52 protein-coding genes and 1 tRNA gene (1 of these 53 cut by a window edge) are annotated in these 57671 nt (G+C 45.3%); 30 read left to right on the forward strand and 23 right to left on the reverse strand.

Features of this window, described 5'->3' with window-relative positions:
* Window positions 1-166 precede the first annotated feature (166 nt).
* Window positions 167-1369 carry a tryptophan synthase subunit beta gene (trpB, locus tag A3773_RS09645; RefSeq protein ID WP_067985451.1) on the reverse strand — a complete coding sequence of 401 codons (1203 nt, stop codon included), beginning with the start codon at window positions 1367-1369 and terminating at the stop codon, window positions 167-169.
* Between the two features lie 163 nt (window positions 1370-1532).
* Entirely contained in the window at window positions 1533-3182 is a 1650-nt protein-coding gene (locus A3773_RS09650; RefSeq protein ID WP_067985453.1) for a methyl-accepting chemotaxis protein, read from the reverse strand.
* 564 nt (window positions 3183-3746) lie between these two features.
* Between A3773_RS09650 and pdxB the strand changes: the two genes are divergently transcribed.
* The 5 genes from pdxB to A3773_RS09680 all read left to right on the forward strand — a co-directional run bounded on the left by pdxB (window position 3747) and on the right by A3773_RS09680 (window position 7728).
* Complete coding sequence (gene pdxB / locus A3773_RS09660) at window positions 3747-4883, forward strand: 4-phosphoerythronate dehydrogenase PdxB (RefSeq protein ID WP_075109530.1); 1137 nt, start codon at window positions 3747-3749, stop codon at window positions 4881-4883.
* Window positions 4884-4937: 54 nt separating this feature from the next.
* The gene (locus tag A3773_RS09665; RefSeq protein WP_067985458.1) at window positions 4938-5642 is read left to right on the forward strand and encodes a flagellar brake protein; all 705 of its coding nucleotides are present in this window, start codon (window positions 4938-4940) and stop codon (window positions 5640-5642) included.
* Entirely contained in the window at window positions 5635-6747 is a 1113-nt protein-coding gene (locus A3773_RS09670) for an ATP-NAD kinase family protein (RefSeq protein WP_067985460.1), read from the forward strand. The genes A3773_RS09665 and A3773_RS09670 overlap by 8 nt, the downstream gene beginning before the upstream one ends.
* A gap of 90 nt (window positions 6748-6837) precedes the next feature.
* Entirely contained in the window at window positions 6838-7086 is a 249-nt protein-coding gene (locus tag A3773_RS09675; protein WP_156473493.1) for a hypothetical protein, read from the forward strand.
* A 72-nt stretch (window positions 7087-7158) separates the two neighbouring features.
* Window positions 7159-7728 (forward strand): hypothetical protein, encoded by a 570-nt coding sequence (locus tag A3773_RS09680; protein ID WP_067985465.1) that lies wholly within the window; start codon window positions 7159-7161, stop codon window positions 7726-7728.
* Window positions 7729-8060: 332 nt separating this feature from the next.
* Here A3773_RS09680 and A3773_RS09685 read toward each other — a convergent pair whose 3' ends face one another.
* Entirely contained in the window at window positions 8061-8777 is a 717-nt protein-coding gene (locus tag A3773_RS09685; protein ID WP_067985467.1) for a YebC/PmpR family DNA-binding transcriptional regulator, read from the reverse strand.
* A 276-nt stretch (window positions 8778-9053) separates the two neighbouring features.
* On the opposite strand from A3773_RS09685, the gene A3773_RS09690 reads away from it, so the two are divergent.
* Window positions 9054-11009: a RecQ family ATP-dependent DNA helicase gene (locus tag A3773_RS09690; RefSeq protein WP_067985469.1), complete on the forward strand. Its 1956-nt coding sequence runs from the start codon at window positions 9054-9056 to the stop codon at window positions 11007-11009.
* 76 nt (window positions 11010-11085) lie between these two features.
* Here A3773_RS09690 and A3773_RS09695 read toward each other — a convergent pair whose 3' ends face one another.
* From A3773_RS09695 to A3773_RS09705, 3 genes are all read right to left on the reverse strand, one after another.
* Window positions 11086-11913, reverse strand: coding sequence for a mechanosensitive ion channel family protein (locus tag A3773_RS09695; protein ID WP_067985472.1), 828 nt, complete (start codon window positions 11911-11913; stop codon window positions 11086-11088).
* Between the two features lie 93 nt (window positions 11914-12006).
* Window positions 12007-12705, reverse strand: coding sequence for an ion transporter (locus A3773_RS09700; protein ID WP_067985474.1), 699 nt, complete (start codon window positions 12703-12705; stop codon window positions 12007-12009).
* Window positions 12706-12732: 27 nt separating this feature from the next.
* Window positions 12733-13338 (reverse strand): BRCT domain-containing protein, encoded by a 606-nt coding sequence (locus A3773_RS09705; RefSeq protein ID WP_067985475.1) that lies wholly within the window; start codon window positions 13336-13338, stop codon window positions 12733-12735.
* Window positions 13339-13701: 363 nt separating this feature from the next.
* On the opposite strand from A3773_RS09705, the gene A3773_RS09710 reads away from it, so the two are divergent.
* A complete protein-coding gene (locus A3773_RS09710; protein WP_231902180.1) occupies window positions 13702-14601 on the forward strand; it encodes a DMT family transporter in 900 nt (299 codons plus the stop codon).
* A 48-nt stretch (window positions 14602-14649) separates the two neighbouring features.
* On the opposite strand, the gene A3773_RS09715 is transcribed toward A3773_RS09710, so the two are convergent.
* Window positions 14650-15501: a LysR family transcriptional regulator gene (locus A3773_RS09715; protein ID WP_067985477.1), complete on the reverse strand. Its 852-nt coding sequence runs from the start codon at window positions 15499-15501 to the stop codon at window positions 14650-14652.
* Window positions 15502-15691: 190 nt separating this feature from the next.
* Here A3773_RS09715 and A3773_RS09720 point away from each other — a divergent pair, with 190 nt between their 5' ends.
* Window positions 15692-16453, forward strand: a complete 762-nt coding sequence (locus A3773_RS09720; protein ID WP_067985478.1) for an HPP family protein — start codon at window positions 15692-15694, stop codon at window positions 16451-16453.
* A 201-nt stretch (window positions 16454-16654) separates the two neighbouring features.
* On the forward strand, window positions 16655-16954 hold the full coding sequence (locus A3773_RS09725; protein ID WP_067985480.1) for a hypothetical protein: 300 nt from the start codon (window positions 16655-16657) through the stop codon (window positions 16952-16954).
* A gap of 57 nt (window positions 16955-17011) precedes the next feature.
* Here A3773_RS09725 and A3773_RS09730 read toward each other — a convergent pair whose 3' ends face one another.
* Both A3773_RS09730 and A3773_RS09735 read right to left on the reverse strand, forming a co-directional pair.
* A complete protein-coding gene (locus tag A3773_RS09730; RefSeq protein ID WP_067985482.1) occupies window positions 17012-17419 on the reverse strand; it encodes a hypothetical protein in 408 nt (135 codons plus the stop codon).
* 21 nt (window positions 17420-17440) lie between these two features.
* A complete protein-coding gene (locus A3773_RS09735; RefSeq protein WP_067985485.1) occupies window positions 17441-17680 on the reverse strand; it encodes a hypothetical protein in 240 nt (79 codons plus the stop codon).
* A 219-nt stretch (window positions 17681-17899) separates the two neighbouring features.
* Between A3773_RS09735 and A3773_RS09740 the strand changes: the two genes are divergently transcribed.
* Window positions 17900-18736: a 23S rRNA (adenine(2030)-N(6))-methyltransferase RlmJ gene (locus A3773_RS09740; protein WP_067985487.1), complete on the forward strand. Its 837-nt coding sequence runs from the start codon at window positions 17900-17902 to the stop codon at window positions 18734-18736.
* Window positions 18737-19007: 271 nt separating this feature from the next.
* Window positions 19008-19604, forward strand: a complete 597-nt coding sequence (locus A3773_RS09745; RefSeq protein ID WP_067985490.1) for a hypothetical protein — start codon at window positions 19008-19010, stop codon at window positions 19602-19604.
* An 81-nt stretch (window positions 19605-19685) separates the two neighbouring features.
* Here A3773_RS09745 and A3773_RS09750 read toward each other — a convergent pair whose 3' ends face one another.
* The 3 genes from A3773_RS09750 to A3773_RS09760 form a co-directional block, all read right to left on the reverse strand.
* On the reverse strand, window positions 19686-21731 hold the full coding sequence (locus A3773_RS09750; RefSeq protein ID WP_067985492.1) for a methyl-accepting chemotaxis protein: 2046 nt from the start codon (window positions 21729-21731) through the stop codon (window positions 19686-19688).
* Window positions 21732-22161: 430 nt separating this feature from the next.
* The gene (locus A3773_RS09755; RefSeq protein WP_067985494.1) at window positions 22162-22386 is read right to left on the reverse strand and encodes a hypothetical protein; all 225 of its coding nucleotides are present in this window, start codon (window positions 22384-22386) and stop codon (window positions 22162-22164) included.
* Window positions 22387-22399: 13 nt separating this feature from the next.
* Window positions 22400-23548 carry a Na/Pi symporter gene (locus A3773_RS09760; RefSeq protein WP_067985496.1) on the reverse strand — a complete coding sequence of 383 codons (1149 nt, stop codon included), beginning with the start codon at window positions 23546-23548 and terminating at the stop codon, window positions 22400-22402.
* A 548-nt stretch (window positions 23549-24096) separates the two neighbouring features.
* On the opposite strand from A3773_RS09760, the gene A3773_RS09765 reads away from it, so the two are divergent.
* Window positions 24097-25701, forward strand: coding sequence for an ABC-F family ATPase (locus A3773_RS09765; RefSeq protein WP_075109531.1), 1605 nt, complete (start codon window positions 24097-24099; stop codon window positions 25699-25701).
* A gap of 167 nt (window positions 25702-25868) precedes the next feature.
* Here A3773_RS09765 and A3773_RS09770 read toward each other — a convergent pair whose 3' ends face one another.
* The 3 genes from A3773_RS09770 to A3773_RS09780 all read right to left on the reverse strand — a co-directional run bounded on the left by A3773_RS09770 (window position 25869) and on the right by A3773_RS09780 (window position 28984).
* The gene (locus A3773_RS09770; RefSeq protein WP_067985501.1) at window positions 25869-26216 is read right to left on the reverse strand and encodes a hypothetical protein; all 348 of its coding nucleotides are present in this window, start codon (window positions 26214-26216) and stop codon (window positions 25869-25871) included.
* A 369-nt stretch (window positions 26217-26585) separates the two neighbouring features.
* A complete protein-coding gene (gene mgtE / locus A3773_RS09775; RefSeq protein ID WP_075109532.1) occupies window positions 26586-28016 on the reverse strand; it encodes a magnesium transporter in 1431 nt (476 codons plus the stop codon).
* A gap of 38 nt (window positions 28017-28054) precedes the next feature.
* Window positions 28055-28984, reverse strand: coding sequence for a DUF808 domain-containing protein (locus A3773_RS09780; RefSeq protein ID WP_067985503.1), 930 nt, complete (start codon window positions 28982-28984; stop codon window positions 28055-28057).
* 152 nt (window positions 28985-29136) lie between these two features.
* Between A3773_RS09780 and A3773_RS09785 the strand changes: the two genes are divergently transcribed.
* Entirely contained in the window at window positions 29137-29475 is a 339-nt protein-coding gene (locus A3773_RS09785; RefSeq protein WP_067985505.1) for a DUF2956 domain-containing protein, read from the forward strand.
* 11 nt (window positions 29476-29486) lie between these two features.
* Here A3773_RS09785 and A3773_RS09790 read toward each other — a convergent pair whose 3' ends face one another.
* From A3773_RS09790 to dusA, 3 genes are all read right to left on the reverse strand, one after another.
* The gene (locus tag A3773_RS09790) at window positions 29487-31202 is read right to left on the reverse strand and encodes an HAD family hydrolase (RefSeq protein ID WP_067985506.1); all 1716 of its coding nucleotides are present in this window, start codon (window positions 31200-31202) and stop codon (window positions 29487-29489) included.
* Window positions 31203-31601: 399 nt separating this feature from the next.
* On the reverse strand, window positions 31602-32552 hold the full coding sequence (gene tal / locus A3773_RS09795; protein ID WP_067985508.1) for a transaldolase: 951 nt from the start codon (window positions 32550-32552) through the stop codon (window positions 31602-31604).
* Window positions 32553-32569: 17 nt separating this feature from the next.
* Window positions 32570-33553, reverse strand: coding sequence for a tRNA dihydrouridine(20/20a) synthase DusA (dusA, locus tag A3773_RS09800; RefSeq protein ID WP_067985510.1), 984 nt, complete (start codon window positions 33551-33553; stop codon window positions 32570-32572).
* 213 nt (window positions 33554-33766) lie between these two features.
* On the opposite strand from dusA, the gene A3773_RS09805 reads away from it, so the two are divergent.
* The 8 genes from A3773_RS09805 (at window position 33767) to A3773_RS09840 (ending at window position 44822) form a co-directional block, all read left to right on the forward strand.
* Complete coding sequence (locus tag A3773_RS09805) at window positions 33767-34156, forward strand: diacylglycerol kinase (RefSeq protein ID WP_067985513.1); 390 nt, start codon at window positions 33767-33769, stop codon at window positions 34154-34156.
* A 114-nt stretch (window positions 34157-34270) separates the two neighbouring features.
* Complete coding sequence (gltX, locus tag A3773_RS09810; protein ID WP_067985515.1) at window positions 34271-35773, forward strand: glutamate--tRNA ligase; 1503 nt, start codon at window positions 34271-34273, stop codon at window positions 35771-35773.
* A 197-nt stretch (window positions 35774-35970) separates the two neighbouring features.
* Window positions 35971-36046: transfer RNA gene (locus A3773_RS09815), tRNA-Ala, on the forward strand.
* A 300-nt stretch (window positions 36047-36346) separates the two neighbouring features.
* The gene (locus tag A3773_RS09820) at window positions 36347-37945 is read left to right on the forward strand and encodes a class I SAM-dependent DNA methyltransferase (RefSeq protein WP_067985516.1); all 1599 of its coding nucleotides are present in this window, start codon (window positions 36347-36349) and stop codon (window positions 37943-37945) included.
* On the forward strand, window positions 37935-39332 hold the full coding sequence (locus A3773_RS09825; RefSeq protein WP_067985518.1) for a restriction endonuclease subunit S: 1398 nt from the start codon (window positions 37935-37937) through the stop codon (window positions 39330-39332). The genes A3773_RS09820 and A3773_RS09825 overlap by 11 nt, the downstream gene beginning before the upstream one ends.
* Window positions 39325-40356: a virulence RhuM family protein gene (locus A3773_RS09830; RefSeq protein WP_067985520.1), complete on the forward strand. Its 1032-nt coding sequence runs from the start codon at window positions 39325-39327 to the stop codon at window positions 40354-40356. Before A3773_RS09825 ends, A3773_RS09830 begins: the two co-directional genes overlap by 8 nt.
* A gap of 75 nt (window positions 40357-40431) precedes the next feature.
* Complete coding sequence (locus A3773_RS09835) at window positions 40432-43737, forward strand: type I restriction endonuclease subunit R (protein ID WP_067985522.1); 3306 nt, start codon at window positions 40432-40434, stop codon at window positions 43735-43737.
* Between the two features lie 569 nt (window positions 43738-44306).
* Window positions 44307-44822, forward strand: coding sequence for a flavodoxin (locus A3773_RS09840; RefSeq protein WP_067985524.1), 516 nt, complete (start codon window positions 44307-44309; stop codon window positions 44820-44822).
* Between the two features lie 202 nt (window positions 44823-45024).
* Here the strand turns inward: A3773_RS09840 and A3773_RS09845 are convergent, their stop codons facing one another.
* From A3773_RS09845 to A3773_RS09855, 4 genes are read right to left on the reverse strand one after another with little or no spacing between them, the layout of a single operon-like run.
* Window positions 45025-45411 carry a Rossmann-fold NAD(P)-binding domain-containing protein gene (locus tag A3773_RS09845; RefSeq protein ID WP_067985526.1) on the reverse strand — a complete coding sequence of 129 codons (387 nt, stop codon included), beginning with the start codon at window positions 45409-45411 and terminating at the stop codon, window positions 45025-45027.
* Window positions 45392-45556 (reverse strand): SDR family NAD(P)-dependent oxidoreductase, encoded by a 165-nt coding sequence (locus tag A3773_RS18350; RefSeq protein WP_231902181.1) that lies wholly within the window; start codon window positions 45554-45556, stop codon window positions 45392-45394. Before A3773_RS18350 ends, A3773_RS09845 begins: the two co-directional genes overlap by 20 nt.
* Before the next feature lie 15 nt (window positions 45557-45571).
* Window positions 45572-46531: an LLM class oxidoreductase gene (locus tag A3773_RS09850; protein WP_067985527.1), complete on the reverse strand. Its 960-nt coding sequence runs from the start codon at window positions 46529-46531 to the stop codon at window positions 45572-45574.
* Window positions 46532-46549: 18 nt separating this feature from the next.
* Window positions 46550-47329 carry a CmcJ/NvfI family oxidoreductase gene (locus tag A3773_RS09855; RefSeq protein WP_067985530.1) on the reverse strand — a complete coding sequence of 260 codons (780 nt, stop codon included), beginning with the start codon at window positions 47327-47329 and terminating at the stop codon, window positions 46550-46552.
* A 189-nt stretch (window positions 47330-47518) separates the two neighbouring features.
* Between A3773_RS09855 and A3773_RS09860 the strand changes: the two genes are divergently transcribed.
* The 3 genes from A3773_RS09860 (at window position 47519) to A3773_RS09870 (ending at window position 50966) form a co-directional block, all read left to right on the forward strand.
* Window positions 47519-48430, forward strand: coding sequence for a LysR family transcriptional regulator (locus A3773_RS09860; RefSeq protein WP_067985653.1), 912 nt, complete (start codon window positions 47519-47521; stop codon window positions 48428-48430).
* Between the two features lie 1050 nt (window positions 48431-49480).
* The gene (locus tag A3773_RS09865; protein WP_067985532.1) at window positions 49481-49783 is read left to right on the forward strand and encodes a DUF1330 domain-containing protein; all 303 of its coding nucleotides are present in this window, start codon (window positions 49481-49483) and stop codon (window positions 49781-49783) included.
* A gap of 169 nt (window positions 49784-49952) precedes the next feature.
* Window positions 49953-50966, forward strand: a complete 1014-nt coding sequence (locus tag A3773_RS09870) for a zinc-dependent alcohol dehydrogenase family protein (protein WP_067985655.1) — start codon at window positions 49953-49955, stop codon at window positions 50964-50966.
* A gap of 227 nt (window positions 50967-51193) precedes the next feature.
* Here A3773_RS09870 and A3773_RS09875 read toward each other — a convergent pair whose 3' ends face one another.
* Window positions 51194-51754, reverse strand: a complete 561-nt coding sequence (locus A3773_RS09875) for a rhodanese-like domain-containing protein (RefSeq protein WP_067985534.1) — start codon at window positions 51752-51754, stop codon at window positions 51194-51196.
* A gap of 242 nt (window positions 51755-51996) precedes the next feature.
* On the opposite strand from A3773_RS09875, the gene A3773_RS09880 reads away from it, so the two are divergent.
* From A3773_RS09880 to A3773_RS09905, 6 genes are all read left to right on the forward strand, one after another.
* Window positions 51997-53208 (forward strand): TsoY family (seleno)protein, encoded by a 1212-nt coding sequence (locus tag A3773_RS09880; protein WP_067985535.1) that lies wholly within the window; start codon window positions 51997-51999, stop codon window positions 53206-53208.
* Between the two features lie 112 nt (window positions 53209-53320).
* A complete protein-coding gene (locus tag A3773_RS09885) occupies window positions 53321-54211 on the forward strand; it encodes an MBL fold metallo-hydrolase (RefSeq protein WP_067985537.1) in 891 nt (296 codons plus the stop codon).
* A gap of 13 nt (window positions 54212-54224) precedes the next feature.
* On the forward strand, window positions 54225-54647 hold the full coding sequence (locus A3773_RS09890; protein WP_067985539.1) for a protein tyrosine phosphatase family protein: 423 nt from the start codon (window positions 54225-54227) through the stop codon (window positions 54645-54647).
* Between the two features lie 25 nt (window positions 54648-54672).
* Window positions 54673-56391: a SulP family inorganic anion transporter gene (locus A3773_RS09895; protein ID WP_067985541.1), complete on the forward strand. Its 1719-nt coding sequence runs from the start codon at window positions 54673-54675 to the stop codon at window positions 56389-56391.
* A gap of 167 nt (window positions 56392-56558) precedes the next feature.
* Window positions 56559-57212 carry a peroxiredoxin gene (locus tag A3773_RS09900; protein ID WP_067985542.1) on the forward strand — a complete coding sequence of 218 codons (654 nt, stop codon included), beginning with the start codon at window positions 56559-56561 and terminating at the stop codon, window positions 57210-57212.
* 358 nt (window positions 57213-57570) lie between these two features.
* Window positions 57571-57671: the start of a DUF6515 family protein gene (locus tag A3773_RS09905; protein ID WP_067985544.1), read on the forward strand. Its footprint extends 424 nt past the window's final position; the window shows 101 of its 525 coding nt (coding positions 1-101); it begins with the start codon at window positions 57571-57573; the stop codon falls past the right edge of the window.

Consider the following 57671-nt stretch of genomic DNA (forward strand, 5'->3'; position numbering starts at 1 on the left):
ATATTCTATGCATTGGTTTTGAGCTGTATTAGGTGAGGGGCTAGTGCTTATAGAAAATGTGCGAACGTGTAGAAAGGTTTTTCAGGAGGATAGAAAGGACTAGATCTACCGTCAACCAGTAACTGATTGATAAAAAAGATTTAATCCTTTCTTTTTGCTTCAGATATTACAGGCCCAGCTTCTCTGCCACGTAATCAGCATCTTTATCACCACGGCCCGATAGGTTGACTAAGATGGTTTTATCTTTTGACAGGGAGGGTGCTTTACGCATGGCCCACGCGACCGCATGGGCGCTTTCTAAGGCGGGGATAATGCCCTCTATACGAGAGAGTTCCATAAAGGCGTCTAAACATTCTTGGTCAGAAGCGCTTTCATACTGCACGCGGCCTAAGTCTTTTAAGTAGCTGTGTTGCGGGCCTACACCGGGGTAGTCTAGACCTGATGCAATAGAATGCACGGGCATAGGTTCGCCCTCTTCGGTTTCTAAAACGTAGCACTTCATGCCGTGTAGGGTGCTGGGTTTGCCGAGTGTGAGTGTGGCGGAGTGTTCTTGGGTATCGAGGCCTTTACCGGCCGGCTCAATCCCCACAAGGTTGACGTTGTCATCGTTAAGAAAGGCGCTAAACATACCGATGGCATTAGAGCCACCACCGACACAGGCGGTGACATAGTCGGGTAGGTGGTTGGTTTTTGCTTGGAACTGTTCGCGCGCTTCGGTACCGATAATACTCTGAAAATCCCTAACCATTTTAGGGAAGGGATGGGGACCAACCACTGAGCCTATAGCATAGATGAAGTTCACAGGATCTTTTAGGTACTCTTCAAATGCACTGTCGACGGCGTCTTTAAGGGTAGCTGTACCTTGGGTGACGGACACTAATTTGCAGCCGAGTATCTTCATTTTAGTGACGTTCGGGTGTTCTTTTTCGATATCGACTTGACCCATGTGTATTTCACACGGGATGCCGACAAGGGCACAGGCGGTTGCGAGTGCGACACCGTGTTGTCCTGCGCCGGTTTCTGCAATCACTTTGGTTTTGCCCATAAACTTTGCAAGTAAGGCTTCACCTAAGCAGTGGTTTATTTTATGCGCGCCGGTATGGTTTAAGTCTTCACGCTTTAAATAGATCTGAGCGCCTCCAAGTTTTTCACTTAACCGTTTGGCATGATAAATAGGACTTGGGCGGCCAACGTAGTCTGCGAACAGTAGGTCAAGTTCTGCTTGGAATTCTGGCTTTTGACGGATCTCTTCATAGGCGTCGTTTATTTCGTCCATAATCTGCTTGAGTTCCGGTGGAATGATCTGACCACCAAACTCACCAAAAAAACCGTCTTTATTGGGCATCTCTGCGTAAGTAAATTTACTCATTGTTTATCCTGTGGCTCTGCTGTGCGCTCATCGTTGGCATATGTTTATAAGCGTGATGCTGTGAACTAAATTATAAGTTGCTTTGTGTATAGTTAAACCGCTAAAAAACAAAAAACCGCTGTGACATAAGGCCAACAGCGGTTTAATTGATCTAAACCTCTGTTTAGTGGTTTTCAGGCTTATACCCTATTCGGATGCCGCCCCAATGCTGACCATTAACAAAGATAGGTACTGATAGGTCATGCATGATTTCACCTGTATCCCGTTTGTAAGTTTGCAGCAGCATCGTATCGGTATGTGCCCCACAACGAGCGCCTGTGCGGTCGTTAAAAATACGTTTACTGCGGCTTTTAACGAGATCGGTTCCATAATCGCCAGTTAACGGGTGTGCGAACTGGTCATTGTGGGTAGGCACAAAGCCATTTATATCTGTGGCAATCACGTAGATAAGTTTTTCATGGCTGGTTAGGGCGGGCTCTTGAATGCTGGGTAGGATCTGGTCCGTTAACTTATCAAACTGGGTCGTATGCTTCAGCGGGTTGGAGCCCTCTACGGCAACATAGTCATGATCAAAAAGCGCAGATTGCGAGATTTGTCCTTGGGTGATGGCTTGCTCAAAGGCAGCGGAAACTTTGTCAGCGGTGTTCCGGGCAATATGATAAAAGGGTTGATGGTAGTTCTGTTCTGAGGAGGCGGCTAAAATGGAATTAGATTTCTCTGCGGCTTCCATCAGTGCTGAGGCTTGGCTGGCTAGCTGAGCAACTTCTGCATCACTGCCTTCGAGTTCATGGCGCACTGTTTGTAATGAGCTAAAGATAACTTCAAGGTTTTGGCGGTTGTTTTTAGCGCCTTCTGCAATGGTCGAGATCTGTTCTTCAACATCCGAAGATTGTTCGGAGATGTCGCCCAGCTGTTGGCTGATTTTTTCCATCGCTAAGGTGCCGTTTTCGACATCCGTCGATAAGGTTTGGATACGTGTCACCACTTGCTGTGTTTCGGAACGTATCTCGTCAATGATCTGTTCTACTTCGCCGGTGGCGCTGGCTGTACGTGATGCCAGTTGTCTTACCTCATCGGCAACAACCGAAAAGCCGCGCCCGTGATCACCCGCTCTAGCGGCTTCGATGGCGGCATTAAGTGCAAGGAGATTCGTTTGCTCGGCAATCTCTTCAATCACTTGGGTGACATCTTGGATTTTAAGTGACTTCTCATTGAGTTGTTCGATCAGTACTAAGGTTTCTGCCGCTTGCGCGTTAAGCTCACGAATATTGCTCATTGTTTCCGTTAACGCTTGCTGACCTTCGGCACCGGTGGTCTTTGCGCGGACCGCCATCGTTGCGGCAAGTTCTGCTTGTTGTTCAGATTGCTGAACCGTGACGGTCATCTCTTCAGAGTTGGTCGCTATCTGCGCCACTTCTTGTACTTGGTTATCTAATTTTACTTTAAGGGTATCCGCTGAGAAGGAGACCTCTGCCGCTGCAATTGCATTCGCGTTAGCACTGCTAGAGAGCTTGCCACTAATGTCTTCGTTATTGGCTAGTTTTTTAAACAGATCGCCAAAAAAGTAGGGCAGTAAGACCAGTTGATCGACCTTGGCTTCATTAACTAGGCGTATTTCATTTTTGAGAGGGCCCAACAGGACCTTATGTATGACGAAAAGTGAAATAAGAGAGGTTAAGAGTGCCGTTATGGTGAGAAGCGTGAGTGATAAGCTATCAACGTCTAGGGCAAAAGCTGCGCCTGCAGCCAGTCCAGTGATAATAAGCGCGGATAGAAAACCTTTGAAGTAATAACCAGACAAGGATCCGTTCATTTACTTTCCCTAGTAGACTGTTGTTATTTAGGAATGTTATTGCTAATAAAACAATGATTAATAAGCAATATAACACTAGGTATTATGGGTAAATGCTCTACTTTAGTATGAGTTTTTTGCCTGACGCCTGATGTAGATTAACAAAATGGTTTGGCAGGCTTGGAGAAGGGGGGTAGGGCTTTAAATTGTTGCTTAGTGATCGAATTCGAACCCAAGTTGGGTTTCCTTTCGTGCAACGTGGCGAAAGCCTTTACGTTTAAGCTGTTTACGAATTTCTCTGACCATGAGCCGCGCATCTTGATATGATGTGCTGACTGTTTGGTTGCAGGCACATTTGTTCTCGGTATAGTCCCCCCAGCTTTGGGTAACTATCCAATCGCCTACCAGGTCTTGATACATCCTTACGATGTAGTATTCCTGATGTTTCTGCCAACGAATGATCAAGTGAATTAGGTCCAATCAATATAAGTGGTTTTAGCCACTACTTCTTTGTTCATGTATAGAGAGTAAAGCCGCGAATTGAGCCTGAACTGAGCCTGTTTGTAAAGTCTGGAGATTGATAAATTGCTCGACAGAAAACTAAATATTTTAGCGGATGAGAATATGCCCCAAGTTGAGGCTATTTTTTCCCGTTTTGGCCCTGTGACCTTAAAGCCAGGCCGAGACTTAACACCGGCTGATTTACAGGGTGTTGATGTGTTATTGGTACGCTCTATAACCCAAGTGAATGAAGCACTCTTAGCGGAGAGTCGAGTTAAATTTGTAGGCACAGCAACCATAGGCACAGACCATATCGACCAATCGTATCTGGCCAGTCGCGGGATAGGGTTTAGTAATGCCCCGGGTTGTAATGCGGATGCGGTGGTAGAATATGTCTTGAGCTGCTTGTATTTAGTGGCGGAGCAACAAGGCTTTGATCCTAAAGAGAGAACTTACGGTATTGTCGGGGTTGGTAACGTGGGCGGTCGTCTTCAGCGTCGTTTACAGGCATTGGGTTATACCGTGCTGCTAAATGATCCCCCGCGAGCCCGTTCGGAAGAGGGGTTTGTATCCCTGGATCACCTACTCAAGCAGGCGGATGTGATCTGTTTACATACACCGCTCACAGAGACGGGTGAATATGCTACACAGCATTTGATCGCCGATCGCGAACTGGGTCAGTTACAAGATCATGCCATTATCCTAAATGCAGGGCGAGGCCCGGTTATCGATAATGACGCTTTGTTGGCCATTGGGAAAACCCGTCCTAGCCTGACCTTTATTCTAGATGTGTGGGAACATGAGCCTGCGGTAAACGCCGACCTAGCCGAGCGATGCGCTATTGTATCTCCCCATGTTGCGGGTTATAGCTTTGATGGTAAAATTCGTGGCACTTTTATGCTTTACCAAGCGCTGTGTAACTATTTGAACCTGCCGTGTAGTGAGTCACTTGATCACTTTCTCCCTCAATCCGAATTAGCGTGTGTTGAACAGGGTGAGCTAACAACGTTAGAGTTAATGCAGAAAGTATTTGATCCGCGTATCGATGATTACCTGTTGCGTCAAACATTGGCGTTACCCGAAACCGAACAAAAACAGGCGTTTGATCAGTTACGTAAGCAGTACCGTGTTAGGCGAGAGTTTTCGTCGCTCAGTGTTTCAGGTGCTAAGGATCCCAGCCAGATAGAAAGCATCGGCTTTAAACTCGCGGTTAAACGTTAAACCCTAGTTTATAAACATAGTCATCATCTCTAATGAGACTCAGTAAATACCTTAATGACAAAAGCTCTCGAATCACTTGATAGGTCACGCTCTCTTTCCGAACTTAACCCGCGTATAGGGGAAAAAGTTCAGATTGAAACCCGTGCACCACGAACGCGCTACTCTGTTCAGCTATTAGGCTATCGTGAAAACGGTAGCATGATGGTTTCAGCCCCTAAAAATGCGGCGGTCAATGCCGGTGCCCAAGTCACCGTGCGCTTAATGACCGGTAACTTTATCTGTGCATTCAGTGCGCGGATCTTAAAAATCCAGACCACCCCTTTTGGTTATTGGCATTTAGAATACCCCAAGGAAACAGAGATTAGACGGATCCGTAGCCATACGCGGGTGCCCGTCAATTTACTGGTCTCGGTGGATGAGTTTGAACAGGGGAAAGGACTTAGGCATGATTGGCCGGTCAGTGCCTATTGCACCGATATTAGTTTAAGCGGCGCCTGTATTGATGCCTCTGTCGCGTTAGGAAAACAGGGCGATAAACTGTTCATTACAACCCGTTTTTCAGTCGCAGGGGTTGACCAAATTATCTTAACGCCAGCACTGTTACGCAGCGTGACACCTCAAGAGGGAAGCGTGAGTAAAGTGGTGAGTCATGGCTTAGAATTTTTAGATATGGATGATGACACTCATCTGATCTTGGCGGGCTTTGTGTACCAACAGTTTTTGATTGAAACCGGTAATTTGGAGATCTTAGGTGTTTAAGTTAGGGCTGATTATTAATCCGTTGGCCGGTGTAGGCGGCAGTGTCGCCTTAAAGGGCAGTGATGGTGAAGACACCGCACGAACCGCCTTAGCCTTAGGTGCTGAGCCTAAAGCGGGTATCAGGACGCTACAGGCCCTTGACGTGCTAAAAGGGCTTGATATCGTTCTCATTACTTATCCCGCCGAAATGGGCGAAGCCGTTGCGCGCCAAGCGGGCTTTACTCCGCAGGTGATTGGCAGTATTCAGTCGGGTGCTACTTCGGCAAACGATACCATCCAAGCGGCCCAAGACCTGGTTAACTATGGCGTCGATCTTGTTTTATTTGCCGGAGGGGATGGCACTGCACGTAATATTTGTGCGGCGATTGCAGAGGAGGTGCCTGTATTGGGTATTCCTGCTGGGGTTAAAATCCATTCTGGGGTGTATGCCGTGACGCCGAAAGCCGCGGGCGAAATTATTGCCATGTTGGTTAAAGGTGAACTGGTCACGTTGGGTGATCAAGAGGTACGTGATATTGATGAAGTTGCATTTCGTGAAGGGCGCGTGCGGGCTAAATATTACGGTGACCTGTTAGTCCCCCAAGAGCATCGCTACTTACAACAGGTTAAAAATGGCGGCAAGGAATCGGAAGCCTTAGTGCTTGATGACATAGCGGCGGATATTATTGAGCGAATGGAGCCTGATACCTATTATGTGATGGGCTCAGGTTCAACCGTTGCGGCCGTAATGGAGCAGCTAGGGCTGCCTAATACCTTGTTGGGTGTAGACCTCATCAAAGATAACCAGTTAGTGGCTGCCGACTGTACCGCAGCTCAATTGTTAGACCTAACCGAAGGCGAACCCTGCCAAGTAGTGATTACCCTTATCGGCGGACAGGGGCATATTATTGGGCGGGGCAATCAGCAATTAAGTCCAGCACTGTTAATGCGGTTAGGTAAGCAAAACATCCATGTTATTGCGACTAAAACAAAGCTTAAAGCATTGGAGGGTAGGCCATTAATTGTCGACAGTGGCGATCCTGAGCTTAATCACCAGCTGTCAGGAGTGATTCCTGTTATTACCGGCTACCATGACTCCGTTTTATACCGCGTGGCTGATTACTAAACGTTAGGGTTAAGCACGTAGAGCCCACCGTGAACGATGGAGGAAATCTCATCTATACTGATGATGTTTGGTCGTTCGCGGGGTATCTCAATGTTTAAATATTTTGTTTTGTTCCACTGTTGGCTTGCTGCACCAAACTGGATGCGCGATCACACGCCAGATCAAGATCACTTTTATCGCCGTCTTTTTACCGCAAAGCATAAAGCCAAGCGGCGCAAGGTTAAGTCCATCTGGATTACTGCCCTTAGCGTATTACTGCTGTTTCCTTCTCCGCCCATCATTGTTGCAACGTTGCTGTTTACAACATTTCTCTCGTTTAGTTATTTAGATGAGTCTTAATGACATTCTTTTGTAATATTTCCTAAGTAAAGTGCCCATTAATTTTTTATTGATGAATTAATGAGGGTCTCCATGAAAAAACTGATTGCGAGTGTTGTGGTTGCAAGTGCAATGTTCTCCCTAGCGGGCTGCCATACCCATCAAGTTAAACAGGAAGAAGCGAAGTCGGTTTCTGCCGCTCAGCTTAACAACGATGATCTATACGAAGTTATGCATGAAGGTCGTTATTATGTGTTTGATGATTACACAACGTATCAGTCTTTTTTAACCGTAGGTGAAACCTCCTTCCGTAAAGTTTTCATTGGTGGTGGGCCTAAAGGTGAAACGCTTGTTTATGGTTTAACGAGCGAAGATAAGAAAAAAACATCAGGTATTGCCAGCATTGATATGTTTAATGGAAAACTTGAAGGTGCTGAGGATTTCTATGGTGAAATGCGTGGTGAAGATGGTCGCTTATACGTTTTTAGCACCCTCGAAGATATGGAAGATGTGCGCCTAGTGGGTGAAGCGCCTTACCGTTTTACGCAAATTGCGGCAGGCCCTCAAGGTCAAACAGTTGTTTATGTTTTAAACAAAGATAACAAGAAAAAACAGCCAGTTGAATTGATGGCTAAGTTCAAATCTATGAACAACATGAAATAAATATAAAAATTGTTCCCTTACAGGGAACTAATGCTTAGAACATAAGTCTACTCTTTATCCTGAAATACGGGTGACCTTGCAGCGATTAGTGGAATTTTTGTTTTGGTTAGTTGAGGGTCATTTTTAGCACTACTTTCTATACAGAAAGTGGTGCTTTTTTTTGTCTGAAATAAACGAATCCATCGATTGTTACACTAGCGCCAGCACCGCAGGCGTTAACCATAAATTATTTTTACCCATAAAAAAGCCCGCATTGCTAAGTGTGCGGGCTTTTTTATTAGGTAAGTACAGACGAGGCGAACGTTAAGGTTTGCGCGCTGTGTGCGTCTTACTTAGATCTCTGCGTTATGATAGATGTTCTGCACATCGTCTAGGTCATTAAGCATATCAATGAACTTTTCGAACATAGGCATATCATCTTCAGACACAGGGGACATGTTTTGTGGCACAAACTGGATCTCATCGACCTCTAGGTCAAGTCCTTCAATATTATCTTGCAGCGCTTTTTTCGCTTTAAAATAATCAGTATGAGGTGCGAAAACAGTAATTTTACCCTCTTCACATTCAATGTCAGTCACATCGACATCTTCCATCATAAGCGCTTCAAGTACCGCATCTTCGTCATCACCGGCAAACACAAAGATCGCACTGTGATCAAACATGTGGCTAACGCTGCCTTGGCTACCAATTTTACATTTGGTCTTATTAAAGCAGTTACGTACGTCACCAAATGTACGGTTAGGGTTATCGGTTAGGCAATCAACAATCACCATGCAACCACCCGGACCAAAACCTTCGTAACGGGCAGGAGAGAAATCTTCACCGCCGCCGCCTTTCGCTTTATCGAGTGCCTTATCAATTACGTGGGCTGGGACTTGTGCTTTTTTAGCACGTTCAACCAGACCCAATAGCGCCAAGTTACCTTCTAACTCGACACCGCCGGATTTAGCGCAAACATAAATTTCACGGCTGAATTTACTGTAAACCTTAGCCTTGGCGTCCGATGTTTTCGCCATTGACTCTTTACGGTTTTGATAGGCTCGACCCATTGCGATATTCCATACACTGATAAAAAGAACAAAATTTTACAGATAAGCGCCGCGTTATTAAACCACCAATTATGATTTGGTTAGATTGATTGCCGAAATGGGAGGTAAATCCCCTCTGTTTTGGCCAATGATGGATTAAAATAGGTAGGGTTGAGGTAATACAAGGGCTTATCTCAGGATTGTGACACGGGCTGAATACATTATCTGGTATATTTCTGCTCAGGTTAGTTTATTTTCAACCCGCCGTTAAATGGATTTAACGTATAGGATACTCACATGGATCAACAACATTCGTTACACGCATCACTACAACACACTTTTGCGTTTGATGCCTTCAGGGAAGGCCAAGAGCAGACCATCACCCAACTGCTTGCGGGTCAATCGACGCTTTCTATTTTCCCTACGGGGGCGGGTAAATCACTCTGCTACCAATTAACCGCGATACATCTTCCCCATTTGACGTTAGTGGTTTCGCCATTGCTGGCGCTAATGAAAGATCAGCTTGCGTTTCTTAAGTCGAAAGGGATCGCCGCTGCCAGTATTGATTCCACATTAACACCGCAAGAAAACCAAGCGGTGATGGGGGATATTCGTCAAGGTAAGATCAAAATTTTAATGGTCTCTGTGGAACGCTTTAAGAATGAGCGCTTTCGAGAATTTATTAGTGGGGTTGAGATCTCCATGCTGGTGGTTGATGAAGCACACTGTATCTCGGAGTGGGGTCATAACTTCCGTCCTGATTATTTAAAGCTTCCCCAGTATTGCCGTGACTTAGGGATTCCGCTGGTCCTTTTGCTGACCGCTACTGCGACCCGTAAGGTTAAAAAGGATATGGCGAAGCGTTTCGCCATCGCTCCAGAGCATATTGTGCAAACCGGTTTTTATCGCGATAACTTAGACCTTACAATCCTGCCGGTCACGAGTCAGGCGAAAGACGCCACCTTAGTTGAACTCATTAAACAGCAGCAAGGGTCCGGTATTGTCTATGTCACCCTACAACAAAGTGCTGAGCAGGTTGCTCGCTATTTAAGCCAACATCAGATTTCGGCAACGGCCTACCATGCGGGGCTAGATAACGATATTCGCCATAACATCCAATCGGATTTTATGGCGGGCAAGATTCAGGTGGTCGTTGCAACCATCGCCTTTGGTATGGGAATAGATAAAGCCGACGTGCGTTTTGTGATGCACTATGACCTGCCTAAATCGATTGAAAACTATAGCCAAGAGGTCGGCCGTGCAGGTCGAGACGGGTTAAGGTCCAGCTGCATTACGTTAGCGAATTTAGATGGTATTAATACGGTTGAAAACTTTGTCTATGGCGACACGCCAGAGCCAGAAGGGATCGCTAAAGTAGTGGATAATATTCGTCATGAAGTGGCGAATGGGCAGTGGGAACTACAGATTAACAGCCTATCCAATGATGCCAATATCAGGCAGTTGCCACTAAAAACCTTATTAGTGCAATTAGAACTGCATCAAGTGATTAAGCCGTTGTATGCGTACTTCGCCGAATATCGCTATAAATTCCTGCAAGACTCAGACACTGTGCTAGGGCAGTTTAGTGGTGAGCGGCAGCAGTTTTTAAAAGCGATTGTTGATCACACTCAGTTTAAAAAGATCTGGGGAAGTTTAGACATAGAAAGCCTTTATCAACAGTACGGCTGTGAACGTAGCCGTGTGGTTGCTGCGCTAGACTATCTACAGACCCAGGGGGCTATCGTCCTTGAGAGTAAAAAGATTACTGAGGTCTTCGCCGTTAAGGAAGCGGCGCTGTCTCAACCGGAGCTGGTGCAAACGTTAAGTGATTATTTCTTAGATAAAGAGGAAAAAGAGATCCAGCGGATCGCCGCACTGATCCGTTTCTTTGAACTAGATCGCTGTCTTACGGCTAATCTCGCCCGCTATTTTGACGATCAGAATGCGCCAGAGCAGTGCGGACATTGCTCCGTATGTCGGGGACAAGTGGCTACATTAGCGTATTCTAGCCAGCCACAGATGCCCGATGATACGCATTTAAACAGCGTACTGAGCGGCTTTAAACAACATATTGAAACGAAAACGAAGCAACCGCCTAGTCTGGGCACCTACTGCCGCTTTTTAGCAGGGATCAGCATTCCACTCTTTAGCCGCAATAAAGTAAGGCAACTGGATGGATTTGGTTGCTGTGAGCAGGTGCGTTTTCAAACAATTAAAGAGAAAGTCACGGATATAGTGACAGGGTTGACCTAAGGAGGGGGGCTTTTTTATAGGTGGGTAGAGCAGAAGGGGGCTATATCTGTGAAGATATAGCCCCTTATATAAGCGGTTATGTGCTTTCATTCACCATAATCACTTTACGGTGAGGGAACGGAATCTCTATGCCATTCTCATCTAACGCTTTCTTAATCAGTTCAGGTACTGAGTAGAGCACATCAAAGTAATGCTCACCTTTACAGAACGGACGTACCAAGAAGTCGACAGAACTGTCATTTAAAGTTTCTACTTCAACAAACGGTGCTGGATCTTTCAGTATATGTGGGTGGTTCGCTAATACACCATCAATGACAGCACGCGCCGCATCGGTACTTTCACCGTAAGCCACACCAAAATGCATATCTACACCACGAATATCATAGTGAGAGTGGTTAATGATTTTTTCACCCCAGATCTGGCTATTAGGGATAATGACCTGCTGATGATCAAATGTTTGCAGAATCGTGGTAAACATATCGATCTCAGTGACATTACCAAAACAACCGGCGGCATCAATAAAATCACCCACCTTGTAAGGTCTAAAGATCAACAACATAACCCCCGCAGCGAGGTTAGACATCGCCCCTTGTAAGGCTAAACCAACGGCTAAACCGGCCGCACCTAATAGGGCAACAATCGACGCCGTTTGTACGCCAAAACGGTTTAAAATCGCAATAAAAACAAACGCTAAAATCAGATAACGGGCAAGACTACCCAAAAAGCGGAATAGGGTGTCATCTAAATGTTTGTTCTTTTTGCCAATATTAATAATCAGTTTATTAACACTGCCTGCTATCCAAAAGCCAATAATCAAAATGATTATGGCCAGTAGGATATTTGTTGCCCAAGCGATCATCGCTGGAAGGTGTTGATTCATATCGATACTGTCGAGGAGTTCCATGGGTATGCCTTGTTATTAGTTATGAGGCTAAGGGTAAGTTGAGTAGGCTTAATCTGAGATGAAGAATATAGGAGCTATGTATTTAACATGTATCTAATTCTCAGGTTGTTTTCGTACATCAGAGAGTGCAGATGCAACAATGCCTGTAGGAACAGCAATTAAGCCAAGACCTATCATAAGGATGACAAATGTGAATATGCGCCCGCCGATAGTGATTGGATAAATATCACCGTATCCGACGGTAGTTAATGTTGCAACTGCCCACCATAAGCAATCAAAGATCGAGCGGAATACTTCGGGCTGTGCACTGTTTTCGAAATGGTAAATACCTACAGCTGAAAGATAAAGCAAGACTAAACTGGCTATGGAAAAAATAATTAGTTCTTCTTTTACTGAAAATAAAGCTTTGCTAAATCGTAATAAGGCTTGGTTATACCGAGCAAGTTTTAACAGTCTGGCTAATCTTAAAAGTCGCATAAGCCGTAAAGTACGCAGGTCTATGGCCGTGGCAACATAAAATGGCAGAATAGCTAAGAGGTCAATTAAGCCATAAAAGCTAAAAATAAATTTAGTCTTATTTTCTGCAAGATATAAGCGATATAAATATTCAACTGTAAAAATAGATACAATAATTATTTCTGAATAGTGTAAAAATATAGTCGTAGATTTATCTAAATTTGGAAGAGTATCTATTGAAAAGCAAATGACCGAATAGATTATAAGTAAGGTAATTGACCACGCAACAATCGGTCGGTCAAAGAAGATTCTTTGATCATCTTTATCTACTTTCATTGTATCTGCCTATTATTATTTTTCTGGTTAGATACCTGATTCATTCAACCAGTGTGCTTCTGTTATTATAGAGAGAGGGACGCCAGAATCGCGATATTCAATAGCTTTCTCGATTTTTCGGCCAAAGCTTTCATGTATCCAGCTATCGGTAACATAAGTTCCAATTACTAGGTAATCTAGAGTTTTAGTGACGGTTTTTGCATTAACCCCGCCGAGAGTTTGAATTACCGACTGGCAGTCTTTTCGTGTCCCGTAAGCACAAGTACCCGTAAATAAGAATGTTTTTTCATGGAACTGAATACGGGGTGGCGGTGAGCAAAGGGGAAGAGTCGATGTTTTTGACAGCTCACCCAGTTCTGATTTGTTGCCAGAGATGCTATGTAGTATTGAAAAAAGTTCAGAAGATTCCTCGTTATCTAGAATGTCATCTTCCAACATGTCGCTGACCTTTGAAAGAAGGTTTAATATGATCGGGTTGTCGGAGTGATTGTTTTGTATCAGCCATGTTTGTAGAAATTCTGCTTCAGGTAAATCGACAACACCATTGGCGGTAATTCCTTTACTTAGGCCGATTAGGGTATCAATTTGACGGTCTTGAATGCTTTTTCTATTGAATTTGGTGAATATATCCATATCACTATCCTTGTTTGTCCTAATTGCCAATTATTCCTATATGACCATTATATCGAATTGAGGCCATGGGTAAAAATATTAGATTACTTATCGTTCGCTGATAGCGTTTAAGCTGATTTTAAAATTGTAGTACTTATAACAAATAGGCAAAAGTTTTTCCTATAATTGGACAGAATTTGAGAGCGGGTTTCGTGTATGCTTCTGCTTGCTCTATCCCTTTTTTCTTAAACCCGTTCTCAATATTAATTTTCATAGGGTACTTTACATTAACCTACTGCACTTATGCGGTAGGTTATTTATTTTTGTAAAGGGCTACGAGTATGTGCTCAATCATGACACTTGCACCAATAATAGAGGTTTTTTGTGACTATCGATTTTGAGATCCATCGCCGTGCTAATTTAGTGGGCAGTGTGTGGATGGTGGCTGCGATGGCAATTTTTGCTATCGAGGACGTACTGATCAAGCTGGTCTCAGAAACCCTTCCAGTAGCACAAATTTTGACTCTGTTTGGTTGTGGCGGCACAGTTATCTTTGCCTGTATGGCGCTATTTAAGAGGGAGCGCCTGTTTAGTCGTGATGTCGTGTCTCGCCCTATGTGGTTACGTGTGTTCTTTGAAATTTTTGGCCGTTTATTTTATTCGTTGGCCATTACATTAGCCCCCTTGTCATCGGCCACGGTCATTTTACAGGCGACACCGATTGTGGTGGTGGCCGGTGCGGCGTTGATCTTTCGTGAGAAGGTTGGGCCTAGGCGTTGGATAGCCATTGTTGTGGGGCTGATTGGGGTTGTGGTTATTATTCAGCCGGGAAGCGAGAGTTTCTCTATGCTCTCTATCTTGGCGATCCTTGGCATGCTGGGCTTTGCCGGACGTGATCTGGCTAGCCGTGCGGCACCGGCTTCGATCAGTACATCGATTCTTGGGCTGTATGGCTTTCTCGCGGTTATTGCGGCGGGTGTCGCACTTTCCTTCTGGGAGGGTATTCCGTTTGTTTTACCGGGTGTTGAGACCTCATTCTATCTTGTAGGCGCTATAGTGGCTGGTACCACAGCCTATGCTAGCTTGATGAAGGCGATGCGTACTGGCGAGGTATCCGCGGTAACCCCCTTTAGGTATTCACGCTTGTTATTTGGTATCGCCTTTGGGGTTGTGCTATTTAACGAAGAGATCGGTCTTTCCATGTTGCTGGGCTGTGGTTTGATCGTGATTTCGGGCTTATTCATCCTTTGGCGCAGCAAAAGCGCTGCGACGGTGAAATCATAGTTGATGCTGAGGCTTCACCGTCTTTAGTGGTGATCTGTTATCACGGGTTTAAAGTGACCAACTAGAGAAGGCTTTTACATTCGCTAAGAGTAGCGCTTTCGCTTGCTCAAAGCCGTCAGGTACACGGTTGTTTTTCAGGTAGACCAGATAGATAGGGTAAGTGAATTCAGGGGCATCTTTTACGTGAACGAGCTGTCCCTCTTTAAGGTACTTATCCACTACCCGTGTGCGGAAGTAGCCGTTTCCGCCTTTGGCTAATAGGTATTTTAATGCCATGGGCCCGAGGGAAAACTGCATGGCGGCTTTTCGATTAAAAGGCACACAACGATCAAACTGTAGCGAGAAGTCCTCTCCCCAGTCGATAAAGAGATCGGGTTCTTTTTGCTGACATGATGCCACATGTATGAGTTTTTCTTCCGCGATTTGCTCCACGACTAGGCCTGTTAAATAACGCGGGCTGTGGACAATAATTGCATCGACCTCTTGTTTTTGCAGCGTCTCATATAACATATTAGTCGTGCTGACTTGGCTGTTGATTATTAAGTGAGGCATCTCCTCATTCAGCGCTAGAAGCCAGTCGACCAATATAGGATTCCACAAACTAATCTCTCCCCCAATATTGAGTCGATGCGGGGTCTGGTCGGCCGCATTACTACAAAGCTGTTTCGCTTGCTCCCACGCGGTCATCATGTTCTTAGCGGGTTTGACAAATGCCTCGCCCTTTTTAGTGAGTTTAGCGCCCGCTCGGTTGCGAATAAATAAGGTGCAGTTCAGCGCCGCTTCTAATGCTTGGACCCGAGCCGTCACTGTTGTTTGGGTGACATGTAATCGCTCTGCGGCGCGTGCAAAGGTGCCGGAGTGGATGATTTCTAAAAAGGTTCTGGCTTGTTCAATATCCATAGCTGTTGATTTTAAATGCAATATTTTTGCATTTAACCCTCATTTATATTCATTATACATGAGCCTATTGTAATCATTAGAATGGCGCCCTTGCTAGGTAAATGTGGATAAGGTTGCTTTTTTGAGCACTTATTTATGTTTACCTTTGTTGTTTAAAATAGCTGTCATTCTGTAAGGCGCAACCGTCCACATGTTCATATCGTTCTGTCGTAACACTGCTCGATTTATTGGTATTGAAACGAATAAAACCTCCCACTTTGAACGCTTAATCTCAGGAATTACCGCGTTTGTCGCGTTGCTTAGTGTCTTTTATTTCTCGAGTGTCTTTTTGTCACTGCCGGATTCTTTCTTGGTGGTGTCATCGATAGGTGCCAGTGCGGTGTTACTTTTTGCCGTACCCCATGGGGCGTTTTCACAGCCTTGGCCCTTTTTTGCTGGTCACATGATTTCGGCATTTATCGGCATCGTTTTTTATAAAACGTTTGGGGCTTCGTTTACGATCGGGGCGGTGGCCGTGGGTACGTCGATAATCGTTATGCATTACTTACGGTGTTTGCACCCACCCGGAGGCTCCACTGCACTATCCTGTGTGCTCGGCGGTAGCAGCCTTCATGCGATGGGATATGAGTTTTTACTCTATCCATTATTGCTTAATCTATTAATGATGCTCCTGTTGGCGTTTTTGATTAATAACAGTTTTTATTGGCGACGTTACCCCTCGTTTTTAAATACTTCGATACAGAATGAGCACCATGAGAAGCATTGGTTTGAACTTGAAGATCTTTATGGGGTGTTAGAGAAAGAAGATGTGTTTATCGATGCCAGCGCAGAGGAGCTGATGCACATCTATAATGCGGCGCGTGCGAGCGCAAAAACACGCCATAAAAGTTTTATCTCACGCCTACCCAGCAAGGTACGTCGGTCGTCTATACGGATTAGGCGGGGGAGGTAATACGCTGTATTTACTATGTTTAGATGATCTTTCCATATTATAGGGATAGAAATAAGGCGGTTTTACGCCCACCGTTTCGCTTCCTTAATTATTTTTCTATTCAAATAAGTAAAATGGGGTTCTTTGCTGTCAAATGGAAATAACTTACTGCGCTCGTTATGCTGTACGAGTGGAATGAGCAATATCAAGAGGGGCTCTATCGTGAAATGGATCGTTATTATACTCGCTGTCACTTTATCGTTGAATGCAAACGCTTCCCGCTTTAAAGGGAAAGACGGTAGTTACATTGTCCGGGGCGATACAGCGACAAAACTTTTTCTATCTGCGGGCGAGCCGTTAAGAAAAAGGAGTGAGGTTGTGTGTATCAACCAAAAGCGAGATTACTGTAAAAGCTGGGGACGCACTGAGTACTGGTACTATCAAGATAGCGAGGAGAGTAGTGTGATCTGGACCATTAAGATTGTGGATGACAAAGTCGTTGAGTTTAGTTGGAGTCGTTAGGGGTAAGCGCTATCGCTCCAGTGGATGGTTCTCTGTTTCGCCTTTACGCCTGAACAGTTAGTGATCAATTTTTGAGAGTTTAAGGACTTTGCGGAAGCGCTTTTTTTTCGGGTAATTAACTGTCAGTGCAAACCTTTCCGTGCCATTAAAGGTTAAGGTGTAGTGGTCTTGTTCCCTCGCTATCACGTCTGTTAAATGGTAGCTGTTGTAGGGAGGGGAGAGACTGCGGTTGGCAACGATCTGATAGTCTTTATCTAAAACGATGATTTCGCAGCCCTCTTCAAAGGGGCAGTCCCAGCTTAAAAATAGTAGGAAGTAGTCGGGGTATTCATATTGTTTATCAATCACATAGCCCGGAACTTTTATGCCAAGTGCTTGCCCACTGTAATAGAGCATTGAGGTTAACGGGCGGTTCTCGTATTCACCCTTATGCTCTTCTAGTGAAAATTGATTGATACCGTTCACAGGCTTTCCTATGTCTAGCGCTTAAGGGTGGTTTTTAATGAGCGCTTTAAGCCGGTCTGTTTCTTCACGTAGGCTGTTGTCGGGTAGGGCTTCATTCGCTCGGTTATACCAATACCTCGCATTAGATAGATCACCTTCAATTCTATGCAGCAACGCGTGTATTAGGTAGGCGTATTTGTTATCTCCCTCTTGCACTAACGCGTGGGCTTGATCCCATTCATCCATCTCTATGAGTTCGATAGCCTGCTGTAATTTGTTCATAGTTACGCTTAACCTCTTTGTTCGTTAGGTCTACTTTACCATGTGGTCATAGGGCGGTCAGTGCGCTTGTTATCTTAGCGTTTTATTTTTTAATGGGCTGTTTTTCTAGGCGTAAATTTTTATATTTTGATTAACACGTTTTGTGTTTCCCGCTTTCCAAGTAAAATGGTTTTATTCAGCAGTGACTCTTCTCTGCTTATCATCTAAAGAGATACACTTTTGCTAAGTTATAGACACTCGTTTCATGCAGGTAATTTTGCCGACATTCTCAAGCATATTGTTGCGGTTGAGGTGTTAGAGCATCTAACTAAAAAAGATAAACCGTTTGAGTATATAGATACCCATTCGGGGGCTGGTCTGTTCAACTTCAAGTCAGCCCATGCGCGTAAATTAGAGGAGCATTCGGGCGGTATTGGTAAGCTAAAAGAGGCCGAGTATCCTGAACTTTCACGTTATTTTAAGGTGATAAGGTCCTACAACGAGGCCGGTAAAAGTAATATTTACCCTGGGTCGCCGTTGTTTGCTAAATACTTTTTACGCCCACAAGATCGTGCCTGGTTGTTTGAATTACACCCTGAAGATTTTCAATACCTTTGCCTCAATACCAGCCGCCAGCGCAAGATTAAAGTGACCTGTAGTGATGGCTTGCAAGGGATGAATGCGTTGATGCCGCCAGCGAGTCGTCGGGGCTTTATCTTGATTGACCCATCTTATGAAGTTAAGACTGAGTATGATGATGTGGTGGCAGCGATTAAAAAGGCGCATGGAAAGTTTGCTACAGGGACTTATGGGTTGTGGTATCCGGTGGTGGACCGAGCAACCATTACTAAAATGAAAAATAAGCTGATCCGTAGTGGTATTAAGAACATTCAGTGTTTTGAGCTAGGTATATCACCAGATACGGATGAGCATGGCATGACATCATCCGGCATGATCGTCATTAATCCACCTTGGGGACTGTTTGATAAAATGTCCAAGTTACTGCCTAAGTTGGCACGTACGTTAGGTGAAAGCGACGCGTTAATCTTTCAGTGTGAACAGCTGGTGGATGAATAAATAGGCACCCCACCGCTATTATCAATAGATAGGCTCGCTGATGTCGGGATACGATGCTGACGTTGTTTAGCTGAGTAATGGCGCCGAACCTTATATTGATCGGCGTTAAGTCTGGTAGTCGATGGACTGTGACGTATTCCCTATATTTTATGGCCAGCGTTTTATCACGAACGTGCTTAAAACGGAGATTAACCTGAGCGGTTAATCTTTTTTCTTGCGCTAAAAGTAGATCTCCGCATAATAGGCGACCGCCAAAATGATGTGATCTGCTATGCCGACTGATAAGCCCAAATCAATTCAATCCGCCTCAGGTATCAACCCTGTTTCAGGACGCGACCCAGAGTTACAAGGGCCGTTTGAGCGCTTGGCGGATGAGTTGCAGGCTCATCTCAACCATGGCGCCAAACTGATCGACTGTCCCCACTGCCGGTATCATGCGGCAGTGGAGGAGCAAGGGTTTGCGCCGATATATTTTAGTCACTGTTTACTCTGTCGAACGAAAGTGCGTTTTGTACGCATGAGGTGTGCGTGCGGCACCTTTAATGCCTACGATGGGGCACAGCACCAGCAGTGTGTCACATGCTCAACGCCGTTTACTTATACCGATGTGGTTAAACAGAATGAGCCGAAAGTGTGTGGGGAAGAGAGTCCCGATCATTATGAAGGCGCACAGGCCTTGTGCCATATCTGCTGTAAAAGCCATAACACGGTGTTTGAGTTTGATGAGCAGTGGTTGTGTTTAGACTGTTTAGAAGAGCATCGCTCGCCGGGGCGCTGCGAAACCTGTGAAACGGTGCAAACGGGGGACCTTGAAGATAGTTTTGAAAAGGGCTGTATGTTGTGTGGTGGGCGTATTACTTGGGATTAACGTCAAAACTATTAAAGTCAAAACTATTAAAGTCAAACCATAGCCCCGTAGAGCTATGGCTTGATGCTGTTGGTACAATCCTTAGGTTTTAAATAGGTTTACCACCCGTTGTAGCTCTTTACCTGCATTATCAAGTTCGTAGATCGCATTGGCCATCTGCTGGCTTGATTGAGCGGTTTCCATCGCGATTGTACTGATATTTTCAACATTGCGGCTGATATCTTCACTGACAGAGGTTTGCTCTTCGGCGGCTGATGCAATCTGCATACTGGCATCGGATATGTTGGCAACAGACGCTGTGATGGCGGTTAGGGCTTCACCGGCCTGAGAGGTCATATCGACACTGCATTTTACTTTATCGTTACTCAGCTCCATACGTTCTACCGCATTACGTGTATTGCCTTGTAAACGCTCGATCATCTCTCTGATCTCAGTGGTAGAGTTTGCCGTTTGTTGTGCAAGATTACGCACTTCATCGGCAACGACGGAGAAGCCACGTCCGGCATCCCCTGCACGGGCTGCCTCAATCGCCGCATTCAGGGCGAGTAGGTTAGTTTGTTCGGCTATATTTTGAATCACATCCATCACTGTACCAATGGCGTTACTATTGGATTCAACCTGTTCAATCATGCCCGTCAGTTCGTTAACTTCATTCGAGATACTTTGAATAGAGCTAACCACTTGCTGTACCAGCTGGTCACCGTTTTGAGCTTCAGAGCTTGCCATCTGGGTTTGCTGCGCGGCTGATGCGGCATTGCTGGCAACTTCTTCAGAGGTCGATGTCATCTCGGAGATAGCAGACGCCACCATTTCGGTTTCTTGTTGCTGGCGATCTAAATCACCATTGAGACGTGAAATACCGCCCGACACTGTATTTAGGTGGGTGGTTATTGTATGCATCGTGCTGTTTAACTGACGTGTCACATTACGTAAACCTGCTACGGTCGCTTTGGCACTTCGGCTCAGTTGGTGGATCTCATTTTGGCTGTTCTCTGAACCCATATCTGTATCAATGACAGTGGTTAAGTCGCCGTCACCAATCGCTTGCATATAGCCACAGATCTTCGCGATAGGTTTTAGGCGGGTGCGTAAGGTAATCAGTAGTAAGAAGGTGATCACAATGGCGCTGATAATCGAGATAATGGACATCTCTATTAGCAGAGTGTTTTTAGCTTGAGTCAGTTCTTCGATATCGTTTTGTACGATCACACCCCAATTCCATTGCTTATTTTTTGTAAACGCAATGAGCTTGTTCTGTTCCTCACCTTCCGGTGTTGAAACGGTGAACTGAAGGGTGCCGCGCTCAGTATTATTAACGGCATCAAGTATCTGCTGGCCATGCAGCGAGACATCAGTGATTTTTTCGATCTGATTATTCGGATGTAAGATCAACTCACCAAAGTGTTCGCCCTCGGCCAAGTTCACAATATACGCGTAGCCACTTTCACCAATGCCCAGCTGGCTAATGGATTTTTTTAGTGTTGCTAAATGGGAGGTATAGTCAAAGCCCACATAGAACAGACCGGCCACGTCCCCTTGTGCATTTTTAAACGGGACATACTTGGTCATATAGTGGCGTTCTAAAATATAGGCAGGCCCTACGTACTCTTCACCGTTTATCAGTGCTTGATAGCCGGGGTGGGATTTTCCCAACATAGTGCCGATCGCTCGCTCGCCATCGTTGTTACGAAGGGAGGTGCTGACTCTAAGGAAATCATCGCCCACACGCATAAAGACGGTGGCTGTTGCACCAGTCATTTGGCTAAATTGATCAACCTTGGAAAAGTTATTAGTAATCGCTTCTCCGTTATTCATCAAAAGAGGGACTTCATATTGGCCGACACTTTCTTGCATAAAGCTATCGGTGGTCATCGCGCCGGGAAATAGGCTGACAAAAACAGAACCTAACTCAGCCGTTTGCTGCTGGAGTGTTGTGTTGAAAAAGTCGATGTTATGGGAGAGGTGGTCAACCTGCTGTTCGACGGATTGTTCAACCGTCTCCATAAATGCATGATCAACTTCGCGGTTCATAAACAGGTTTAAGCTTGTGAATATCACCACAACAATGACAAGCATGATGTAGGTAAGTTGTTTGACTATAGACGAGTCACGGAAAAATGAAGGCATTATTAAGACATCCTAGGATGAGTACATATAATTTTATTATGCTGCGAAACTACCTTATGTAAGTCCCACAATGCAATATTATTATCTGTTAAATCAGATAGTTGATACTTAAGTTCTGCTTATTTGATCCAAAACAATACATAGTGATAAGGGTATGTAAGTTCGTTGTTGACTGAGGTTAGTTACAACCTTCTAGACCCATTGGCCTTTGAACCGCACGCGTCCGCAATAGTGCAGAGAGAGAGGGATTTAAAACCGCTGGGGAGAATAGCTGATTTAAGCAAGATGCTGAGGCAGGAGACGGCGGGTAAAATTAACGTGGTAGGTTTTTAGTTAAGTTTTTGATTTTAGATTTATTTTGTGGTTTTTTTAAATAAAAAAAGCCAACTTCTCTATCAGACGTTGGCTTTTTATAATGCTTTCTTTGTATTTATTTATTCTTTTTGGATTCTTCAAGAAGATAAGCAATAAAATTCTTAATGCTATTCAAATTGAACTCCGCACTGCTCATGTGATGCTCTAAATCTTTGATCTCATGCTCTTGTTTTAGATGTTCACGACGAATCACTTCTTGCTTTAACTCTTGTAGGGTTAGCTGTGTTTCATCGATTAATTTGTTTAGCCTCTCAGTGGACAATATTTGTAAATTGCTCATAGGATTCCCCTAATTAAAATTGGCTGCTGATGCCCAAACAAAGGGCTGGGGCGACAAAGAACACGCCTAAAATATAACCTAGAGCGGCCAGTTTATTTTCAGCCGCTATTCCACCTAATGTTTCCGCGCATTTAACCGGTATATTTCTCAGGAGTGGTAGGCCATAAATTAGCACGACACCTAGAATATTATAAATAAGATGAATAAAGGCGATTTGTAGTGCTGCTTGTGCGTTACCTGTCACAGCGGTGGCTGCAAGTACAGCTGTCACACAGGTACCAATATTCGCGCCCAAAGTGAATGGATAAATATCCTTCAATTTGAATGCGCCAGAGCCTGCAAGTGGCACCATTAAGGACGTGGTTGTAGACGATGATTGGACAAAAATAGTGACTAAAGTGCCGGATGCAATACCCGATAAAGGTCCGCGACCAATCGCTGTGTGCATAATATCTTTAGCTTTGCCTACCATCAGCTTTTTCAACAACTTACCGACCATGGTAATGGCAATAAAGATGAGACCAATACCAATTAAGATCAGTGCAATACCGCCAAGTTGATCGCCGAAAGAATGGGTTACATCTTTAACTGTATTGACGACTGGGGCGGTTGCTGTTTTTACAAAGTTAAAACTCTTAATCGATGAGTCACCAGAACCGTAAAATAGGCTTGATAACCAACTGCCTATTTTCTCTAAAAGGCCAAAGGCGATTTCCAATGGTAAGAAAATCAGTACCGACAGTAAATTAAAAAAGTCGTGTACGGTTGCGGCTGAAAAAGCGCGCTTGAATTCTTCCTTCGCACGGACGTGACCAAGGGAGACGATCGTGTTCGTGATAGAGGTACCTACATTGGCCCCCATAATCATAGGAACCGCAAGCTCCACAGGAAGACCGCCAGCCACAAGCCCGACAATAATAGAGGAGACGGTAGAAGATGACTGAATTAATGCTGTGGCTATAATACCAACGACAAGCCCTGCAAAAGGGTTACTCGCGAAAGAAAATAGTTCACTCGCATGACCCGCTGAAGCCATTTTAAATCCACTACCAATCATGCCAACAGCACAGATCAATAAATAGACTAAAAAGCTAACCATTATCCATTGAAGATAGTTGTGATACTCGCCTTGCTTGGGAAGTACCGCTTGATTGTTTTCCATGTTTGGGTTCTACCTAATAATTGAGAGGCAGATGAATAGTAGCTATGGAACTTTGCAGAAATATGACTAACGGTAAGTTAAGAGGAAAGCCCCTCAAAAAATAGCGCGAGAAGAAATGGTGTGTTTAAAAGAGAGTGAGCGGTTGCCTAAAGAGAAGTAAAACGCGATAAGAGTATGTTGAGTCGAATACCGATAAATAAGACCTATTATTCATGCAATGGTTTTATTGGCTACATGCGGTTTCTCTGCACTAATGCCCCCGCCATCTGACTCTCTATAAAGCCGATCAACGATATCGGCTGTCCAGTGAAGTCATCCTTAATGTTTTTTAACTTAAAACGGCACAGAGTGATTATATTTTCACAAATATGAAAGAAGAAACATTTAATAATAGGGGAGGTCCGTCGGCTGTTTTTATATGCATAATTGTGTGTTTCTTGTACGATTTACCTCGACATTTCGAGCATAAATCTTTATAGTGCGCCTCCCATATTTAGGCCTTTTGTAGGGGTCTGTGTTCTTCATTTTATCGCTTAGGTACCTCCCTTTTGATTTCTACCGCAAACATCACCATGCAGTTTGGCTCTAAGCCTTTATTCGAAAATATTTCAGCCAAATTTGGTAATGGCAACCGCTACGGTCTTATCGGTGCGAATGGCTGTGGTAAGTCAACGTTTATGAAGATCCTAAGTGGAGAACTCACACCGACGTCAGGCAATATCTCTATCACGCCGGGCTATACGGTTGGCACCTTGAGTCAAGATCAGTTTGCTTTTGAAGAGTACAGTGTTATCGATGCTGTTATTATGGGCGATGCGCCGCTTTGGGAGGTTAAGCAGGAACGTGATCGTATCTATAGCTTGCCGGAAATGTCAGAAGAAGACGGCATGAAGGTTGCGCACCTTGAAGGTGAGTTTGCTGAAATGGACGGTTATACCGCCGAGAGTCGTGCCGGTGAGATCCTTCTTTCTGCCGGTATTGCTGAAGAACTACACTGGGGACCTATGAGCCAAGTTGCTCCCGGTTGGAAACTACGTGTTCTTTTAGCGCAGGCGTTGTTTGCTAACCCGGATATTTTGTTATTGGACGAACCGACCAACAACTTGGATATTCATACCATTACGTGGCTTGAAGAGTTATTGAATCAACGTAAATGTACGATGATTATTATCTCCCATGACCGTCACTTCTTAAATTCCGTTTGTACCCATATGGCGGATATCGATTATGGTGAGCTGCGCATATTCCCAGGTAACTACGAAGACTTCGTTGCCGCATCCACACTCATTCGTGAACAGCTTCATGCGGATAACGCGAAGAAAAGCGCCGAGATCGAAGATCTTCAGCAATTTGTAAACCGTTTCTCTGCAAACGCATCAAAAGCGAAGCAGGCGACATCGCGTGCTAAGCGTATGGAAAAAATCAAACTCGATGAAGTTAAGCCTTCTAGCCGTGTAGCGCCTTATATTACGATGAAGCAGCACCAAAAACTGCATCGTCAAGCGCTGGTGATTGAAGATATCTCCCATGGGTTTGATGGCGAAGTGCTATTTTCGGGCGGACATATGATCCTTGAAGCCGGTGCTAAGTTAGCGGTGATCGGTGAGAACGGCGTTGGTAAAACAACGTTATTGCGCTGCTTGCTTAACGAACTCAACGTGAGCCATGGTGAAATAAAATGGGCAGAAAATGCTGAGATTGGTTACTGCCCACAAGATAGTAGTAAAGAGTTTGATAATGACCTGACCTTGTTTGAGTGGATGTCACAATGGCGTACCCCTAAACATGATGACCTTGCTGTCAGGGGTATGTTGGGGCGTTTACTCTTCACCGCAGATGATGCCAACAAAAAAGCAAAAGTATGTTCAGGTGGTGAGAAAAACCGTCTGTTGTTTGGCAAACTGATGATGTCAGATACAAACGTTTTGATCTTAGATGAGCCGACCAATCATTTGGATATGGAATCTATCGAAGCGTTGAATAATGGGTTAGCTAATTATGATGGTACGATCATCTTTGTTAGTCATGACCGTGAGTTTGTATCCTCATTGGCGACGCGTATTCTTGAGATTAAAGATCATAAAGTGATCGACTTCCAAGGCACGTATGATGAGTACCTAACGGATCAAGAGAAAGCCAGTAAAGTCGCTTAATCCAGCGGCGCCCCTTCAAGGGTAAAGATAAGCTGAACAGTGTTATATAAGCGTGGGGCTGAGCTATATCACAGCCTTGATCCTTATCAACTGTTCAGCTTTTTTTATGCCTGATGTTTGCATCCGGCGACCTACCTCGCACCTATTTACGTGCTTTATTACGCGGGCTAGTTGATAAGCTGGTCTCTCATCTCCCTGCACTTATCCGATGACATATCTAAATCAACGGTGGGTAGCTTATCTGTAATCCGCCGCCCTTCAGGTTTTAGACGTCTCGAATAGATGAGTTCCATACTGGGTGACGTGGATTTATAAGCGTTTCGACGACGGTCCGTCATGGATTTTCGTCGCTCTCGGTCTTTATACTGCTCGGATTGATGCTCGACTAGCCATTCACTTGCATGGAGTAAGGTGGGTAGATTCGGGCTGACCCTACCTTGTTCAGGGCAAGCCCAGTAATAGATGAATTTATAATTATCTAAATCTTTAATTAGCTTTAAGGATACGCTGGACATAGCTTTCTACATTCCTTGTAGAGAATGGGGTTTTCAATAACAGCTCAGATATTGGATTAACGGAATAGAGCATCATCATACGGTTAATTAGCGTGAGCCAATATAAGAAAAATTCTTAATTTAATCCTCGCTCCGCAGAATATCTATTTTATCTTTCGCGGCCTGTTTGGCCGAAGGGTTTGTGTTTTGATGGGGTTGTGTGCGTAATTCATTCGCTCACAGGCTGAGCCCCTACGGGATGTATTTGTAGGAGGCCAGCCTCTGGCCGAAGGGTTTGTGTTTTGATGGGGTTGGGTGCGTATTTCATTCGCTCACAGGCTGAGCTCCTACGGGATGTATTTGTAGGAGGCCAGCCTCTGGCCGAAGGGGTTATAAAATCACAGCGGCGAGCCCTAAGAATATTAAAAAACCTAACGTATCGGTGGTGCCTGTAATAATTACACTGCTGCCCAGCGCAGGGTCTTGGCCCAATCGCTTTAAGGCGATTGGGATGGCTACACCGATAAAGGATGCAAATAACATGGTGCTTAACATCGCTAGCATCATCACACAGGAAAGCAGAAAATTGCTGTAGAGGATGTAGGTGATAAGCGCAGTAACGCTGCCCCATATAAGGCCGTTCATCAGGGAGATGGACAGCTCTTTTCGTAGTAGTTGTAGCGTATTGCTGGCATTAAGTTGCTTGGTGGCTAACCCTCGAATAACTAATGCAACCACCTGGTTGCCCGCGTTACCGCCAATGTTTGCCGTGATGGGGAGTAGGGCGGCGAGTGCGACGACATGGGTAATGACTGTTTCAAACTGATCGATAATACGTGACGCGATAAAGACAATAAAAAGGTTAAGTGCGATCCACGGCCAGCGGTTTTTAGCGGAGGTTATTATCGGATCAAAAAGGTTTTCCTCTTTGTTTAAACCGGCGTTCAACAGTAGTTTCTTATGGGCGAGTTCGGCAATTAAGTCCATTAGGGCGGTAACGCGCAGCACCCCGACCAGCTTATTATGTGCATTAACCACCGGAGCAACAATCAACTCATAGCGTTCAAAGCTGCGTGCGGCATCCTCTGCTGAGCTGTTTGTGTGGAAGGTGATCGGTTTACTATCAAGCACGTCAGCGATGGGTAAGTCGCCACTATGGGTTAATAGATCCTCTAGGGCGAGGGTTCCTTTTAGGTGACCATAATCATCTATCACCATGATCTGTCCGGAATTATCAGGCAGTGAACCTTGGCGGCGAAAAAAGCGTAAGACGACATCTAAAGAGATATCATCACGGACAACGGGGATATCAAACTCCATCCATGCGCCAACGCAATCTTCAGGAAAACTCATAGCGGAACGTACTTGATCACGCTCGTCACTCGAGAGGGAGCAGAGCAGATCCGGGGCGACATCTTCGGGAAGGTCTTGTACTAAATCGGCAATTTCGTCACTTTCTAAATGCTGTGCTGCGGCAGTTAGTACATTGGTATCCGATGCGCTAATCAGGGGCTGCTTTACCGAGTCAGACAGTTCTAACAGTACCGCCCCTGCTTTGTCTTCATCCACTAAATGCCAGATGAGAGGGCGGTGTTCAGGCGGTATCGACTCAAGGAGCAGTGCAGTATCCGCTGGGTGTAAGCGGTTAATGAGTCGCTTTAGCTCGGCGAGGTGTTGGCGGTGGGTGAGCGATTCGACAAGCGCATGTTTAGGCTGTTGGTTTTGGCTGTGTAACCACGCTTCAATCAGCTCTTTGCGGTTAAGCAGTAGCTGAATTCGCTGAATAGATTGAGATAAGTGCTGTGAATGAATATCAGACAAAAGGGTTCTCCAGCGGTGTTGATCTAGGTGCTAACCGCTTATTCAGCGGCTTTTTTGGCGGGGAGTATGGCTTTTAAACCTTGAATCACCAGCAATACAAGCCCACCGGCAATCACACCGCTTACTGCTTCTAGCAACGTCGGTAAAACAGCCATTAAGACGCTGCCGGTGCCAGCAGTGATCTGCGCTATAAAGTGATGTAAAAAAGGTAAGCCGTGGGCAAGGATACCGCCGCCCACCATAAACATAGCGATTGTACCGATGACCGATAGGGATTTCATCAGCTTAGGTGCCGCGGAGAGAATGCCGCGCCCCAGTGATTTTTGGAAGTTACTGCCATCGGGTTTGCGAATGAGGTATAGGCCCATATCATCTAACCTGACGATGCCGGCCACGATACCGTATACGCCAACAGTGATGATAAAGGAAAGGCCAACCAAAACAGACAGCTGAGTCATGAGTGATGCACCCGCAACGGTGCCTAAGGTAATGACAATAATCTCAGCAGATAAAATAAAGTCGGTCCTAATGGCGCCTTTTATTTTTTGTTTCTCAAACGCGACGATATCAACCTCGGTATTTTCTATGGCTGATTTAAGCGCCTGATGGTGGGCCGCTTTCGATTCTTTGGAGTGAAAAAGGGCGTGGAATACTTTCTCAAACCCTTCAAAGCATAAAAACAGTCCGCCGAGCATCAATAAAGGGGTGATCAGCCAAGGAATAAAATAGCTGATAGCCAGTGCAGCGGGCACAAGAATCATTTTGTTGAGTAAGGAACCTTTAGCAACAGCCCAGATAACCGGTAACTCTCGATCGGCTTTAACACCGGATACTTGCTCAGCATTTAGGGCTAAATCATCGCCTAATACCCCCGCTGTTTTCCGTGCTGCAACCTTGGTCATGCTGGCCACATCATCTAAAAGCGTTGCGATATCATCAATTAAAGCAAAAAAGCTGGAGCCAGCCATGGCGGTGTCCTTAATAAACGGTTGATTCAGAAGTGAATAGCATAACGGGTTTATATGAATAGTCACTGATTTATAAACGATTAAGTCTAGAATCCGACCTGTTATTCAATCTTACTTACAGTGATAATAGCTGCCAACGTTTAGGAGTGAGTATGGCGAAGAAATTAAAGGTATCGGACGAAGTGGTAGCGGACGCGATGCAGGTGGCGAAAGCGACACAAAAACCGGGGCAGACGAAAGAGCAAACTAAGCTCATCGCCCAAGGAATTCAAAAAGGGATTGAAGAGTATAAAAAACGCAATAAAGAAAAAGCCCGTGCGCTCGATAAACAAAAACGTAAATTGAATGAAAAAGCCAGTAGCCTGGCTGCACAGCCATCGGACGACAGCGCCCTGACACCAGAGGTTATCTATCAGCAAAGCAAACTTCCTTGGGCGCTTTTGCTCCTAAGTTGGGCAGGGTTTATTGCGTATATTTATCTGGCGGCATAGCACAGTATTCATTAGTTTCTTGGTCTGTTTTTTCGACAGGAGAGTACTAAAGCCCAAAATTCAGAGAAGTCATTTACAACGACATCAGGTTTGTAAGGGTAACGTTCCGTACCGGGAAAGATCTTGTTTAACCAAGGGAGATCCCATTGGGCACCATTAAAAAAGACACTGGTGATGCCCGCTGATTTAGCGGCGATAACATCGGTGGTGCTATCACCCACGTACCAAATATCAGGGCCTAAGGTGATGTTTAAGTTTTCGGCGGCTTTAAGTATTTGATCGGTGTGAGGTTTGCGCTCGACGGTATCATCACCGCAGATCTCAGTATCAAATAGGTGGGCCCAACCACCGTCCACCGTATTGAGTTCATGGACAAAAAACTCCCGGTCTCGGTTGGTGATCACACCGACAATTAGCCCTAGTTTTCGTAGCCCTTCAAGCATATTTTTCACGTTCGCCTCAAACGGCAGGGCGGTGCCATAATACTTGCGATAATGTTCAGTGAAGCCCTTGTGAGCTAAGGTTTTTGCCACGTAGTTATCGGCAAAAAGGATCTCAAAAATATCAGTACGGGATATTTTACGGTCGATCTTTATTTTGGGGTGAAGGCTTAAATTATCCCGGACATATTCGACGAGACGTTGATCGTCTGGCGATTTGCACTTAGCGGTATCAACTAGGTGTTCTAATAACCCAAGCTCTTTTAGCTCTTTCAACATATCGTCAACGGCGTGATACATCGCATCTAAGGTATCAACCAGTGTGGCATGCCAATCAAAAAGGATGACCTTAGGGTACGTGAGTTTTGCAACAGCAGGGTGCCAATCTGGCTCTTGATGTTCGGCCTTAGGTTGGCGGGGGGGGAGTCGGTCAGGGCGTTTAGTAAGTAAGTCCGGGGTTATGTCTGCCCCTTTACTGGTGATAACCAGATCAAGTAGCTCGTCAAAGTCGTCGATAATAATGTCGGGATCGTAATGGTGGTGGGCATGATCCGCAAACACCTGTTCAAACCAGTGGGGGGCCCAGAGTGCGCCATTATAGAAAACACGGGTTACGCCAGCTTTTGTCGCGGTCATCATATCGGTGACACTATCGCCCACATACCATAAGTGTTGGTCCGTCAGAAGATTAAGCTGTTTTGATGCTTGAACCAGTGAATCGGGTGCAGGTTTATAGCGCAGCATCTCATCGCCGCACAGGGTGACATCAAACAGATCGTTCCAGCGACCACCCTCAACTTGGGCTAATTCAGGATCAAGGAACTCACGGCTACGGTTGGTAACGACGCCAAGTTTAATGCCCAGTTTTTTAAGGTAACAAAGGTAGTCAAACATACCGGTTTGGAACGGTTTGACCTCCCCATAGTGGTGTCGGTAACAATCGTTATAAGCTTTGTGGGCAATACGGTTAGCAACATCGTTATCCCCAAAAATTGCGTCAAATACATCGGTTCGTGAGATACGTTGTTCAGCCAGTACGCGGGGGGGTAAGTGATGATAGATACGGATATAGCGAATGAGTTTCTCATCATCCTCGGTTTTAGCTTCTTCTTCAGGTAGCAGATATTGAACTAAATCGAGTTCATCTAACTGGGCTAACATCTCTTCAATAGCTTGATACATCGCGCCATGGGTATCCACCAGTGTGCCGTGCCAGTCAAATAACATCAGTGTAGGGCGGGGGAGTACAACGCTGTTTTCAATGCGCGCCTGTGTTGTATTCGGCATACCGGATCTCCTTATACATCATGAACCATGTAAAGATCAGTATAGACAGGAACTAGAGTATTTTTTTCTTAACCCTTCGGCCAAAGGTTGGCCTCCTACAGACAATCCCCGTAGGAGCTCACCTTTATGCTCGGAACGAGTGCCAGAGCGAATGAATTACGCTCCAAACCATAAATTCAAAACCTTTCGGCTATCAAGGCACCTCCTACAAACGAAGATTTTGGTGTAGGCGCTAAACTTTATGCCCAGAATGGTCTCTCGGGCGAATAGGCCAGAGCCGATGAATATGAAAAACGCTTACGGAAAATAAAACGCTATAAAAAAGGCTAACCTTCAGGAAAAGGTTAGCCTCTTAATGTTCACCGCCTGTTACCGGCGATGGAATATAGCGCATCGCGTTTAGATCTTTGCCAACAGTTGTTCTAGCTTAACTTGGTCTGCGGCAAAACTGCGAATACCTTGGGCTAGTTTTTCTGTGGCCATTGGATCTTCATTCATCATCCAACGGAACTCCGCTTCGCTCAGGGATAACTTACCCTGCTCAGATGTGGCGTTAGCGGCTGAGAGTTTAGTGGGCAGTGCTGCATTGTTATCTTCTAGTTCTTGCATCAGCGCTGGGGCAATCGTTAAACGATCACAGCCTGCAAGTTCTTGAATCTCGCCAATATTACGGAAGCTCGCACCCATCACGATAGTGTTGTAGCCATTGGCTTTGTAATAGTTATAGATATTCGTAACGGACAGAACACCGGGGTCATTTGCACCGCTAAAGTCACCCTCTTCATTGGCTTTATACCAATCAAGAATACGGCCAACAAAAGGCGAAATAAGAAACACACCCGCATCCGCACAGGCCGCTGCTTGGGCAAAGCTAAACAGCAAGGTTAAGTTACAGTTGATGCCCTCTTGCTCTAGCTGGCGTGCCGCCTGAATGCCTTCCCAGGTAGACGCGATTTTAATCAGGATACGCTCTTTACCTATACCGGCTTCAGCGTAAAGGTCGATAAGTTTACGTGCGCGCTCAAGGGTGGCGGCTGTATTAAAGGATAAACGGGCATCCACTTCAGTAGAGATACGACCGGGGATGATATTTAAAATCTCGCGTCCAATCTCAACCGCTAAACGGTCGGTCATGTTGTCCAGTTGTTCCTGCTCAGAACCGCCTTGACCTGTTGCCCATTCCTTAGCGGTAACAAGGAGTGATTGATACTGCGGCAACTCGGCTGCTTTTAGCATAAGAGAGGGGTTCGTGGTTGCATCGACAGGGGTGAAGCGTGCAATCGCTTCAATATCACCGGTATCGGCAACGACGGTTGTGATCTGTTTTAGCTGTTCTAACTGCGTTGTCATATCTAATAATCCGTTTTCTAATCGGGTACACGTTCCAGTGCTGCTAAGAGTACCTCAATTGAGGCCCCAGGTTTATGCGCATTTTCACTAATATAGCGCCGGAACTGTTTACCGCCCCGTTGGGCATGAAAAAGCCCCAACATGTGGCGTACTATGTGGTTTAGGCTGACCCCTTGTGCTAATTGCGTTTCAATATAAGGGATCATGGCTAGCGCGGCTTGTTTACGGCCGATCATGGGGGTTGTTCGACCATAAAAGGCCTGATCAACCTCCGCTAATAAATAGGGGTTTTGGTACGCTTCACGCCCTAACATTACACCATCAACATGTTGCAGATGTGTGTGACATTGTTCAATCGTTTTAATGCCGCCATTGATGTGGACCTCAAGCTCTGGGTATTCCTGTTTGATGCGATAGATCCAGTCGTACTTTAGTGGGGGAACATCACGGTTTTCTTTAGGGCTTAAGCCTTGCAAAATCGCTTTACGGGCGTGAATAATAAATACCTTACAGCCCGATTGACGTACCGTTTCGACAAACTGCTTTAGCGCATCGTAGCTGTCCATATCATCTATTCCTAAACGATGTTTTATCGTTACAGGAATATCGACCGCTGCTTGCATCTGCTCAAGGCAATCCGCCACGATTTGAGGGTGTGCCATAAGACACGCACCAATCATGTTGTTTTGTACGCGATCACTTGGGCAGCCCACATTAAGGTTCACTTCATTGTAACCATAATCTTCAGCCATCTTGCTACACTGCGCCAACTCTGCGGCATTACTGCCACCTAATTGAAGCGCAAGGGGCTGTTCTTCAATGTTATAACGAAGAAAGCGATCTGCTTCTGCATAGATAAGCGCGCCTGTGGTTACCATCTCGGAATAGAGAACCGCTTGTTGACTCAATAGGCGATGAAAATAACGACAGTGGCGGTCACTCCAATCCATCATCGGCGCAACCATGAAGCGGCGGTTAAGTGTGTCTTTAGCTAGGGTCATTAATATATGGAACTTATCAGTATAAAATAGGTGGCATTTAATTTTAGATGCGATTATATACTGTTAGCATTTTTTGCGCTGCACATAGGGCTAAATTCTTGTAATCAGTTGTTGGAAGATGAGCTGTGAGTGCACGGTTGTCAGTGTTAGTCTATGCGCTGACTACTAGCACTGACTAATATTAAGCAAATTTTTAAGGAATTCTTCAGGGTCATGAGTGATTCAGACAAGGGCTTTACCGCTAAAAATACGGGGTTTAAACGCTTTTATTATGCGTCGATATACTCATGGCAAGGGCTAAAAGCCGCGTACGCACAAGAGCCAGCTTTTCGTTATGAAGCCTGGGGCAGTGCCATATTAATCCCCTTGTCATTTTTTGTTGCGCAAAGCCCAATGCAATTAGTCGCGCTGATTTGCACGTGTTTATTGGTGCTTGCCTTTGAACTGGTTAATAGCGCGATTGAAGCCGTGGTTGATCGCGCCGGTACCGAGTTTCATGAGCTGGCGGGGTTAGCAAAAGATTTAGGCTCTGCCGTGGTCATGGTTGCGCTGATTATGGGGGCCCTGATCTGGGGTGCCGTCATTTACGAGAACTTTCTCTAGTTTAAATGCTTAATCTACACTTCTTCTTCATTTCTTAGTGGCCCAAAATGGGCCGCTGAGTATATAATTCCCTGCAATGACTTTTCTTTGAATTAATCTATTCCAAGGACAACAATGACGACTGTTCGTACCCGTGTTGCACCTTCTCCAACAGGTGACCCCCATGTAGGCACTGCCTATATTGCGCTGTTTAACTTAGCTTTTGCCCGTCAGCATGGCGGTCAGTTCATCTTGCGTATTGAAGATACCGATCAAACGCGTAGCACGGATGAATCAGAACAGAAGATTCTTGATTCTCTACGCTGGTTAGGTTTGGAGTGGGATGAAGGTCCAGATGTGGGAGGCCCACACGGCCCGTATCGCCAAAGCGAGCGTAAAGATAGTTATGCCAAATACGCGATGCAGCTGGTCGATGAAGGCAAAGCCTTTCTCTGCTACCGCACCGGTGAAGAGTTAGAGGAGTTGCGTACCGCACGTCGTGCTGCGGGTGGCCATACGGCGCTAAAACAGAGCGACCTTGCGCTACCTGAAGAGGAAGTGGCAAAGCGTAAAGCCGCAGGTGCACCTTATGTTGTGCGTATGTGTGTACCTGAAGGCGAGGGCGTGTGTGTTGTTGAGGATATGTTACGTGGCCCGATTGAACTTGAATGGGGCATGGTCGATGCGCAGATCCTGCTTAAATCCGATGGGATGCCAACCTACCATTTAGCTAACGTGGTTGATGATCACCTGATGGAGATCACCCATGTAATCCGTGGTGAAGAGTGGATCAACTCGGCACCTAAACATCAGCTGCTTTACCAATATTTTGGTTGGGATATGCCGAAGCTTTGTCATATGCCACTGCTGCGCAACCCAGATAAATCAAAACTGTCTAAACGTAAAAACCCAACCAGTATTCTGTATTACCAACGTATGGGCTTTTTGCCAGAAGCGTTGCTGAACTACTTAGCACGTATGGGTTGGTCAATGCCGGATGAAAGCGAGAAGTTTACGCGTCAGGCGATGTTCGATAATTTTGATATCCAGCGAGTCTCTCTGGGTGGCCCAATCTTCGATCAGACGAAACTGAGCTGGTTAAACGGCCTATGGCTACGTGAAGACCTAACGACCGAGCAGTTCGCCGCAAAATATCAGGAGTGGGCACTCAACCCTGAATACCTGATGCAGATCGTGCCTTTGATTCAGCAGCGTGTTGAAACACTGTCCGACGTTGCGCCACTGGCGAGCTTCTTCCTTGCGGGCATGTTAGATATTAGCGAAGCAGACTTTGAACATAAGTCCCTCGAAAAAGACGACATCCGCCGTATGCTGCAATACGCAGTATGGCTATTAGATACCGAAAACCAGTGGGGTAAAGACCGTCTATTCAGCCAACTAAAACAGTTGGCCGATGCAATGGGCTTTAAGATCCGTGACTTCCTATTCCCGCTATTTATCGCGATTGCCGGTACAAACCAAACCGTATCGGTAATGGACTCTATGGCGATTCTAGGCCCTGATATGACCCGCGCGCGTTTACGCCATGCGGTGAACGTACTGGGTGGCCCCTCTAAGAAAGAAGCCAAGCGTTGGGAAAAAGAGTACAGAGATCTAAGCAGCCAGATCGAAGGCTAAACAGGTTTTGCAGAGATAAAGGCCGGCCCCTACACGCGACTACGGTGTAGGCGGCCAGCCTTGATGCCCGGAACGGGTGCCTGACCGAAAGATTTAAATAGAACAGCCTTGTGTAAGGTCTTGAACTAATTGAATTTCACCCCGTCAATTTGCTTGACACATGAAAAGGGCCTCATTAAGATACGCCCACTCAATATGGGGCCTTAGCTCAGCTGGGAGAGCGGTTCGCTGGCAGCGAACAGGTCAGGAGTTCGATCCTCCTAGGCTCCACCATCTTGTTTTAATAATCTACGTCTTAATTCATTCAAGACTGTCCTGAAACCAGCGTCATTGCTGGTTTTTTTGTGTCCAGCGTTTCCTGTTGTTCCTGCTTTAGGTATAGATCTGTGTTTTTAATTAATCTTAATTGCTGCGGTTTTTGAGTTAAACACAGGGCGACATAAGGGTTAATTTCTGCCAAAATCTAGCCCTATTAGGTTCACTATTAGATACAGCTTTTTTTAAGGCTCGCCCTTACCCAATAGAGTCATCCCAGGAAGGGCGTGTTACTTATACAATGGAATCGTTTCTGCAATGGCTAAAGCACCCGCAAAATCTAAATCATCAAAAAAACAAAACACCTCCTTTGAAGAATCCCTTTGGGACAGCGCCAATAAATTACGTGGCAGCGTCGAGTCATCTGAATACAAACACATCGTGTTGAGTTTGATCTTTCTTAAATTTATCAGTGATAAGTTTGAAGCCCATCGCCAAGCGCTCATTGATGATGGTAAAGAACAGTTTGTTGATATGGTGCCGTTTTATGCCCAGAGTAATGTGTTCTACCTGAGTGAAGAGGCACGTTGGGCGACGTTGATCAAACACAGCAAGCAGGATGATATCGCCCTTAAAATCGATACCGCCCTGCACACCATTGAGAAAACCAACAAATCGCTGGCGGGTGCCTTGCCGGATAACTACTTCTCACGTTTAGGCTTAGAAAGCAGCAAGCTGGCGGCGTTGCTCGATACCATTAACAATATTGATACGCTGGCCAACGAATGCCAGATGAGCGAAGAAGATCTGGTGGGTCGGGTGTATGAATACTTCCTCGGTAAATTTGCCGCCAGTGAAGGTAAAGGCGGGGGCGAGTTCTATACGCCTAAATCGGTAGTGGCACTATTGGCCGAAATGCTGGAACCCTACAAAGGTAAAATCTACGACCCTTGCTGTGGTTCGGGCGGCATGTTTGTGCAATCGGTCAAGTTTGTGAACAGTCACAACGGCAACCAAAAAGAGATCTCGATCTACGGGCAGGAATACACCAGCGCAACCTATAAGCTCGCCAAAATGAACCTCGCGATTCGGGGGATTAACGGCAACTTGGGGGATGTTGCAGGGAATACCTTCTTTAAAGATCAGCACCCTGATCTGAAAGCCGATTACATTATGGCTAACCCGCCGTTTAACCAAAAACAGTGGCGCGCCGACAATGAGCTGGTGGATGATCCCCGCTGGGCCGGTTACACCGTACCGCCCACCGGTAATGCCAACTATGCGTGGATACTGCATATTCTCAGCAAACTCAGCGAAAGTGGCACCGCCGGTTTTGTCTTGGCCAATGGCTCCATGAGCTCTAACACCAGTGGCGAAGGCACCATTCGCCAAGAGATTATCGACAACGACCATGTGGATTGCATGATCGCGCTACCGGGGCAGCTGTTCTACACCACCCAGATCCCCGTGTGTTTATGGTTCCTCACCAAAAACAAAGGTGAAGATAAAACCCGCGGCTATCGTAACCGTAAAGGGGAAACCCTGTTTATCGATGCCCGTCAGATGGGCACCATGGCCAGCCGTATTCATAAAGAGCTGACCTCCGATGATCTAGCCAAAATCGCCGGTACTTACCACGCATGGCGCGGTGAAACGCAGGATGGCAGTGGCACACTGGCACAGTATGAAGATGTGGCCGGTTATTGCAAAGCGGCCAGCTTAGCGGATATTCAAAAGAACGATTATGTACTCACCCCCGGTCGCTATGTGGGCGCGGCGGATATCGAAGACGATGGCATCCCCTTTGAAGATAAGATGCGCGACCTCAGCCAAACCCTGTATCGCCAGATGAAAGAAGCGGAAGCGCTGGATAACACCATTCGTCAGAACTTGGAGGTGCTGGGTTATGGGGAGTGAATGGAAAACCGTAAATTTATCATCTTGTGCTAGCTTTCAAGAGGGGTATGTCAATCCTACTCAGAAGAAACCTGAATATTTCGATGGAGATATAAAATGGCTCAGAGCTACTGATCTGAATGGAAGCTTTGTATACAGCACATCTAGAACCTTATCTGAAGCGGGTTACAAAAGTGCAGGGAAGAGCGCGTACTTATTTGAACCTGATACGTTAGCGATAAGTAAATCAGGGACAATTGGTAGGTTAGGTATTCTCAAGGATTACATGTGTGGTAACAGGGCTGTAATAAATATAAAACCAGATAAGGCCAAAGTAGACCCACTATTCATTTTTTATGTATTATCTAGTCGGCGTCATGAAATCGAAAACCTTGCGATTGGCAGTGTACAACCTAATTTATATACATCCGCACTTGGCACTATTCAATTTAAAAAACCAAAGCTTGAAGAACAAAAAAATATATCGTACATCCTTGCCTCTATCGACAATAAAATCCAACTCAACCGCGAAACCAATAAAACCCTAGAGCAGATGGCGCAAGCCTTGTTTAAAAGCTGGTTTGTGGATTTCGACCCCGTGATCGACAACGCCTTAGCCGCGGGTAAGCCTATCCCCGAGGAACTGCAAGCACGCGCCCAGCGCCGCCAGCAACAACTCGCCAAACCGGATCATCAACCCTTGCCCGATGATGTGCGCCAGTTATTCCCCAGTGAGTTTGAAGAAACCGAAGCGCTAGGCTGGGTGCCGAAGGGGTGGAGAGTTAGCAATATTAAAAGTTTTGGTCGGGTAGTTACAGGTAAAACTCCACCAAAATCAGTCGAAGGAGCTTACGATGAAGTTGGCTTTCCTTTTATCACGCCAACTGATATTGATGACTCTATTTTTGTTGCTAAGGTAAACCGTTATTTATCTGATAAAGGCGCATCTGTCATAAATAAGAACAAAATTCCTAAGGGTTCAGTGTGTGTTAGTTGTATAGGTAGCCAGATGGGGAAAACGGTTATTAGCCCTACAGCCGCCTATACTAATCAACAAATAAATTCTGTCGTTGTGACGGATGATTTTAGCCGAAATTATTTGTTTTATAACTTAAGAGGGCGGCGCGAAGAGCTTTTCTCGTTGGGAGCAAGTGGTTCGACAATGCCTATCCTTAATAAATCTTCATTTGAAAAGTTATTAGTTTTAAAGCCTTCAGATAGAATATTGCGAAAGTATCAAGAATTTACGGGCGAGCAAATGGAAAGTGTTTATCAAAGATTTATACAAATAGAATCCTTAGAAAATCTCCGTAACACCCTTCTCCCTAAATTGATCTCCGGTGAACTGCGTCTGCCAGAGTCTCTGCTCGATAGCGAAACCAACCCGCCTGAGACTGCTTATGAGTGATAAACCCCTCAGCCTGCAAGATCAAAGCACTGAGTTTCTGCTTTACACCGCCCCGAGTGGTGATGTGAAGGTTGAGGTGTTGTTGAATAACGAAACCCTGTGGCTGACACAAAAACGAATGTCAGAGCTGTTTGCCGTGGGTGTGCCTGCCATTTCGAAGCACTTAAAAAATATTTTTGAAAGCGGTGAGTTAGATGAAAAAGTGGTTGTTTCCTTTTTGGAAAATACCACTGCCCATGGCGCTATAGCGGGCAAGACACAAAAAACCACCACAAAATACTATAACCTCGATGCGGTGATCTCGGTCGGCTATCGGGTCAATTCGGTACAAGCCACTCAGTTTAGAATCTGGGCGACGGCGCTAATTAAAGAGTACATCATCAAAGGCTTTGCCATGGATGATGAGCGCCTTAAAAATGGTCGCTACTTCGGTAAAGACTATTTTCGTGAGTTGTTGGAACGGGTCCGCTCTATTCGCGCGAGCGAACGACGTATCTACCAGCAAATCACGGATATTTTTGCTGAGTGCAGTATTGATTATGACCCGAAATCAGATACCACCCGTCAGTTCTATGCTCATGTGCAAGATCAGTTTCATTTTGCGATTACGGGTAATACATCTAGCGAGCTTATCTACAATAAAGCCGATAGCACTCAGCCATTGATGGGGATGAATACGTTTAAGCATGCGCCTGAAGGCCGTATTTTAAAGTCTGATACTACGGTGGGTAAAAACTATTTAAGTGAAAAAGAGATCAAACAGTTAGAGGCCGCAGTGGCGGGCTTTTTTGATTATATCGAACGTATTATTGAACGACGCAATAGCTTTACGATGCAAAATTTTGCCCTCAGTGTGGAGAAATTTTTAAGCTTTAACGAATACGAAGTGCTGGAAGGCTATGGTACGGTTACACGGGATCAAGCCAAAGAAAAGGCTCATGCTGAATACGAGAAATTTAATAAGCGGCAGCCTATCGAATCTGACTTTGATCGTATGCTGAAAAACTTGCCCAGCCGTGATTAAACCTTGTATTACCCAATTACATTGAAGCAACAGCTAAGCGTACAACGCTGACAAAACACAACAGGATGTCGTGCCGTGAAATTTACCGAAGCCCAATTAGAAAATGCCATTATCCAACTACTGGAGGAGCTGGGTTATCCCCATGTGTTGGGCAGTGATCTTTCGCGGGGAACCACTGAGGTATTGATCAAATCGGATCTGCGTGCTTTTTTAAGTCAGCAATATGCCAGTGAAGGTATTACTGATCATGAGATCGACGGCATTATCCGTCAGTTAGAGCTGCTCTCGGCGAGTGATCTGTATGAGAGTAACAAAACCTTCTGTAAGTGGTTGAGCGATGGTTTTTTACTCAAGCGCGAAGACCCTAGTGATAAAGACCTCTATATACAGCTGATCGATTACAGCGACCTTGCAGCGATGCGGGTGCCTACAGCGGATGAAGTGGATCAGCTGTCCATTGTTGCCGAACAAGGTGCCAGCTATCAGGCCCAGCCGACCACGAATAACCTTTTTAAAATCGTTAACCAGCTAGAGATTGAAGGGGTCGCCTCGGCCAGTGGTGGTGAGCTGCGTATTCCTGATGGCATTTTATATATCAATGGTTTGCCGCTGGTGTTGTTTGAGTTTAAAAGCGCCATTCGTGAAGAAGCCACCGTCCACGATGCTTACGTGCAAATCTGCACGCGCTACCGACGTGATATTCCCCAGTTATTTATTTATAACGCCCTCTGTGTGATCAGTGATGGCGTCAACAACAAGATGGGAACCCTGTTTGCGCCTTATGAGTTTTACTATGGCTGGCGCAAGGTCAACGGCAATGAGACGGCGGAAAAGGACGGTATCAGCTCGCTCACCAGTATGCTGCAAGGGCTGTTTGATCCGCAGCGTTTACGTGAGGTGATCCGGCACTTTATCTATTTTCCGGATAAGAGCCATCAAGAGATCAAAATCGTCTGTCGTTATCCGCAGTATTATGCGGCCACTAAGCTCTACCAAAGCATTAAAGCGCATCAGAAACGACGTAACAGTGAAGGTGAGATTGTTGGCGACGACCCTTTAAGAGACGGAAAAGGCGGCACCTATTTTGGTGCCACCGGTTGCGGTAAAAGCTTTACCATGCAATTTTTAGTGCGCCTGTTGATGAAAAGCGTGGACTTTGCCAGCCCCACCATTGTGTTGATTACCGACCGTACCGATTTAGACGATCAACTCTCTAAGCAGTTTACCAATGCCAAAACCTATATTGGTGATCAGATGGTTGAAACAGTGACCTCCCGTGCTGACTTGCGTGCCAAACTGCAGGGCCGCCAGAGTGGTGGGGTTTTCTTAACCACGATTCATAAATTTACGGAAGATGTCGCGCTGTTAACGGATCGCTGTAATGTGATCTGCATTTCCGATGAGGCCCACCGTAGCCAGATTAATTTAGAGCAAAAAATCTCGGTGGTGACTGAGGGCAAAAACCGAGGGGTTAAGAAAACCTACGGCTTTGCTAAATATCTGCATGACTCTCTACCGAACGCCACCTATGTGGGTTTTACCGGCACACCCATTGATGCCACCTTGGATGTGTTTGGCAAGGTGGTTGATAGCTACACTATGAACGAGTCCGTTAAGGATGAGATTACCGTGCGCATTGTCTATGAAGGCCGTGCGGCAAAAGTGGTTCTTGATAACAGTAAGCTGAAAGAGATTGAAGCGTATTATCAACAATGTGCAGAAGAGGGCGCTAGCGATTACCAGATAGACGACAGTAAAAAAGCGATGGCCAGTATGGGGGCGATCCTTGGCGATCCTGACCGTATACATGCCTTAGCCAAGGACTTTGTAGCGCACTATGAAGATCGCGTGGCTGAAGGCGCCACCGTGGCGGGCAAGGCGATGTTTGTCAGTAGCTCTCGCCAAATTGCCTATCAGCTGTATCAGGAGTTACAGGTCTTACGCCCTGAATGGTTTGAGGTACTGGATTGCGCCAAGGGTGAATTACTTAGCGACAAAGAGCGTAAGGAGATAAAAGCCTCTGCGCGAGTGCGCATGGTGATGACGCGCAATAAAGATGATGAGAAAGCGCTGTGGGATCTACTCGGCAGTAAAGATGACCGAAAAGAGCTGGATCGCCAATTTAAGCAGGCTAAATCTAACTTTAAAATCGCCATTGTGGTGGATATGTGGCTGACCGGCTTTGATGTGCCGTTCCTCGATACCCTGTATATCGACAAACCCGTCTCACAGCATAACTTGATACAAACGATTTCACGGGTAAACCGCAAATTTAAGGGTAAGAAAAAAGGGCTGGTGGTGGATTACATCGGGATTAAAACCCAGATGAACAAAGCACTGAAGCAGTTTGGTGGCAGTGGTGATGACAACTTTGAAGATATCGCCGCCTCTATTGTTGAAGTGCGTAACCACTTAGACCTACTGAACAAAGCCTTTTATCATTTTGATAGCGCCGACTATTTCTCCGGCGACCCTGTTGGCCAGTTAAACTGTCTCAACGAAGCCGCTGAATATGCAATGCAAACGGAAAAAACCGAAAAGCGCTTTATGGATATTACCAAGCGCTTAAAGGCTGCCTATGACATCTGCTGTGGTAACGAGCAGATCAGCAAAGATGAGCGTGACCATATTCACTTTTATATGGCGATCCGCTCTATTATCCACAAGCTAACCCGAGGTGTAGCACCGGATACGGCACAGATGAACGCCAAAGTGCGCGATATGATCGCCGAAGCGATTAAAAGCGAGGGTGTCGAAGAGATCTTCAAATTGGGTGATGAAGCCGAAGAGGGCGCGATTGATATCTTTGATGAGGATTATTTAGCTAAAATCGACAAGATTAAACTGCCGAATACCAAGATTAAACTGCTGCAAAAGCTGTTGGAAAAAGCCATTGGTGAAGTCTCCAAAACTAACAAAGTGCAAGCGGTCGATTTCTCTAAAAAGTTCAAAGCGCTGGTGGATAAATACAACGAACGTAAAGAAGATGATGTGCTTGTTAGCAGCGTGCTGGAAGACTTCTCTAATGAAATTATCGACCTGTACCATGACCTAAAAAACGAAATGACATCCTTTGCCGATATGGGCATCGACTTTGAAGAGAAAGCGTTTTACGACATCTTAAAATCCCTGTCGATTAAGTATGACTTCACCTACCCCGAAGATAAGATGATCGAACTGGCTAAGCATGCCAAGGAAGAGGTCGATAGCGTCGCCAGCTTCCCCGCATGGAACCAACGGGAAGATATCAAAGCCGAGCTGCAAGTGAAACTGATCTTGCTACTGGCCAAATACGGTTATCCACCGGTGGCTAATGATGATGTTTATAAAAAGATCTTGGAGCAGGCAGAAAACTTTAAGAGGAATCGGGGGGGGAGGTAGGATGGGGAAATTTTGAAGGCTTTCCACATCGCACGTTAATCACTCTTAACCTGCGATGGTCTATTTTAGTCGTTATCTCTGATCATAATAGGCGAGGGACAGAGGTGTATTTTTTTCGTACAGAATACTAAGAAAGTGTGCCGTACAACTTGGCCCCCATATCAACACATCCTGAGGGCTTATTTTTACGGCTAGAGATACGAAGGCAGTAGAATTCAGCCCTTTGACTTAAATCCTTAATTACCTTTAGCGCACCTTCGTTTATTTCAGTACAAAAAATCAATATACGAGATTGATGGTCTTTTGGTATTCCACTGAGTGTTTTTTGTATTGTCCCCCCCGGTATGGATAACAGAGTCATAGATGAGAATGTTCTCTATATCTGGCTCAAGGTGCTTAATGATCATTCTCGTATCATATTTATTAACTACGATTGATAAATTAGATACATGCAACTAAATAGTATTGATGTTAATAATGATTATCATTTAAAATGATGGTATTTTAAAAGTCGAACGCAAGCTATTTAGCGAGCAAAAGCCTCAAACTAGATTTAGAGACCTACTTTCGTGAAAACTGCACTCTTCTATGGAACAACCACAGGTAACACAGGCGATATAGCCGATAAAGTAAAAGCTGCATGGGATATTTCCGATATTGATCTATTCGATGTGGCGGACACAACACTCGATTCGGCCAGTCATTATGATCTTTTGATCTTTGCTATTCCCACTTGGGATTACGGTGAAGTTCAAGAAGATTGGCTAGATGTTTGGGAAGAGGTGGACCAGCTTAATTTTGCAGGTAAGCAAGCAGCCTTTATTGGTTTAGGTGATCAATACGGTTACCCAGAGTGGTTTGTTGATGCTATGGGTATGCTACACGATAAAATTGTCACCAAAGGTGCTGAAATCGTGGGCCACTGGCCTATCGATGGCTACGAATTTGAAGAATCAAAAGCCCTCACGCAAGATAAAAAGCACTTTATCGGCCTTGCGCTAGATGAAGACTGGCAACGCGAGCAAACAGCAGAGCGTCTTACTGGCTGGTTAGATCAGGTCAAACTGGAGCTGGGGTTATTTTAAGGCTCTACTATTTATGTAATCTCATTCAAAAATCTACCCGCTCCGTCGAGCGAAAGTGGGGGCATGTTGGGAGTATACATCAATGGTCCTCGTTCTAGCCTTATTATGTGTTTGGTGAACCTGGCGTTGCACAGCCCCTTTTGATAGGAAGAAACTTTATATTCACATCTTCGCTGTATGGCGAATAATGGATAGTGTTCAGCTAGACTAATTTTTGTAGTAGGGATTCGATCGTTTGAACTAATGCCTTGTTTTTTTCTGAATTAAGCGCATCGTTGTGTGGGGCAGAAAATGTGTTGCTGTCGTTATCGAAATACTTACCTGAAGCATTTTCAAAATCCTTATCTAATGCCGCTTTGACTAAGACTTCTGCGCCAATTGAGAGGCTTTTTCCCTCGATCCCGTAAGCATTTTTGACCATTTTGCTCGCCAGTAATGATCCGGGGTTAATGGCAATAATCGAAGGCCAATTGGACGGGTGTTCTTGGGCTAGGTAGAAAGACCACATGGTTATGGCGAGTTTGCTTTGGGCATAGGCCTGATTTGCATTATCGATTTTGATGTTTCCTCTAAGTGCCTCGAGAACCACGGGAGCTTAGGTGTTCATAAGCCTTATTTAGCTTAGTTTTGTTGCGGCCATGTATCAGTATATTATGGCCCTTTCGAGCTAATAATTTTGCTGTCTCCAGACCAATACCATCAGTAGAACCGGTGATTAGAATTGTTTTTTTCATGTCAATTTCCTAGCTTTATAAGTCTGGTAATAATTCGTTAGCGAGTTTTTGTATGGTTGTTTCTGGGTCTAAACGGTTAAAGCGAAGATTGAGTGCTATATGGTTAACGCCAATATCGCGTCTGGTTTTCAAGTACTTGCGTAAGTGTTTAATTCCAAGTCTCAGCCCTAAATGTATGGGAGTAGGAGAAGCGTTATCGTCAGACAGCAAATCTATATAGAGCGGTTCCATAACGGGTTTCTCCAGTAGGTTTGCTGCTCGGCTTAGTGACCTATATTTTTCAATGAGCTGTCTTTGTATATTTTCAGCCCTAGGGTAGGTTATCCAGCCATTGGTATTTTCTGCGATCCAGTCTCTAGACTGCTGGCTTGTACCTGTGATCAACATAGGTATTTGATCGGAAACGGGTTTAGGCAGCATCTCTATATGTCCATGTAGATGACCAAAACTATTATTGATCGTTGGGGACGTCGTTGCCATTGCCCGTATATATTCATAACTCTCTCTAAAGCGCTCCCCTCTACTTTCAAACGCTGTATTGTGTGCTGGATATTCTTCAGGTCGGTCTCCTGATGCAATCCCCAGAATTAATCGTCCCTGTGATAATTGGTCTGCTGTGGCGGCTGCTTTTGCAATATGGGAGGGGTGACGAAGGGGCAAAATAACGCTTGAAACCCCTAATGCTATCTGACGGGTTTGTAGGGCAAGTGCACCAAGATAAACGAAAGGGTCATAAAGTTGACCGGCATCGCCAAAAGAGGGGACATTAAAGGGGATGTCTCGTAGCCAAACAGCTGAAAACCCTAGTTCTTCTGCAAGCTGTACGCGTTCTATATGGCGCTGCATGGAAGGTATTGAGGCATTGTCGTAATTTTCAATTGGCACTACTAAGCCAACTGATAGTTTCCCTCGTTTAAAGACACGATTATAACCCGAATTTATCGGGCTAAACCCCGTGTGCTGATTGGGTTTCATTTCAGCTGAGTTCCTTTATCAGAAGCGAATTAAAGTACGGGTTTCAAGGCTTATTCGTGGTTGTGTTACGTCTGTTTCGTTACCTAAATCCATAGCTCCGTGAGCTAAATAGGGTTTTCCCTGATTATCATAAACATTGAAGATGACGACATCCTGCGGCGTCATCTGAGACATATAAAACCAATGATGTTGATGATTGGCGGTAACGCCGAGGATTTGTCCCTGTCTATCTGGGTAAACCAATGCAATTTCCAGCCAGTCATCAGGATTTACTGAGTCAGGATGAATAAAACCCAACGGTGCAGTTTTTATTGGGCTTTCAATCGGTCGCCATAGGTTCACAAAAGCATAATGGCCTTTAGATATTTCACTCGCACGCTTAGCCTCTACAAGATTAACTAAACGTTGCTTGGCGCCTTCAGGGCTATAGTCGTTGTGTACATTCCGAGCGGGCCGTCGGATTGCATTTTCGCTATCTCTTCGCACTGTATGGTCAAAAATGATGACGTCTGTTGCGCCAATTTTCTCTGACAAGAGCGCTGTTACTTCATTGTTATAGGTTTCTTGCCAACGGGTTGTTTTAGAAAAGTTGACTATCTGGCTGGTATGGTTTTCAAAAGTAATACCGTTCTGTTCGAAATTGACCGTTAGATCACCACGTCTTATATCTTGTACTTGGATTTGAGTTGAGAGTAGCTCAGGCGATACAGGCTTACCTACGTCACCATTCGTATCAAAATAAAATGCTTGCGAATAGGGAGATTTGACATGGTAGTTAACTGTCGCAGTGCTAAACATAAGTTGTGCCCCAGAATTACTGAGAGTTTTCACTCGATGAGTTGAACTATATTGCAACTCATAAGTGTATTAAATGGGGGGTTATTTAGTTGAGAATTCGGATTATGAATATAATCTTTTAAGTTTTACTTGCATGGGGAGGGTAAAGGCCGTCATATAGATAGCCCTTTTCGTATGACGGATATAAGAATGGATACCGAAGGAATAAGGCTTTTTGTTATGGCAGCGGATATGTTAAATATCAGTGCTGCTGGACGAGTGCTTGGCCTGGCTCCGGCTGTCGCTAGCGCCCGATTAGCAAAGTTAGAAAACCAGATGGGGGCGGATTTGTTACACCGTTCGACTCGGAAGGTGTCATTATCAATTGAGGGGGCTGAATTTCTGCCGTTTGCGAGGGAGATCCTTGCTCAAGAGGACGCGGCTCGCGCAGCATTGGGTCATGGTAGTTCTGAAATAAAAGGAACACTGCGTTTTGCCGCATCCAGTACATTTGCCCAACTTTATATTGCCCCGATCTTGCCTGAATTTCTTGCGAGACACCCTGAGGTTAATTTGGAGTTAAAACTGTCTGATACTCAGATAAACCTTATAGAGGGCGGGTTTGATCTTGCCCTGCGCAACTATGCCATTGAGGACAGTAACCTACGGGCACGGAAATTGGCTGATGATAAGAGAATTCTCTGTGCTTCCCCTGAATACCTGTCTCGCAATGGCGTGCCTGAAACGTTAGAAGATTTGATATCGCATCAGATGTTGGTTTTTATGGATGGCCCTGCTAGATCTCTGGTGTCTGAAGGAGATAAACCCAAAGGGTTTTTTCCACCAAAAGGTGCGGGGGCGCGTGTGATCTGCGATGACGGAGCCAGTATGCGAATAGCGACCCAATCGGGTGTTGGAATTTCAATGAACTCTTTGTGGAGCGTATATCGCGATATTCAGGAGGGGACGTTAGTGCGTGTATTGCCGGAGTATGAGGTAGAAGATCTGTCCGCTATCTGGCTGGTGTACCCCAAGTCGAATATGCTGACATCTAAAGTTAGGGTCTTTATTGATTTCCTTTTGGAAAAGCTGGGGGGGTTGGATGTTTGGGGGAATAAGTAGGGGGCGCTAAAATTTAATTATATATAAAACCTAAAATCTAAAAACTAAAAACTAATCTCAGTTTTTTGTTGTTTATGTACTTTCTGCGAAGTATATCGTTAGGGCATAACTTAACACCTTCATTGGAAAACCAAATGAAAGCAATGATTCTAAAGAGTACGGAGATAACTCTGTATTTATTTCAACAGAGATGCCTAAACCTTCAGTTAATGCCGATCAGGTTCTGATTCGTATTGCTCTACCTGTGTCAATACGGTTGATATCTTGATAAACAGCTAGGCGAGGATCTGCCTTTGTCTCCGGACCTACCTGCGGTATTGGGGATTGTTGATGCAGGTGCTCTATAGCCTTAGTTGATGAGCAACGTTTTAGTTTTGCCGATGTGGGCAGCGTCTATGCTTACTTAACGAGCGGTTAAGCGATTGGTAAAGTTGTTGTAGAAATCTAAAGCTTGTCAGAGAGACTGACTTACAAGTCAGCCTTTCTGACATGACATGACATGACATGAAGGGCTTCAGCTCTAGATGCTGTCTGACGCGGCTGTTCATTTTTTTACAGGAAAGGCGGTCTCGACAAAATTGAGCTTTTCAGGCGCTTGGTATGGATACCTGTTTATTAAGTAGAGTACGTTAATACATGCTTTTATTGGTCTGTACTGAGTTAATTACCACTGAGTATAGAACCCAATCCAAGTGGACATGGTGTGTTTGAGGGGACCGCATCATATAGTCATATGCCTAAAACGTTGTTGCTTCTTTTTCCTCTTTCTTCTCATTATCAGGAATATGCATCAGGTTTGTCGCCTTTTTGCATATTTTTTGTGCGCTTTTCACTTAAATTATATTCATATTACGAATTATGAAATCCGATATAGGGTAATTTATTTAGATTAAGCACGTAACTATACTGTTTTTCAGTCTAATTTAGGTCTGTGTTTAAACGAGGGTTTTTGGCATGAAACTTAAAAAATCGATCAGCTGAGCTTGTCGTCGATACAACTAAAATTTGATCTTCTAGCCCTAAAACTAAAACCATACTGGAGAAGAAGAAATGGCTTATTACTCTGTGATAGAGGTAACACCAACAAGTGAAGATTGGATTCCTACGTATCTTGAAAAGTCAGGACCGATTTTAGCAAAGTATGGTGGAAAGTATCTTACTAGAACGGTTAGTCATGAACAGGTTGAAGGTCATGAAGATTTTGCAACTCTTCGAATTATTCTAGAGTGGCCGTCTAAAGAGGCTGCACAGTCTTTTATGGAAGACCCTGATTATGCTCCTTTACTTCAAGCCCGAACTGAGGGATCTATCAGTAAGCATTTTTTAATAGAAGCTAAGGATGACATGGCTTAAGACTGCTTTATGGCCTTGGTCCGCTTATAACGGTACAAGTGCGAGCCAGCCCTTTTTGAGTATTGGCTTGCTTTATTAAAATTATGACGTCAATCCAGGTTTGCTAATATCTACAGCGTTTTATCTTTTTTAGGTATTGGTCAACTCTTTTTATATGAAGGTTTTTAAAATGAAAGCAATAAAAATAAAGCAGCAAGACGGTACCGATGGTATTTATTTAGATGCTGTAGAAGATGCGCCTCAGCCAGAATATGGAGAAATCCGGGTTAAAATTTATGCGGGTTCTCTTAATTTTCATGACTATCTAGTTGCTGCGGGTCAGCTGCCTACCGCTGATGGCCGAGTTTTACTTTCAGATGGCGCTGGCGTAGTAGAAGCCGTTGGGCCTGGCGTTAGCGAATTTAACGTTGGTGATAATGTCGTATCCACGTTTTTTCCACAATGGCGTGAGGGTGCTGTTCCTTCTAGCGCAGGAGGCTTTAGCCAAACTCCAGGCGATGGTGTTGATGGCTTTGCCATTGAATATGTCACTCGTTCAGAGTCTGCTTTTACCCATGCGCCTAAGGGGTGGAGTCATGCTGAAGCGGCGACCATCACTACTGCAGGCTTAACGGCTTGGAGAGCTTTAGTTGCCGATTGTGGGATTAAAGCTGGGGATAAAGTACTGACTTTGGGTACAGGGGGTGTTTCATTAGCGGCTATACAGATAGCTAAAATGCATGGCGCTGAAGTATTTATTACATCATCATCAGATGAAAAGTTGATGAAAGCGAAGGAGCTAGGTGCTGATCATGTCATTAATTATGCAAAGAACCCAAATTGGTCGGAAAAAGTTCTGGAACTTACTAATGGCAGTGGTGTAGATCACGTGATTGAATTAGGTGGGCCAGGCACGCTTGAGCAATCAACTACCGCTGTGAAGGTAGGGGGAAATATTGCATTAATAGGCGTGTTGACAGGCTTTGAGGGAGTATTCCCAACAGCTCAATTGATGTTTAAACAAGTGAAGCTTCAGGGGTTACTTGTGGGTAGCAGACAGCAACAGGTTGATTATATAAAAGCATTGGAAGGTAGCTCCATACGTCCAGTCGTTGATCGTGTTTTTAAATATGAGAACCTTAAAGAAGCATTTGAATATCAGCTGTCTGGCGCTCATTTCGGAAAAATATGTGTTGAATGGTAACGAAAAATACACCCATTTAAGTGTTTGAATGGCTACTACTTGCAAGTAGGGTCATTTTATACTGCTTACGATGACGTGATGTGACGAATGGGTATGGGCTATATATACAGCGATTGGCTATGTTACTTACGCGGTCAGTTTTGCTGATTTATGAGTCTAAGTTACTACATTTTAAAAAGTTGTATGCCATGGGTGCAGGTTTCTCCTGCACCTTTTTTTATTCTAAATTAGCGATCAATACGGTAGATCTTGTCTGGGTTAGGTTTAGCGCTCCAAGGTAAGCCAGAGTTCTGCCAGCCGTTTTGGATACGGAAACCGGTTTTTTTACCTGCTTTGGCGCTGTCACCTTGGAAGCCGTTAATCATGTAGGTTGCATTAGGGAAACCGTGTTTGCGTAGAAATTCTGCGCTTGGTAGGCCTCGTTCACTACCAGAGCGACACATAGTGATCACGGTCGCTTGTTTGTCTAAGCCGCGTTCAAGCAGGGCTTGTTCAACTTGAGTGGCGAAATCTGGATTTTGGTAAAGGCGAAAGCGGTTTTTCTTAGCATCCCATTGGCTACGATCTACCATTAGGTAGGGGATATTTAGATCCACCTCATCGGTAAAGCCAATAAACATGATTTCAATCGGGTCACGTACATCAATAAACAGCACCTCATCCGGTTTTTGTTGTAACAGTTCATAGGTGGCTTTGGGGCTGATACCACTAATATCGCTTGCCTGAGCGCTACTCAGTGGCAGAGACATGATTGCACTGAGGAATAGCGGGGTTAGATATTTCTTCATCGGATGATCCTCTCTTTTAAAAACGGAAGCGGTGGGGTGACAGCTATCTGCTAGCATTAAGGCAAATAGTATGTAATAACATGTTTAATATTAGTATTTTCTAATATAAAATACTTTATTACAATAGCGTTGTGACTTTTTAGTCTACTTCTGCTGAGAATGTGATTTAGCGCTACGCTTATGAGTCGAGTGCAATCCTCCGCTTTAGCCTGACTCAATTATCAAAGATAAGGAGATTTCTGATGTTAAGACGAGACCCTGAGCAGCCTTGGCATCCCAGTTATTGGTTGGCGGCACTCGGTGCTGGTGGACTTTCTATCTCATTTTTTATGTACCTGATGTGGTTGGTACCTCATCAGGGTTTTCCTATGCCGACTTGGCAGCATCTATCGGCCTTACTGACTGGTACTACGCCATTATCTACTGGAGTCCGCCCGCTGGCTATTTTTGCGACCCTTTTTATGTTGTTGCTGGCGTTGTTGCACTTTACGCTGCTGATCTGGAATATTCGTGAATATCGTGTGGCGCGCAATACAGAAGCCTACCAGCGATTGTTGGGTTCTCCCAGCGAAGTGCAGTTGATGACTCAGCCGCTGACATTTGCGATGACTGTTAATGTTTGTTTTGCACTCGGTGCGCTCTGTGTGCCCGGTTTATGGTCTATTGTGGAATATCTTTTTCCTCTCGCCTTGCTGGCGTTTGCTGCTATAGGCGTTTGGTCACTCAAACTCTATGGCCGTTATCTGAGCCGGATGCTTGTTAGTGGTGGGTATCGCCATGAAGAGCATAATCACCTCTCTCCGTTGATGGCTGTTTTTACCTTTTCTATGTTGTCTGTTGGTTTTGCCGCACCGGCGGCTATGTCGCACGTAGCGTTTGTGGCGGCGCTGGCAGCAACTTTATCGATTTTGTTTCTGGTCATTGCTGTGGTCTCCGGTGTATTGATTTTAATATCGGGCCTGCAAGCGATGTTGCAGTATGGTTTACAAAAACAGGCCACGCCGAGCATCTGGATGTTGATCCCGATTATGACGTTGCTTGGGATTGAGTGGGTGAGGATGCAACATGGCTTGAGCCATCATTTTTCAACCCCTGTTGAGCAGGGCAGGTTGTTTGTTGTTTTGACAGCTATTTTCATGTTGCAGCTGGGCATTATGCTGCTGGGGTATCGTGTTATGCAGCTAAATGGTTATTTGACGGATCACCTTCTAGGTGACCAGCGTAACCCCGTTAGTTTTGGCTTGATCTGCCCTGGTGTCGCGTTGTTTGTGATGGGTATGTTCTGGTGGCATCTAGTGTGGGTACAAGGTGGTATCGTCACTGCGTTTGGCGCGGTTTACTGGTTGGGGATTGCTGGACTTGCGGTGGTACAGTTTTTAACGCTAGGGGCATTGCTACGCTTGAGTCATCGTTTGTTGCGACACAAACCCGTTGAGATTGCGTTAATGGAGTAAATACGCTGTGGCTATTAAGCTCATAGTTAAATTTAAATGAGGTAAAGCAGACAGGCTACGAAATTTCATTTAATATTAGACTTATCTAATATTGTGTGGCAGGAGATATACCATGAGTGAAGTACACGCTTCCCCGTGCGTGCCTCAGGTGAAAGCCTTTTTTGATGAACCAACCAACACGTTCAGTTATGTCGTACAGGACCCTGAGTCTACTGCATGTGCCATTATCGATTCGGTGCTGGATTTTGATTATGCCAGTGGCTGTACGGATGTGCGCTCGGCTGACGAGATCATTGCTTATGTGCGTGATAAGGATCTGTCGGTTGAGTGGATTTTGGAAACCCATGTTCATGCTGATCACCTATCAGCAGCACCTTATTTACATCAAACACTGGGTGGAAAAACGGGTATCGGAGCTATGATTACCCTCGTGCAGGATACTTTTGGCAAGGCATTTAATGCCGATACTGAGTTTGCGCGTGACGGTAGTCAGTTTGATCATCTGTTTGAGGAAGGCGATCGTTTTAATATTGGTAAACTTGAAGGCTATGTGTTGCATACACCAGGGCATACTCCGGCCTGTTTAACTTATGTGATCGGAAATGCGGCGTTTGTGGGCGATACATTATTTATGCCGGATTACGGTACTGCCCGTTGTGATTTTCCCGGTGGTGATGCCCGTACGCTGTTTCGCTCGATTCAAAAAGTACTTAGTTTGCCGGGGGAAACCCGAATATTCCTCTGCCATGACTATAAAGCGCCGGAACGGGAGGAGTACTGCCATGAAACGACGGTGGCAGAACAGCGTAAGCACAATGTACATGTGCATGAAGGCATTACCGAGGCTGAGTTTGTACGCATGCGCACCGAGCGTGATGCGACATTGGCTATGCCGACTCTGATTCTGCCATCGGTTCAGGTCAATATGCGAGCGGGTGAGATGCCGCCAGCAGAAGACAATGGCCAAGTGTACCTAAAAGTACCGATCAACCTATTTAAATAAGACCGAGGAATTTATGGATATTAAAGAACTTGAACCGGGCTTTTCTATCAGCCATGCGATCTATCCCAGTGATATTGAAGAGCTGAAAACCCTTGGCTTTCGCGCGATTATCTGTCATCGCCAGCCAGGTGAAGCGGACGACCATATCGACGACTCCCTGCTACGCCAAGCAGCAGAAGCGGCGGGAATTGAATGGGTCGAGATTCCTGTGACACCGGGTGAATATACAACGGAAGCGATTGAGGCCTTTGGTGCCGCAATTGATAGGTTGCCGACGCCTATTTTGGGTTTTTGCCGCAGTGGTCGCCGCGCGGTATCCCTTTGGGTTCACAATCAAGTGCAGCAGGAAAGCTGTGATTTAGGGCAGTTGTTGCAGGCCGCCCATGCTGCTGGTCATGATTTGCATGCAGAGAAGGATAGCTTTATTAAAGGCTGATCTTGAGCGCTATTAAGGGGTTTAAGTGAATATTAAAAAATACCTGCCGATTCTGGAGTGGTTGCCGAGCTATCGTTTGGCGATCTTCAATCAGGATCTGATGGCGGCTATGATTGTGACAGTGATGTTGGTTCCTCAGTCATTGGCTTACGCTATGCTGGCGGGTCTGCCCCCTGAAGTGGGGCTGTATGCCAGTATTGCCCCCTTACTGATTTATGCGGTGTTAGGTACAAGCAGTGCTTTATCGGTAGGACCGGTTGCCGTTATTGCTTTAATGACGGCGGCTACTGCAGGCACGATAGTGTCACCGGACGGTGACGCATACCTGACCACCGTTATTTTGCTGACGTTTATGTCCGGTGTCATGCTAACATTGATGGGGTTATTTCGACTGGGCTTTCTTGCCAACTTTCTCAGTCATCCAGTGATTTCCGGTTTTATAACGGCTTCCGCTATCATCATCGCTGTGGGTCAGTTTAAACATCTGTTGGGGGTTTCGGTGAGTGGTCATAACCTGCCTGACCTGTTGCTCGCGTTGGTTAAGGCGCTGCCGGATCTGAATCTTATGACGCTACTGATGGGTAGCGGTACGTTGTTGTTTTTATATGCAAGTCGGCGTTGGCTAGGGCCGTTTTTGAATCAATTAGGTTTTAGCCAAGTCATCGCCAATAGTGTGGGGCGCTTGTCTCCGATCTTGGCGGTTGTTGTGACTACGGCCATCGCCGCTTATTTCACATTAAACGAACAGGGCGTTGCGGTTGTGGGGAGTGTGCCAGCGGGCTTACCACCTTTGGCGATGCCTTCGTCCGATATCAGCCTTTGGAAGCAGCTTTGGGTTGGGGCGCTGTTGATCAGTATTGTCGGTTTTGTGGAGTCGGTATCTGTGGGGCAGACATTGGCTGCAAAACGTCGTGAGCGTATCGATCCAGATCAGGAGTTAATCGGCCTTGGTTGTGCCAACCTTGGTGCGGCCGTTAGTACGGGTATGCCGGTAACGGGCGGCTTTTCTCGCTCGGTGGTGAATTTTGATGCTGGCGCACGCACTCCTGCAGCGGGCGCTTTTACCGCCTTAGGTATTTTGGTGGTTATTCTTTGGTTAACGCCTCTGTTGCAGACATTGCCTATCTCAACCTTAGCGGCGACGATCATTATTGCCGTGCTTTCTTTAATTGATATCCACGCAATCAAGCATACGTGGCGTTATTCCAAGGCTGACTTTTCGGCGATGCTGCTAACCGTTGTGATCACCCTGCTGCAAGGGGTCGAAGCAGGTATTCTTTCTGGTGTGGGTTTATCACTCGCGTTACATATTTGCCGTACCAGTCGGCCACATACGGCGGTCGTAGGGCGAGTTGCCGGTAGTGAACACTTTCGTAATATCGAGAGACATACGGTGGAGACCTGCCCGAACGTGCTGATTATTCGGGTTGATGAAAGTCTTTATTTTGCCAACGCCCGTTATTTGGAGGATCAGATCCAGGCGCTGGTGAGTCAAAGTCCAGAACTTCAGCATTTAGTGATCAGTTGTCAGGCGGTCAATCTAATCGATGCGTCAGCACTGGATAGCTTAGAGTCGATCAATGCTCGCTTGAAGGATACTGGGATTAAACTACATTTGGCTGAAGTTAAGGGGCCGGTGATGGATCGCTTGGAATGGGTTGAGTTTCCTGAGCAGCTGAGTGGTGAAATATTTATCAGTACGTTTGCCGCTTGGCAGCGGCTGAAGCGCGGTGACAAAGATTAAAACCGCCTTTAGTTGGAGGCCTTAAGGCGGTATGGCGTTCACGCTATAAATTTTGACTATTACGTGTATTGCTAGGATTAATTTTATTTAGTTATAAGCTTATATTATTATGTTATTAATAAAGGGCAAGTATGCCCGCCAAAGTAAGACAACTGGAGAAATGAAAGATGGCACTTCGAATCAATGACATCGTACCTAACCTCGATTTGAAAACCGATCTAGGCGACTTCAAATTACATGATTTCATCGGCGACAGCTGGGCTATTTTATTCAGCCACCCGAAAGACTTCACACCGGTTTGTACAACTGAGTTTGGCGCAGTGGCTCAGCTAGCCGCTGAATGGGAAAAGCGCGGCACTAAAGTGATCGGCCTGTCGGTAGACGGCGTTGATGAGCACGTTAAGTGGAAAGCGGATATTGAGAAATACTCTGGCGCACCGGCTAAATTCCCAATCATTGCGGATGACGATATGGCGGTTGCCAAAGCATTAGATATGTTACCAGCGGATGCTTATCTGCCGGATGGTCGCACCGCTGCTGACTCTGCTAGTGTGCGAGTGGTCTTTATCTTCAGCCCAGACAAAAAACTGCAGCTGTCGATGACCTACCCAATGTCGGTTGGCCGTAACTTTGCTGAAGTTCTGCGTGCGTTGGATGCATTGCAAGCAACCGCTGGAGCGCCTATTGCAACGCCTGCTAACTGGGAAGTAGGGCAAGATGTTATTGTTGGTTTGTCGTTAAATGATGACGAGGCGAAAGCTAAGTTTGGTGATGTTGAGATAAAATTGCCTTACCTGCGTACGACTAAACAGCCATCATAACTGATTAGTTAGCCGTGCTAGATTACAACGCCCTGTCCGCAACTTCGGTTTGCTGGCGGGGCGTTTTTGTATCTGTGTGCCTTACTTAACGACCTAGCTGTTTTCTTTATTCTAATGATATAGGGCCTAACCATCATAAGGCTTAACCTGCCTATCGCCCCGCATGCCAACAGATCCTGTTGTTGTGGGTGGTTGATTCACTAATCCCATAATAGCGGTTTTATTCCTACTTTCTCTGTGTCTGCGAGGGTGTGGATTACCTCTCTGTTTTGATTTTACCTAACTTTACCTTTCCATAACCCAAGTTTACCTGCCTCTGTTTCACTATAGCGTTGTCAATCGAATAGGAGATAGGCGCATGAAACAGGCGTTTTTTGGCTTTGTTGTCGTAAGTATTTTGATCGCGAATGCTGGGGCTGTTAATGCCGCGCCAGGTGCTCATCATCAGCGACCTCATGG

Origin of the sequence: Neptuniibacter pectenicola (assembly GCF_001597735.1) — a bacterium.
Classification (GTDB): domain Bacteria; phylum Pseudomonadota; class Gammaproteobacteria; order Pseudomonadales; family Balneatricaceae; genus Neptuniibacter; species Neptuniibacter pectenicola.

What these genes read in the sequence shown, in the direction of transcription:
- trpB (WP_067985451.1), bottom strand. Translation starts at nt 1,369, where the DNA reads ATGAGTAAATTTACTTACGCAGAGATGCCCAATAAAGACGGTTTTTTT.
- A3773_RS09650 (WP_067985453.1), bottom strand. Translation starts at nt 3,182, where the DNA reads ATGAACGGATCCTTGTCTGGTTATTACTTCAAAGGTTTTCTATCCGCG.
- A3773_RS09665 (WP_067985458.1), top strand. Translation starts at nt 4,938, where the DNA reads ATGACAAAAGCTCTCGAATCACTTGATAGGTCACGCTCTCTTTCCGAA.
- A3773_RS09675 (WP_156473493.1), top strand. Translation starts at nt 6,838, where the DNA reads ATGTTTAAATATTTTGTTTTGTTCCACTGTTGGCTTGCTGCACCAAAC.
- A3773_RS09680 (WP_067985465.1), top strand. Translation starts at nt 7,159, where the DNA reads ATGAAAAAACTGATTGCGAGTGTTGTGGTTGCAAGTGCAATGTTCTCC.
- A3773_RS09685 (WP_067985467.1), bottom strand. Translation starts at nt 8,777, where the DNA reads ATGGGTCGAGCCTATCAAAACCGTAAAGAGTCAATGGCGAAAACATCG.
- A3773_RS09690 (WP_067985469.1), top strand. Translation starts at nt 9,054, where the DNA reads ATGGATCAACAACATTCGTTACACGCATCACTACAACACACTTTTGCG.
- A3773_RS09695 (WP_067985472.1), bottom strand. Translation starts at nt 11,913, where the DNA reads ATGGAACTCCTCGACAGTATCGATATGAATCAACACCTTCCAGCGATG.
- A3773_RS09700 (WP_067985474.1), bottom strand. Translation starts at nt 12,705, where the DNA reads ATGAAAGTAGATAAAGATGATCAAAGAATCTTCTTTGACCGACCGATT.
- A3773_RS09705 (WP_067985475.1), bottom strand. Translation starts at nt 13,338, where the DNA reads ATGGATATATTCACCAAATTCAATAGAAAAAGCATTCAAGACCGTCAA.
- A3773_RS09715 (WP_067985477.1), bottom strand. Translation starts at nt 15,501, where the DNA reads ATGGATATTGAACAAGCCAGAACCTTTTTAGAAATCATCCACTCCGGC.
- A3773_RS09720 (WP_067985478.1), top strand. Translation starts at nt 15,692, where the DNA reads ATGTTCATATCGTTCTGTCGTAACACTGCTCGATTTATTGGTATTGAA.
- A3773_RS09735 (WP_067985485.1), bottom strand. Translation starts at nt 17,680, where the DNA reads ATGAACAAATTACAGCAGGCTATCGAACTCATAGAGATGGATGAATGG.
- A3773_RS09745 (WP_067985490.1), top strand. Translation starts at nt 19,008, where the DNA reads ATGCCGACTGATAAGCCCAAATCAATTCAATCCGCCTCAGGTATCAAC.
- A3773_RS09750 (WP_067985492.1), bottom strand. Translation starts at nt 21,731, where the DNA reads ATGCCTTCATTTTTCCGTGACTCGTCTATAGTCAAACAACTTACCTAC.
- A3773_RS09755 (WP_067985494.1), bottom strand. Translation starts at nt 22,386, where the DNA reads ATGAGCAATTTACAAATATTGTCCACTGAGAGGCTAAACAAATTAATC.
- A3773_RS09760 (WP_067985496.1), bottom strand. Translation starts at nt 23,548, where the DNA reads ATGGAAAACAATCAAGCGGTACTTCCCAAGCAAGGCGAGTATCACAAC.
- A3773_RS09770 (WP_067985501.1), bottom strand. Translation starts at nt 26,216, where the DNA reads ATGTCCAGCGTATCCTTAAAGCTAATTAAAGATTTAGATAATTATAAA.
- A3773_RS09780 (WP_067985503.1), bottom strand. Translation starts at nt 28,984, where the DNA reads ATGGCTGGCTCCAGCTTTTTTGCTTTAATTGATGATATCGCAACGCTT.
- A3773_RS09785 (WP_067985505.1), top strand. Translation starts at nt 29,137, where the DNA reads ATGGCGAAGAAATTAAAGGTATCGGACGAAGTGGTAGCGGACGCGATG.
- A3773_RS09790 (WP_067985506.1), bottom strand. Translation starts at nt 31,202, where the DNA reads ATGCCGAATACAACACAGGCGCGCATTGAAAACAGCGTTGTACTCCCC.
- tal (WP_067985508.1), bottom strand. Translation starts at nt 32,552, where the DNA reads ATGACAACGCAGTTAGAACAGCTAAAACAGATCACAACCGTCGTTGCC.
- dusA (WP_067985510.1), bottom strand. Translation starts at nt 33,553, where the DNA reads ATGACCCTAGCTAAAGACACACTTAACCGCCGCTTCATGGTTGCGCCG.
- A3773_RS09805 (WP_067985513.1), top strand. Translation starts at nt 33,767, where the DNA reads ATGAGTGATTCAGACAAGGGCTTTACCGCTAAAAATACGGGGTTTAAA.
- gltX (WP_067985515.1), top strand. Translation starts at nt 34,271, where the DNA reads ATGACGACTGTTCGTACCCGTGTTGCACCTTCTCCAACAGGTGACCCC.
- A3773_RS09820 (WP_067985516.1), top strand. Translation starts at nt 36,347, where the DNA reads ATGGCTAAAGCACCCGCAAAATCTAAATCATCAAAAAAACAAAACACC.
- A3773_RS09825 (WP_067985518.1), top strand. Translation starts at nt 37,935, where the DNA reads ATGGGGAGTGAATGGAAAACCGTAAATTTATCATCTTGTGCTAGCTTT.
- A3773_RS09830 (WP_067985520.1), top strand. Translation starts at nt 39,325, where the DNA reads ATGAGTGATAAACCCCTCAGCCTGCAAGATCAAAGCACTGAGTTTCTG.
- A3773_RS18350 (WP_231902181.1), bottom strand. Translation starts at nt 45,556, where the DNA reads ATGAAAAAAACAATTCTAATCACCGGTTCTACTGATGGTATTGGTCTG.
- A3773_RS09850 (WP_067985527.1), bottom strand. Translation starts at nt 46,531, where the DNA reads ATGAAACCCAATCAGCACACGGGGTTTAGCCCGATAAATTCGGGTTAT.
- A3773_RS09855 (WP_067985530.1), bottom strand. Translation starts at nt 47,329, where the DNA reads ATGTTTAGCACTGCGACAGTTAACTACCATGTCAAATCTCCCTATTCG.
- A3773_RS09860 (WP_067985653.1), top strand. Translation starts at nt 47,519, where the DNA reads ATGGATACCGAAGGAATAAGGCTTTTTGTTATGGCAGCGGATATGTTA.
- A3773_RS09865 (WP_067985532.1), top strand. Translation starts at nt 49,481, where the DNA reads ATGGCTTATTACTCTGTGATAGAGGTAACACCAACAAGTGAAGATTGG.
- A3773_RS09870 (WP_067985655.1), top strand. Translation starts at nt 49,953, where the DNA reads ATGAAAGCAATAAAAATAAAGCAGCAAGACGGTACCGATGGTATTTAT.
- A3773_RS09875 (WP_067985534.1), bottom strand. Translation starts at nt 51,754, where the DNA reads ATGAAGAAATATCTAACCCCGCTATTCCTCAGTGCAATCATGTCTCTG.
- A3773_RS09880 (WP_067985535.1), top strand. Translation starts at nt 51,997, where the DNA reads ATGTTAAGACGAGACCCTGAGCAGCCTTGGCATCCCAGTTATTGGTTG.
- A3773_RS09885 (WP_067985537.1), top strand. Translation starts at nt 53,321, where the DNA reads ATGAGTGAAGTACACGCTTCCCCGTGCGTGCCTCAGGTGAAAGCCTTT.
- A3773_RS09890 (WP_067985539.1), top strand. Translation starts at nt 54,225, where the DNA reads ATGGATATTAAAGAACTTGAACCGGGCTTTTCTATCAGCCATGCGATC.
- A3773_RS09900 (WP_067985542.1), top strand. Translation starts at nt 56,559, where the DNA reads ATGGCACTTCGAATCAATGACATCGTACCTAACCTCGATTTGAAAACC.